At 74.3% G+C, this 57,671-nt stretch carries 45 protein-coding genes; 34 read left to right on the forward strand and 11 right to left on the reverse strand.

The features are described from left to right. Positions 1-251: 251 nt before the first annotated feature. The 8 genes from ACZ7KX_RS37645 (at position 252) to ACZ7KX_RS37680 (ending at position 11,474) form a co-directional block, all read left to right on the forward strand. A complete protein-coding gene (locus ACZ7KX_RS37645) occupies positions 252-1,661 on the forward strand; it encodes a sensor histidine kinase (protein ID WP_470330451.1) in 1,410 nt (469 codons plus the stop codon). Next, on the forward strand, positions 1,613-2,278 hold the full coding sequence (locus ACZ7KX_RS37650) for a response regulator transcription factor (protein WP_470330452.1): 666 nt from the start codon (positions 1,613-1,615) through the stop codon (positions 2,276-2,278). The genes ACZ7KX_RS37645 and ACZ7KX_RS37650 overlap by 49 nt, the downstream gene beginning before the upstream one ends. A gap of 212 nt (positions 2,279-2,490) precedes the next feature. Next, positions 2,491-4,146 carry a DUF2637 domain-containing protein gene (locus tag ACZ7KX_RS37655; RefSeq protein ID WP_470330453.1) on the forward strand — a complete coding sequence of 552 codons (1,656 nt, stop codon included), beginning with the start codon at positions 2,491-2,493 and terminating at the stop codon, positions 4,144-4,146. Between the two features lie 111 nt (positions 4,147-4,257). Next, positions 4,258-5,547, forward strand: a complete 1,290-nt coding sequence (locus tag ACZ7KX_RS37660) for a DUF6986 family protein (RefSeq protein ID WP_470330454.1) — start codon at positions 4,258-4,260, stop codon at positions 5,545-5,547. Positions 5,548-5,656: 109 nt separating this feature from the next. Beyond that, positions 5,657-6,313 (forward strand): YigZ family protein, encoded by a 657-nt coding sequence (locus ACZ7KX_RS37665; RefSeq protein ID WP_470330455.1) that lies wholly within the window; start codon positions 5,657-5,659, stop codon positions 6,311-6,313. A gap of 536 nt (positions 6,314-6,849) precedes the next feature. Next, a complete protein-coding gene (locus ACZ7KX_RS37670; protein WP_470330456.1) occupies positions 6,850-8,580 on the forward strand; it encodes a hypothetical protein in 1,731 nt (576 codons plus the stop codon). Between the two features lie 115 nt (positions 8,581-8,695). Beyond that, the gene (locus ACZ7KX_RS37675) at positions 8,696-10,459 is read left to right on the forward strand and encodes a restriction endonuclease (RefSeq protein WP_470330457.1); all 1,764 of its coding nucleotides are present in this window, start codon (positions 8,696-8,698) and stop codon (positions 10,457-10,459) included. A 247-nt stretch (positions 10,460-10,706) separates the two neighbouring features. Continuing rightward, a complete protein-coding gene (locus tag ACZ7KX_RS37680; RefSeq protein WP_396552397.1) occupies positions 10,707-11,474 on the forward strand; it encodes a ZIP family metal transporter in 768 nt (255 codons plus the stop codon). Positions 11,475-11,567: 93 nt separating this feature from the next. Here ACZ7KX_RS37680 and ACZ7KX_RS37685 read toward each other — a convergent pair whose 3' ends face one another. Beyond that, the gene (locus ACZ7KX_RS37685) at positions 11,568-12,494 is read right to left on the reverse strand and encodes a LysR family transcriptional regulator (protein WP_470330458.1); all 927 of its coding nucleotides are present in this window, start codon (positions 12,492-12,494) and stop codon (positions 11,568-11,570) included. 217 nt (positions 12,495-12,711) lie between these two features. Between ACZ7KX_RS37685 and ACZ7KX_RS37690 the strand changes: the two genes are divergently transcribed. After that, entirely contained in the window at positions 12,712-13,653 is a 942-nt protein-coding gene (locus ACZ7KX_RS37690) for an EamA family transporter (protein ID WP_350525490.1), read from the forward strand. On the opposite strand, the gene ACZ7KX_RS37695 is transcribed toward ACZ7KX_RS37690, so the two are convergent. Next, positions 13,544-14,143 carry a MarR family winged helix-turn-helix transcriptional regulator gene (locus ACZ7KX_RS37695; RefSeq protein WP_470330459.1) on the reverse strand — a complete coding sequence of 200 codons (600 nt, stop codon included), beginning with the start codon at positions 14,141-14,143 and terminating at the stop codon, positions 13,544-13,546. The two genes, ACZ7KX_RS37690 and ACZ7KX_RS37695, sit on opposite strands and share 110 nt — an antisense overlap. 168 nt (positions 14,144-14,311) lie before the next feature. Between ACZ7KX_RS37695 and ACZ7KX_RS37700 the strand changes: the two genes are divergently transcribed. Then, a complete protein-coding gene (locus tag ACZ7KX_RS37700) occupies positions 14,312-14,644 on the forward strand; it encodes a DUF2218 domain-containing protein (protein ID WP_470330460.1) in 333 nt (110 codons plus the stop codon). On the opposite strand, the gene ACZ7KX_RS37705 is transcribed toward ACZ7KX_RS37700, so the two are convergent. Together ACZ7KX_RS37705 and gabT are read right to left on the reverse strand one after the other, a co-directional pair. After that, on the reverse strand, positions 14,617-15,273 hold the full coding sequence (locus ACZ7KX_RS37705) for a phosphatase PAP2 family protein (RefSeq protein ID WP_470330461.1): 657 nt from the start codon (positions 15,271-15,273) through the stop codon (positions 14,617-14,619). The two genes, ACZ7KX_RS37700 and ACZ7KX_RS37705, sit on opposite strands and share 28 nt — an antisense overlap. A 517-nt stretch (positions 15,274-15,790) precedes the next feature. Continuing rightward, entirely contained in the window at positions 15,791-17,146 is a 1,356-nt protein-coding gene (gabT, locus tag ACZ7KX_RS37710; protein ID WP_470330462.1) for a 4-aminobutyrate--2-oxoglutarate transaminase, read from the reverse strand. A 242-nt stretch (positions 17,147-17,388) separates the two neighbouring features. Here gabT and ACZ7KX_RS37715 point away from each other — a divergent pair, with 242 nt between their 5' ends. From ACZ7KX_RS37715 to ACZ7KX_RS37725, 3 genes are all read left to right on the forward strand, one after another. Further along, positions 17,389-19,461, forward strand: coding sequence for an ATP-binding protein (locus ACZ7KX_RS37715; RefSeq protein ID WP_470330463.1), 2,073 nt, complete (start codon positions 17,389-17,391; stop codon positions 19,459-19,461). A 177-nt stretch (positions 19,462-19,638) separates the two neighbouring features. After that, a complete protein-coding gene (locus tag ACZ7KX_RS37720; RefSeq protein WP_396552405.1) occupies positions 19,639-21,207 on the forward strand; it encodes a PucR family transcriptional regulator in 1,569 nt (522 codons plus the stop codon). 286 nt (positions 21,208-21,493) lie between these two features. After that, positions 21,494-22,936 (forward strand): aldehyde dehydrogenase family protein, encoded by a 1,443-nt coding sequence (locus ACZ7KX_RS37725; RefSeq protein WP_470330464.1) that lies wholly within the window; start codon positions 21,494-21,496, stop codon positions 22,934-22,936. Positions 22,937-23,102: 166 nt separating this feature from the next. Here the strand turns inward: ACZ7KX_RS37725 and ACZ7KX_RS37730 are convergent, their stop codons facing one another. Then, positions 23,103-23,771 carry an NAD(P)-binding oxidoreductase gene (locus tag ACZ7KX_RS37730; RefSeq protein WP_470330465.1) on the reverse strand — a complete coding sequence of 223 codons (669 nt, stop codon included), beginning with the start codon at positions 23,769-23,771 and terminating at the stop codon, positions 23,103-23,105. 138 nt (positions 23,772-23,909) lie between these two features. Between ACZ7KX_RS37730 and dxr the strand changes: the two genes are divergently transcribed. The 5 genes from dxr (at position 23,910) to ACZ7KX_RS37755 (ending at position 29,510) form a co-directional block, all read left to right on the forward strand. Then, on the forward strand, positions 23,910-25,154 hold the full coding sequence (dxr, locus tag ACZ7KX_RS37735; RefSeq protein ID WP_470330466.1) for a 1-deoxy-D-xylulose-5-phosphate reductoisomerase: 1,245 nt from the start codon (positions 23,910-23,912) through the stop codon (positions 25,152-25,154). 80 nt (positions 25,155-25,234) lie between these two features. Next, entirely contained in the window at positions 25,235-26,539 is a 1,305-nt protein-coding gene (locus ACZ7KX_RS37740) for a M50 family metallopeptidase (RefSeq protein WP_470330467.1), read from the forward strand. A gap of 143 nt (positions 26,540-26,682) precedes the next feature. Continuing rightward, complete coding sequence (gene ispG / locus ACZ7KX_RS37745; RefSeq protein WP_470330468.1) at positions 26,683-27,843, forward strand: flavodoxin-dependent (E)-4-hydroxy-3-methylbut-2-enyl-diphosphate synthase; 1,161 nt, start codon at positions 26,683-26,685, stop codon at positions 27,841-27,843. 166 nt (positions 27,844-28,009) lie between these two features. Continuing rightward, positions 28,010-28,885: a GNAT family N-acetyltransferase gene (locus tag ACZ7KX_RS37750; protein WP_470330469.1), complete on the forward strand. Its 876-nt coding sequence runs from the start codon at positions 28,010-28,012 to the stop codon at positions 28,883-28,885. Positions 28,886-28,961: 76 nt separating this feature from the next. Beyond that, a complete protein-coding gene (locus tag ACZ7KX_RS37755; RefSeq protein WP_470330470.1) occupies positions 28,962-29,510 on the forward strand; it encodes a GNAT family N-acetyltransferase in 549 nt (182 codons plus the stop codon). Between the two features lie 23 nt (positions 29,511-29,533). Here the strand turns inward: ACZ7KX_RS37755 and ACZ7KX_RS37760 are convergent, their stop codons facing one another. Together ACZ7KX_RS37760 and ACZ7KX_RS37765 are read right to left on the reverse strand one after the other, a co-directional pair. After that, positions 29,534-30,457, reverse strand: coding sequence for an aminoglycoside phosphotransferase family protein (locus ACZ7KX_RS37760; protein WP_470330471.1), 924 nt, complete (start codon positions 30,455-30,457; stop codon positions 29,534-29,536). A gap of 69 nt (positions 30,458-30,526) precedes the next feature. Continuing rightward, positions 30,527-31,513 carry a ferritin-like domain-containing protein gene (locus ACZ7KX_RS37765; RefSeq protein WP_470330490.1) on the reverse strand — a complete coding sequence of 329 codons (987 nt, stop codon included), beginning with the start codon at positions 31,511-31,513 and terminating at the stop codon, positions 30,527-30,529. A gap of 293 nt (positions 31,514-31,806) precedes the next feature. Here ACZ7KX_RS37765 and rimP point away from each other — a divergent pair, with 293 nt between their 5' ends. The 10 genes from rimP to ACZ7KX_RS37815 all read left to right on the forward strand — a co-directional run bounded on the left by rimP (position 31,807) and on the right by ACZ7KX_RS37815 (position 45,150). Continuing rightward, a complete protein-coding gene (gene rimP / locus ACZ7KX_RS37770) occupies positions 31,807-32,346 on the forward strand; it encodes a ribosome maturation factor RimP (RefSeq protein ID WP_350525465.1) in 540 nt (179 codons plus the stop codon). A gap of 55 nt (positions 32,347-32,401) precedes the next feature. After that, the gene (gene nusA / locus ACZ7KX_RS37775; RefSeq protein WP_350525464.1) at positions 32,402-33,403 is read left to right on the forward strand and encodes a transcription termination factor NusA; all 1,002 of its coding nucleotides are present in this window, start codon (positions 32,402-32,404) and stop codon (positions 33,401-33,403) included. Positions 33,404-33,491: 88 nt separating this feature from the next. Then, the gene (locus ACZ7KX_RS37780; RefSeq protein WP_350525463.1) at positions 33,492-33,785 is read left to right on the forward strand and encodes a YlxR family protein; all 294 of its coding nucleotides are present in this window, start codon (positions 33,492-33,494) and stop codon (positions 33,783-33,785) included. A gap of 231 nt (positions 33,786-34,016) precedes the next feature. Beyond that, positions 34,017-37,157: a translation initiation factor IF-2 gene (gene infB / locus ACZ7KX_RS37785; protein ID WP_470330472.1), complete on the forward strand. Its 3,141-nt coding sequence runs from the start codon at positions 34,017-34,019 to the stop codon at positions 37,155-37,157. A gap of 150 nt (positions 37,158-37,307) precedes the next feature. Continuing rightward, positions 37,308-37,604, forward strand: coding sequence for a DUF503 domain-containing protein (locus ACZ7KX_RS37790; RefSeq protein WP_030289887.1), 297 nt, complete (start codon positions 37,308-37,310; stop codon positions 37,602-37,604). Positions 37,605-37,757: 153 nt separating this feature from the next. Next, positions 37,758-38,198: a 30S ribosome-binding factor RbfA gene (rbfA, locus tag ACZ7KX_RS37795; protein WP_350525461.1), complete on the forward strand. Its 441-nt coding sequence runs from the start codon at positions 37,758-37,760 to the stop codon at positions 38,196-38,198. A gap of 2 nt (positions 38,199-38,200) precedes the next feature. Beyond that, positions 38,201-39,304: a DHH family phosphoesterase gene (locus ACZ7KX_RS37800; protein ID WP_396552411.1), complete on the forward strand. Its 1,104-nt coding sequence runs from the start codon at positions 38,201-38,203 to the stop codon at positions 39,302-39,304. Positions 39,305-39,346: 42 nt separating this feature from the next. Further along, a complete protein-coding gene (truB, locus tag ACZ7KX_RS37805; RefSeq protein WP_470330473.1) occupies positions 39,347-40,276 on the forward strand; it encodes a tRNA pseudouridine(55) synthase TruB in 930 nt (309 codons plus the stop codon). Positions 40,277-40,512: 236 nt separating this feature from the next. Beyond that, entirely contained in the window at positions 40,513-44,139 is a 3,627-nt protein-coding gene (locus ACZ7KX_RS37810) for a serine protease (protein WP_470330474.1), read from the forward strand. A gap of 66 nt (positions 44,140-44,205) precedes the next feature. Then, a complete protein-coding gene (locus ACZ7KX_RS37815) occupies positions 44,206-45,150 on the forward strand; it encodes a bifunctional riboflavin kinase/FAD synthetase (RefSeq protein ID WP_350525457.1) in 945 nt (314 codons plus the stop codon). Positions 45,151-45,239: 89 nt separating this feature from the next. Here ACZ7KX_RS37815 and ACZ7KX_RS37820 read toward each other — a convergent pair whose 3' ends face one another. The 3 genes from ACZ7KX_RS37820 to eccE form a co-directional block, all read right to left on the reverse strand. Beyond that, on the reverse strand, positions 45,240-47,531 hold the full coding sequence (locus tag ACZ7KX_RS37820; protein ID WP_470330475.1) for a MinD/ParA family ATP-binding protein: 2,292 nt from the start codon (positions 47,529-47,531) through the stop codon (positions 45,240-45,242). A 131-nt stretch (positions 47,532-47,662) separates the two neighbouring features. Further along, entirely contained in the window at positions 47,663-48,430 is a 768-nt protein-coding gene (locus ACZ7KX_RS37825) for a hypothetical protein (protein ID WP_350525455.1), read from the reverse strand. After that, the gene (eccE, locus tag ACZ7KX_RS37830; protein ID WP_470330476.1) at positions 48,430-49,800 is read right to left on the reverse strand and encodes a type VII secretion protein EccE; all 1,371 of its coding nucleotides are present in this window, start codon (positions 49,798-49,800) and stop codon (positions 48,430-48,432) included. The genes ACZ7KX_RS37825 and eccE overlap by 1 nt, the downstream gene beginning before the upstream one ends. Before the next feature lie 221 nt (positions 49,801-50,021). Here eccE and eccB point away from each other — a divergent pair, with 221 nt between their 5' ends. The 6 genes from eccB to ACZ7KX_RS37860 all read left to right on the forward strand — a co-directional run bounded on the left by eccB (position 50,022) and on the right by ACZ7KX_RS37860 (position 55,951). Then, the gene (eccB, locus tag ACZ7KX_RS37835; protein ID WP_470330477.1) at positions 50,022-51,722 is read left to right on the forward strand and encodes a type VII secretion protein EccB; all 1,701 of its coding nucleotides are present in this window, start codon (positions 50,022-50,024) and stop codon (positions 51,720-51,722) included. A 183-nt stretch (positions 51,723-51,905) separates the two neighbouring features. After that, on the forward strand, positions 51,906-52,211 hold the full coding sequence (locus tag ACZ7KX_RS37840; RefSeq protein WP_470330478.1) for a WXG100 family type VII secretion target: 306 nt from the start codon (positions 51,906-51,908) through the stop codon (positions 52,209-52,211). A gap of 102 nt (positions 52,212-52,313) precedes the next feature. Further along, entirely contained in the window at positions 52,314-52,607 is a 294-nt protein-coding gene (locus tag ACZ7KX_RS37845) for a WXG100 family type VII secretion target (protein WP_470330479.1), read from the forward strand. 84 nt (positions 52,608-52,691) lie between these two features. After that, on the forward strand, positions 52,692-53,993 hold the full coding sequence (locus ACZ7KX_RS37850; protein ID WP_470330480.1) for a S8 family serine peptidase: 1,302 nt from the start codon (positions 52,692-52,694) through the stop codon (positions 53,991-53,993). A gap of 101 nt (positions 53,994-54,094) precedes the next feature. Then, the gene (locus ACZ7KX_RS37855) at positions 54,095-54,637 is read left to right on the forward strand and encodes a SigE family RNA polymerase sigma factor (RefSeq protein WP_402807254.1); all 543 of its coding nucleotides are present in this window, start codon (positions 54,095-54,097) and stop codon (positions 54,635-54,637) included. Positions 54,638-54,715: 78 nt separating this feature from the next. After that, on the forward strand, positions 54,716-55,951 hold the full coding sequence (locus ACZ7KX_RS37860) for a hypothetical protein (RefSeq protein WP_470330481.1): 1,236 nt from the start codon (positions 54,716-54,718) through the stop codon (positions 55,949-55,951). Positions 55,952-56,024: 73 nt separating this feature from the next. Here the strand turns inward: ACZ7KX_RS37860 and ACZ7KX_RS37865 are convergent, their stop codons facing one another. Beyond that, positions 56,025-57,428: an APC family permease gene (locus ACZ7KX_RS37865; protein ID WP_470330482.1), complete on the reverse strand. Its 1,404-nt coding sequence runs from the start codon at positions 57,426-57,428 to the stop codon at positions 56,025-56,027. Positions 57,429-57,671: the final 243 nt, after the last annotated feature.

Genomic DNA, 57,671 nt, shown 5'->3' on the forward strand with positions numbered 1-57,671 from the left:
ACTGCAGGGGGGACCCTGTGGGAGAGTAGGACGCCGCCGAACAATCATTCCAAAGAACCCCTGATCCACTCGGATCAGGGGTTCTTTGCATTTCCCGGAAGGTTTCCCGGAAATCCGATGATCTGGTGTTGCTTCAACCGCGCAGGTGGTCCTAGGTCCACCTCGGGATTGGGGTACCACGGCCAGTGTGGGTGGCGGGCGGTTCGTGAACACTGAGGAAGGACGATCGGTACCGGCATCAGGAGCTTCCCGTGACAACAGCGAGTCGTACGAGCGGCACGTCCGTACGTGCTCAGGCCCGGACGGCCTTCGTGGCCGGCGGTGAGGGGCTGGCCCGGCTTGCGGTGGTGGCGCTCGCCGCGGTGCCCGGGACGGTGCTGCCGCTGGGCGCCGCGATCATCGCGGGTGTGGTGACGTCCCAGTTGTTGGAGGCCTACGACCTCCAGGTCTTCTTCGCCCTCCTGGCGGGGGTGGCCGTCGGGGCCGTCGTGGCCGCCAACAACATCCGCCGCACCGCGAACCGTACGCGGGGACTGCTGGAGCGCTGGTTCGGGATCCGCCTTCCTGCGCTCTACGGACCGATGCCGGGGCTGGAGTTGGACGACCGCGGGCACTGGTGGACGGGGTACTCGTACCACCGCTCGCAGACGGTGGCGAAGTACGCACAGCTGGTCCACTGGGGGCTGCGGGACAGCACCACCCGCGGTGAGTTGACCTGGCTCGCCGTGAACCCGTTCCTGACGCTGGCCCTGGCCGGGCCGGTGGCCGCCCTGCTCGTGGTGGGGACGGCCTACACCCTGACGGGGCCGGTTCTGTCGGCCGGGTTCGGGCCGCTGAGCGCGCGCTCGGTGTCGGTCCTGCTGAGGGTCGGGCTCGGGACCGCCATGATCGTCGTCGGGATACTCATGGCACCGTTCGCGGTGCGTGCGTACGCGGAGGCGGCCCGCCGGGTGCTGGACCGGGACGGCCGGGCGACGCACGCCCAGCTGACCAGGCGGGTGGCCGAGTTGACCGAGACGCGGGCGGACGCGGCGGGCAACCAGGCGGCCGAGCTGCGGCGGATCGAACGGGACCTGCACGACGGCGCGCAGGCGCGGCTGGTCGCGATCGGGATGACGCTGGGGACCATCGAACACCTCATGGACACCGATCAGACGGCGGCCCGGGAGCTCCTCGCCGAGGCCCGGCAGTCCTCGGCCCGGGCCCTGCAGGAGCTGCGGGACCTGGTGCGCGGCATCCACCCGCCGGTGCTCGCCGAGCGGGGCCTGGGCGATGCCGTCCGCGCCCTGGCGCTGGACAGCTCGCTGCCGACGGAGGTGTTCGTGAGTCTGCCGGACCGGCCGGCGGCCCCGGTGGAGGCCGCGGTGTACTTCAGCATCTGCGAGCTGATGGCGAACGCGGCCAAGCACTCCGGCGCCGAACAGGTGTGGGTGGACATCCTGTACCGTGCCGGCTTCCTGCGGGTCACGGTGACGGACGACGGCGCGGGCGTGGCCGATCCCTCGCGGGGGACGGGACTGCGCGGGATCGAGAAGCGATTGGGTACCTTCGACGGTGTCCTCGCCATCGACAGCACGTCGGGCGGTCCCACCACCATCACCTTGGAGTTGCCGTGCGAGTTGTCCTCGCCGAGGACCTCTACCTCCTTCGCGAAGGCCTGATCAGGCTGCTGGAAGCCCACGGGTTCACGGTGGTCGCGGCGGTGGAGACCGGGCCCGAGCTGCTGGAGGCGCTGCTCACCCACCGTCCGGACGTGGCCGTGGTCGACGTCCGGCTGCCGCCGACGCTCACCGACGAGGGGTTGCAGGCCGCGCTCAAGGCCCGCCAGAAGATCCAGGGCCTGCCCGTCCTGGTCCTCTCGCAGCACGTCCAGCAGCTGTACGCGCGGGAGTTGCTGGCGGACGGCACCGGCGGGATCGGGTACCTGTTGAAGGACCGGGTGTTCAACGCGGGGCAGTTCATCGACGCGGTCCGCCGGGTGGCGGCGGGCGGGACGGCGATGGACCCGGACGTGATCGCCAAGCTGATGCAGACCACCTCGCGCCGGCCGGGCCCGCTGCTGCGGTTGTCCCCGCGCGAGCGCGAGGTGCTGGAGCTGATGGCCGAGGGCTGTTCCAACTCGGCGATCGCCGCCCGCCTTTCGGTGAGCGACGGCGCGGTGGCCAAGCACATCGCCAACATCTTCACCAAACTCGAACTGGCCCCGGACGAGGACGCCAACCGTCGGGTGCTGGCCGTGCTGACGTACCTCAACGGTACGGCGGGGCAGAGCCGCTGACGGTCCGGCCGGTCCCCCGGCCGGACCGTCCAAGGCCGCCGTCGTGCCGTGGACCGTGACACCCCAGGCTGCGGGAACGCTTAGACAGGTGTACGAGTAAACTCCGGTTGGCCGAGCCCGGTGGCTTTCAGCCATCCGGCGGCCCGACCAGCGGGACCCGACAGTCGAGGCAGCGTACGGCCGCAGCCGACATCCAGGGGTTGATAGACGTAATGGCACGCCCAACGCTCACCAAGGCCCACCGAGGCCTACTCGGCCTGGTCGCGGCCGGTGCCTGCATCATCTCGGGCATCGGATTCGCGGGCTCGTACAACGCGGTGCGCGAGCTGGCCCTGGAGAAAGGTTTCGGCGCCTTCTCCTACGCCTTCCCGATCGGCGTCGACGCGGGCATCGTGGTGCTCCTCGCGCTCGACCTGGTGCTGACCTGGCTGCGGATCCCCTTCCCGATGCTCCGGCAGACAGCCTGGCTGCTGACCGTCGCCACCATCGCCTTCAACGCGGCCGCCTCCTGGGGCGACCCGCTCGGCATGGGCATGCACGCCGTCATCCCGGTGCTGTTCGTCGTCGTGGTGGAGGCCTCCCGCCACGCGGTGGGCCGGATCGCGGCGATCACGGCGGACCGTCACATGGAATCGGTCCGGGTGATGCGCTGGCTCCTGTCCCCGGTGCCGACCTTCCGGCTCTGGCGTCGGATGAAGCTCTGGGAGCTCCGCTCCTACGACGAGGTCATCCGACTGGAACAGAACCGTCTGGTCTACCGGGCGCAGCTGCGCTTCCGCTACGGCCGCGGCTGGCGCCGCTCGGCGCCGATCCAGGCGCTGCTGCCCCTCAAGCTCGCCAAGTTCGGCGTTCCGCTGGACCCGGGGCTGCTCGACCGGCTGGACGACGAGGCCCGCGAGCGCGAGGCCGCGGAGGTGCCGGCAGGTCAGGACGCGCGCGAGCTGGCTCCCCAGGGGGCCAGGGCCACGGCCATCGCCCCGGCGGCCGCGGCCCCGGTCGGCGCACCGCAGCAGCTCCAGCACCCGCAGCAGACCACCCGGGCCCCGCAGGCCGCCCGCCCGCAGCAGGCCGCGAGCCCCCAGCAGGCCGCGAGCCCGCAGCAGGCCCCGCAGGAGCCGCAGGCCCAGCCGCAGCCCGCGGCGGCCCAGGCCGAGGCCCCGGCGGCCGTCGCACCGATGCCCGCCGAGGTGGCCGCGCCCATGCTCGCGAAGCTGGCGGCGGTCCGGTTGCGCGCCGCGCAGGAGCCGGAGGCGGTGGTGGACGCCGTCCCGGAGCCGCACCGCGAGGAGCTGAACGTCTGGACCGAGCGACCGGTCCGCACCACCGGTCACCCGGCCGACGCCGGTCCGGGCGGGCGGGTTCCCGGCCAGGCTTCGCCCTGGTTCAAGCCTCCGCGCCCGGTCGCCGACGAGTCCGTTGCGGCCGCCGCTCCTGCCCCCGGCCCCGCCTCCGTCCCGGCGCCCGCCGGGTCCGGGCCCCGGCCGCAGGCCCAGCGGCCGGCCGCCCCGCAGCAGCCCGAGCAGCCGGTCGCGCCGCAGTCCCAGGCGCCGCAGCAGCCGGGGCAGCCCGCTTCGCCCGGGCAGTCCGCCCGGGCCGAGCAGCCGGTTCCGGCCGAGGAGCCCGCCCAAGCCGAGCACGCCGAAACCCGTCCGACGGCCTCGCGGCTCGACCCGGACCTCGCCTACGAGGCCCTCGTCTCGTACATGGACAACCACGGCCACCAGCCCGACCCGCAGCGCCTCGCCGACTGGCTGACCAGGGAGTACGGCGTCACGGGCAAGGGCCCCGACGGCTCGGTCCACCCGAAGGAGGTCGCCGAGCTCTTCCCGGCGCTGCGCGACCGCTACGCCGCCGCCGGGAGGGACTGACCGCAGCGGTCCACCGTCCGGCGCTCGGTCGGCCATTGACGGCCGCCCCCACCGCGGCTACCTTCGCCTCAACAAATTGTTGAAGCGCTGGTTCGGCATGGAGGAGTGCGGATGTCGCAGGTCGAGGTGGACGGAACCGGGCCGACGGGCGGGGCTTCCTTCTCTGCTGCCGCCCTGGCCGCCGTGGAGGTGCTGCTCGCGCCGGTCGACGCCGACCTGGCGCGCCGCTACCCGGGCGACTCCGGGACCCGGCAGCCGGTGCACACCGTCTACGTCCCGGCCGACGCCTTCGCCGCCGACACCGTACGGGAGTGGGGCCGCCAGGCGCTGGCGGCCTTCGACGCCCACGCCGGCACCCCCGCCGAGCTGGCCCGCGCCCTCGGCGTCGCCGACGACGCCCTGCTCGCGGACGTGCACGCCCGGGTCCGCGCCAAGCTGGAGCGCGAGCCGATCGAGGACCTGCGGATCGACTTCGAGGACGGCTACGGCCCCCGCCCCGACGCGGAGGAGGACGCCGCCGCCGTCCGGGCCGCCGGACTGGTCGCCGCGGCCGTGGCCGGGGGCGACGCCCCGCCGTACATCGGCATCCGGATCAAGTGCATGGAAGCGCCCGTCCGTGCCCGCGGCATCCGCACCCTGGAGCTGTTCCTGGCCACTCTGCTCGCGGAAGGCGGGCTGCCGGAGGGCCTGGTCCTGACCCTGCCCAAGGTCACCTACGCCGAGCAGGTCACCGCACTGGTGCGCCTGCTGGAGGACTTCGAGCGCCGGGCCGGGCTGCCCGCCGGCCGCATCGGCTTCGAGATCCAGATCGAGACCACGCAGGCCATCCTCGGCCCGGACGGCCGGGCCACCGTCGCCCGCATGATCGAGGCCGCCGAGGGGCGGGCGACCGGTCTGCACTACGGCACCTTCGACTACAGCGCGGCCTGCGGGGTCAGCGCCGCCCACCAGAGCATGGACCACCCGGTCGCCGACCACGCGAAGGCGGTCATGCAGGTGGCCGCGGCCGGCACCGGCGTCCGGCTCTCCGACGGCTCGACCAACGTCATCCCGACCGGCTCCACCGGGCAGGTGCACGCCGCCTGGAAGCTCCACCACGACCTGGTCCGCCGCTCGCTGGCGCGCGCCTACTACCAGGGCTGGGACATGCACCCGGCGCACCTGCCGACCCGTTACGTCGCCGTGTACTCCTTCTACCGCGAGGGCCTGGCCGCCGCCGCGGCCCGGCTGTCCGCGTACGTCGCCAAGGCGGGGGGCGACGTGATGGACGAGCCGGCCACCGCCCGCGCGCTCAGCGGCTACCTGCTGCGCGGCCTGGACTGCGGCGCCGTCGACATCGCCGAGGTCACCGCGCTGACCGGGCTGGACCGCGAGCGGCTGAACACCCTCGCCGGCCGCTGACCCCGCGGCCGCCGGTCCACCGGCCCGTGCGCCAACTAGGCTGGCGGTGCCGCCCCGGTGACCGGGGTGCGCCGCCAGCCGTCGCCGTTCCCGGGAGAAGCACCGCGCCATGTCCGCCACGCCGGAGCCCACCGCCAGGCCGTACCTCACCATCCGGCGGGCCGGCAGCCACGAGATCGAGATCAAGAAGTCCCGGTTCATCTGCCACCTCGCCCGGGTCACCGACGAGGAGGAGGCGCAGGCCTTCATCGCCGGCATCCGCAAGCAGTACTGGGACGCCCGGCACAACTGCACCGCCTTCGTGGTCGGTGACGAGCAGCGCCGCGAGCGCTCCAGCGACGACGGCGAGCCCGGCGGCACGGCCGGGGTGCCGATGCTGGAGGTGCTGCGCCGACGCGGTCTGACCGACACGGTCGCCGTGGTCACCAGGTACTTCGGCGGGATCAAGCTCGGGGCGGGCGGCCTGGTGCGGGCGTACGGGAACGCGGTGTCCGAGGCGGTGGACGGGATCGGCCTGCTGGAGCGCCGGCCGGTCGCGCTGCTCGCGGTGACGGTGGACCACGTCCGGGCGGGGCGGGTGGAGAACGACCTGCGGGCGGCCGGGTACGCGGTGAACGACCTGGCCTACGAGGCGTCGGGGGTGCGGATCGAGGTGGGCGTGCCGGAGCCCGGGGTGGCGGCCTTCCACACCTGGCTGGCCGAGGCGACCGGTGGCACCGCGGCGGCCCTCCCGGCCGGACGCACCTACGTCGAGGTCCCGGTCTGAGCACCGGGCTCGGCGGCGCCGGTCCGCGTGCGCACCGGGCGCGACCCCGGGGCCGAACCGTGCTACCGGTCGCGAACCGCACGGCCTCGGCGGGCTGCCCGTCGGCCCTCCCGTCCCGGCGCCCGCCCGGAACCGCAGCTCAGCGGGTCCAGACCGGGCCCGAGCGGGATTCGGGCGTCCGGGCGGGAGCCCGTGCGCGGCACCCCGCGGCACCCTCTGCAGGCGGCGTCCGGTAGCCCAGGCCCTGCGCCACGCGGAAGACGGCTTGAACAGATTCACTCGAACGTAGGGTCGTGGCCCGGAGTTGGAACTTCCGCTCCGGGCCATGGCGTTTCCTGGGCAAGGATCCGGCGGAACCGGACGAAACCCATCGATGGAGGACACAGGACCCCACCCCGCACCACGGAGGTATGCGCATGACCTCAGACCGTTGGACTTCAGACCGTTCGACCCCGACCCGCCCGACCTCGAACCGCGCCCGCTCGCACGTCGGTTCCGACCTCCCCGGCCCCCGCGGTCCCGCGACGCCCTACCGGATGACCGTCACCACGGCGCTCCCGCACGCCGAGGCGGTTTCTCTGGCCGACCAACAGCTCGCTTCCTGGCTGAAGCAGGAGGGCTGCGACGAGCCCCCGCCGGCGTCCGACGCACCGCCCCCCGAGGCGCCGGGCCTCGCCGAGCGCCTCCGCCTGGGCGAGCGCGTCCTGCTCGACCGCGACCACGGCCCGCTGCGCGGCGGCCCGGGCGCCGGCCGCTACGACCGCCGCCGCCTGCGCACCCCGGCCCCGCACGGCACCCAGCAGCTCACGCTCACCGTGGCCACCGGCGCCGACGGCTCCACCTGGGTCCGGCTGGAGGCCGAGACGCACAGCACCGGCAGCGGCATACGCACCCCCTGCCGGGTCCCGGTGCCCGAGCTGGCCCGCTCGCTGCTGCCGCTGCTCGACGCCGCCGACGGCCCGGCCGCCGTCCACACCGCGCCCCGGGTGATCACGGCCGCCGAGGTCGACGCCCTGATCGACGAGCTGTGCGACCCGGAACGCCGGCTGCCCACCGTGGTCGCCAGCGTCCCGGTGAACCTCCCGGTCGACCACTGGGTGGCGGACGTGGTCGGCCCGCTCTGCCACCAGCTGCCCGGCCTCGCCACCGCCTACGTGCTGGATCCCGGCGCCCGCACCGGATTCAACGTCGCGCTGGAGTACCACTCGGTGTACGGCGGGGCGGTGCGCACCTACCTGCCCGAGGTGGACCCGGCCTCCCGGCAGGACGGCGCGCGACACCCGGTGCTCGCCCGGGGGCGAATAGAACAGGACCTGCGGCGCGCCGCCGGGCTGCTCGCCCGTGAACCGCGCCGCCTCGCCGCCGACCAGCCGCTGCCGGTACCGCTGGCGGCCGTTCCGGTGCTGCGCGTCCCGCCGCCGCAGCTCCGCCCGGCCTCCGGGAGGGCCGCCGACTCGAACGGCGCGCATCGGAGTGCCGCGCACCCGGGTGCCGACGGGGCCGTCGTCCGGGCCGAACTGGCCGCCCTCGCCCACGAGGAGCAGCAGGACCGCGCCGAGCAGCAGGCCAGGGCCGACGAACTGGAGCGGGTCCGGCACAGCTTGCGCCTGGAGCGCCGCGACCGCCACGACAGCCGGGACAGCCGGGACGGCCGGGACGTCCACGAGGGTCGTCTCCGGTCCGGCCCCCGCGCCCTGACCGGCCGCCACTGCACCACCCCGGGCGCCGGCCCGGCACTCGGTCCGCGCTTCGCCGCCCAGCCCGCCGACCGCTGCGGCAAGCCGGAGAGTTTCACCGAACTCATGGCCAGAATGGGCGAGTTCACGCTGCTGACGTTCACCGGCGACCAGAAGAGCGCGCTCGCCCTGGATGAGCTCCAGCGCGTCGGTGCCGGCTGGGCCCGGCTCGCCTGGGACGGTCTGACCGCCCTTCAGGAGTACGCGGAGGCAGCCGTGTGCGGCAGGGCCGGCGGCGACTTCAAGCAGTGGTGCGAGCACACACCGGAGGGCTGCCACCGCTTCCCGCCGCGCAAGGCCGTGCGCGGGGAGTCCAGGACGGTGTTCAGCCACACCAAGTGGAAACGCGAGCGGATGCTGCCGGTGCCGGAATGCGTCGACGCCTCCCGGCGTGCGTTCATGGGCGCGCACCTGCGGATCGGCGGCGGTCGGACCGCGCCCCGGCTGCACTACCTGGACGACTGTTCCGGCAGTGGCCGGATCTACGTCGGTTACATCGGTCTGCACCTGACCAACACCCGGACCAACTGACGGGCTTGGCTGACCGCCGCGCCCGTTCGGTGGACAATGTCCGGCAGGGGGTGGGTCCGCGGGCTCGCCGACCGCCCCGGGCAGGCGCCGGACGAGCATGGGGGAACGACGACCGATGCAGCACTCAGCAGACGGCCGGTCCGACGGCAGCACCACCGTCCGGGTCCCCCAGCCGGGCTTCCTCGCCTCGGTCTTCCGCGACCTCGGCGTGGACGAGGCCGCGGAGTCGGACGCCGACGCCACCGGCCGTTCCGGCGGGGGCCCGGCCGGTGACGGCCCGTCCGTCCCGGGCCCCGCCGGGGGCGAAGGCCGGGGCGGGACCCGCCCGAGCGCCGTCGGTCCCGGGCCGGCCGCGCCCGGCGCGGGTGAGCCGGACGCGGCCGGGCCGGGCGCCGGTGCCCCCGGCCCGGCCGACCCGGACGAGGCCGTCGCGGCGCACGCCCGGGCCGCGGCCCTGACCCACCACCGCACGGTCACCGTCCAGGCCGAGCACGACCGGCTCACCGACCTGCTGCGGCGGGCCGCGCTGCCCGTCTCGGCCATGGACTTCGAGAGTCAGCTGCGCCACTACGAGCCCCGGCCCTACCCGGCCGACGGCCCGGGCACCGCCGACGTGCCGGAGCCCCGCTGGGAGGACTTCGCACCCGCCGAGCCGGCCTCGGCCGACCCGGCAGGCGGCCCGTCCCGCCGACTGCTCGACTCCGGCTACCAGCGCGAACTCGCCGGGGCCAGGCTCGCCCACCAGCGCGCCCTGCGGGAGTGGCGCACCCGCCGGGCCGAGGCCGGCAGTCCGGCCGCGGACGAGTCCCGCCGCGCCCACGAGGCGGCGGAGGAGGCCCGCGCCCGCGCGGTGCGCGAGTACAACGAGAGCCTGGAGGAGTGCCGACGGGCCTACCGGCTGGCCGAGCCCGCCGCTGTGGAGTCACTGCTGGAGCGGGCGCTGGCCGCGGCCGAGACCGCGACCCAGGACCTGCCCGCCGCCTGCCGGGCGGTGTTCCGTCCGCTCACCCGCACGGCGGTGCTGGACCTCGACCTGCCGCCGCTCGACCTGGTGCCCTCGCTCGCCGGCTACCGGCTCGCCCCGGACGGCGACATCGTCCCGGTGCCGCGCCCGCCGGCCGACCGGGCCACCGACTACCTGCGGCTGGTCGCCCGGCTCGCCCTGCGCGCCCTGCAGGCCGCCGACGCGGTGGACACCGACGAGATACTCGCCGGCGTCGTCCTCAACGGCTGGCTGCGCGAGCCCGGTGCGGCCGAACCGTTCTGCCTGGTCAGCGTGGACGCCGACCGCGACGCGCTGGCCCGCACCCGGCTGCTGCCGCCGGAGACCCCGTACGAGGAGCGCGACGACGAGGGCGTCTACGCCGACGCCGAGCAGGACGAGGCCCTCGTCCGGCTGCGCCAGCTCGGCGCCGCCGTCACCCCGGACCCGTACGACCGGGCGGGTGTCCGGCCGGCCGCCCGGGCCGGGGTCACCGTGCCGGCCGCGTCCGACCTGTCCGCCAACGAGTTCGCCCAGCTGGTGCGCGACCTGCTCACCCGGGGCGGGATCGCCGAGTGGAGCGTCCGGCTGCGCGGGCCGGCCGGGCTGGTCGCCACCGGTGAGGGCGCACCCGGCAGCGCACTGCCCGGCCGCTGGGTGGTCTGGGCCTCCCGGGGCCCCGAGCCCGTCGCCGCGGAGGAGCTCGTCACGCTGGCCGAGGCGGTCGACGAGGAGTCCGCCGAGCGCGGCCTGCGATTGACCACCGGCGGCTTCAGCGACGAGGCCCTGGACCTCGCCGCGGAGGACGGCCACCGCCACATCCACCTGGTCGACGGCGACGGCGTCCGCGAGCTCGCCCGCACCCACCTCGGTCTGCCGCTCGCCGTCGGCCGCTGACCCTCCCACCAGCGGCATCACCCCGACAGTCCGTCCGGCGGGCGCCCCGCCACGTCCGGACCGAGGCTGGGGAACGGGCCCCGGCCCCGCCCGGCACCCCGGTCGACAGCCGTCGAACGGCCGTCCGGTACGGTCGGCGGTCGGCCCGGCGACGGGCGGACCCCAGGGGGAGAGGAATGGGCAGAGCGCTCGGCAGACCACACGGCGGCACCGGCCACCCGGCCGCACCTGCGACGGAGGCGGCCCGATGACCGCCGTCCTGGTCGCCGCGGGGGCGTTCCTGATGACCCTGATCGGCGGCTTCGTCGCCCAGCGCACCGGCGACCGCCGCCACCTGGTGCTCGGCTTCGCGGCCGGACTGATGCTCGGCGTGGTCGCCTTCGACCTGCTGCCCGAGGCGATCGACCAGGCGCCGGGCGAGGTGCACGGCGTACCGCAGGCACTGCTGATGTTCGCGGCCGGTTTCCTCACCATCCACGTCGTCGAGCGCGCGGTGGCCATCCACCGCGGCCACGAGGGCGAGTACGCCGAGCACACCCACGGCGGCCACCACCACGGGCACGCCCACGGCGCCGGGCACCAGGGCGTCGGGCTGACGGCCGCCCTGGCGCTGGTCGGCCACAGCGTGATGGACGGCTTCGCGATCGGCGCCGCCTTCCAGGCCGGCACCACGGTCGGCACGGTGGTGGCCATCGCGGTGGTCGCCCACGACTTCGCGGACGGCTTCAACACCTACACGATCACCCGGCTGTACGGGAACAACCGACGCCGGGCGTTGACCCTGCTCGCGGCCGACGCGATCGCCCCGGTGTCCGGCGCCGCGATCACCCTGGCGTTCACCATCCCGGAGCACCTGCTCGGCCTCTACCTGGGCTTCTTCTCCGGCTTCCTGCTCTACCTGGCGACCTCCGACATCCTCCCCGAGGCGCACAGCCCGCACCCCTCCCGCAGCACCCTGCTGTGCACCCTCGCCGGGGTCGGCTTCATGTGGCTGGTGATCGGCCTCGCCAAGTGAGGCCGCCGAGGCCGCCGAGGCCGCCGAGGTAGCCGGGAGGTCGCGGAGGTAGCCGAGGCAGCCGGGAGGCCGGGTGACCCGGCCGTCCGGGGGTCAGCGGACTTCCGCACCCCCCGAGGACTGCAGCCGCTCCCACCCCTCCCGCATCGCGGCCAGCGCCTCGGTGATGGCCGGCCGCCGGGACGCTCCGGAGCGCCAGAGCGCGAAGACCCGCCGGCTCGGCTCCGGCGTCACCCGGCGGGCCGCCACCCCGGGCGGCAGCGGCCCCCGTCCGAGCTTCGGCACCAGGCCCATCCCGAGACCGGCCGCAACCAGCGCGATCTGCGTCTCGAACTCGCCGACCTGGTAGCGCACGTCCGGCTCCTCCCCGACCTCGCGCAGGGTGCGGACCAGCCAGTCGTGGCAGATGTTGCCCGGCGGCACGCTGATCCAGCGCTGCCCGCACAGCCGCTCCACCGGTACGGGGTCGAGCGCGGCCAGCTCGTCGTCGGCGGGCAGCAGCAGGTCCACCGGGTCCGTCCCGAGCCCCATCCGGGAGACCCCGTCCTGCACCGGAAGCGGCACGGTCGGCCAGTCCTGGACCAGCGCCAGGTCGACCTCCCCCCGGGCCACCAGATCGGCCGCCGGGTACGGATCGCGCTCCAGCAGCCGTACGTCCAGCTCGGGGCAACGCCGCCGCAGATCGGCCAGCACCCCGGGCATCAGCCCGCGCGCCCCGGAGGCGAACGCGGCCACCAGCAGCCGCCCGACCGCCTGGCCGCGCTGCTCCTCCAGCCGCACCTCGGCCTGCTCCACCAGCCCCAGCACGGTCTGCGCGGTGCCTGCCAGCTCGCGCGCCGCGTCGGTCAGCACCACGCCCCGGCCCTGCCGCTCCAGCAGCACCGTCCTGGTCTCCCGTTCCAGCTTGGCGATCTGCTGCGAGACCGCGGAGGGCGTGAAGCCGAGCGCGGCCGCCGCCCCGCCGACCGAACCGTGCACCGCCACCGCGTGCAGCGCCCGCAGGCGCCCCAAGTCCATCATGCAGCGATCCTAAAGTGTCTCCTTCAGTATTCATCGCTGGTGCTACACGGTTCCCCGCCGCCATGCTCGACCCATGACCGCGACACCCGCCGCCGCGCGCGGCACCGGCACCACCGGCAGCACCGGCGCCATCGGCACCACGAGCACGACCATGAGCGCGAACACGAACACAACCGCGAACCCGAACACGAGCGGTACGGCGACGTGCGGCAGGGGCATGAGCGCGCCCCACATCGCCCTGGCCGTCCTGGTGGCCGCCGTCTGGGGCCTCAACTTCGTCCTCATCCACGTCGGACTGGACAACTTCCCGCCGCTGCTCTTCTGCGCCCTGCGGTTCGCCGTCGTCGCCGTGCCGGCGGTCTTCTTCGTCGGCCCGCCCAAGGTGGCCTGGCGCTGGGTGGTGGCGGTCGGCGTGGTCCTCGGCGTGGTCAAGTTCGGGCTGCTCTTCCTCGGCATGCACGCCGGGATGCCGGCCGGACTCTCCTCCCTGGTGCTCCAGGGGCAGGCCGGTTTCACCGCGCTGTTCGCCGCGGTGCTGCTGCGGGAACGTGCCGGCGGGCAGCGGCTGCTGGGCCTGGCCGTCGCCTTCGCGGGCATCGCGCTGAGCGCGTACGACCAGGGTGCCGGCGGCCCGCTGGGCGCCTTCGTGCTGGTCGTCCTGGCCGCCGTCGCCTGGGGCCTGGCCAACGTGCTGACCCGCAAGGCGGCGCCGCCGGACGCGCTGCGCTGGATGGTCTGGGTCAGCGCCGTCCCGCCGCTGCCGCTGCTGGGCCTGTCCCTGCTGGTCGAGGGCCCCGGGGCGGACCTGCGCGCGCTGCGCGACATCACCCCCGCCGGGCTCGGCGCGATCGGCTACGTCGGGCTCGTCTCCACCCTGCTGGGCTTCGTCGCCTGGAGCTTCCTGCTGCGCACCTACGACGCCACGGCCGTCGCGCCCTACTCGCTGCTGGTGCCGGTGTTCGGGATGTCCTCGGCCTGGCTGCTGCTCGGCGAGCGGGTCACTCCGGCGGCCGCCGCGGCCGCGCTGCTGGTGATCGCCGGGATCGGGATCACCGCGCTGCGTCCGGGGGTGCCGAGCGCCGTGGCGGCCCGGCTGCGAGGAACCGGGCCTCGGCGGAGCGCAGCACTCGCAGCAGCACCTCCTCGTCGGCGGGGCTGACCTCGCCGAAGTACTCCTGGGCCACCTCGTCGCGGACCTGTCCGATCCGCTCCACCGCGGCGCGACCGGCCTCGGTCAGCAGGATCCGCACGGCCCGCCGGTCGGCCGGGTCGGGGCTGCGCTCGACCAGGCCGGCCTCCTCCAGCGCGTCGACCACGGTGGTGGCCGAGCGTGGGGCGATGTGCAGCTTGTCGGCGAGGTCGCTCAGCCGCATCGCGCGGTCCGGCGTCTCGCAGCCCGGCACGTGGGCGAGGGTGCGCAGCGCCCGGGCCTGGCCGGGGGTGATGCCGTACGGCTCCAGTCGCCGGCCGGTCTGGCGGCGGATCCGCTTGATCGCCCTGGTCATCGCGTCGGCCAGTTCGGCGGCGGAGGCGGGGGAGTCGGCGGAACCGCCGAACGCGGGGGACTCGGGGGAGCCGGGGGAGCCGGGGGAGCAGGGCCGGGGGTCGGAGGAGGAGTCCGCCGGGTCGTCGGTCGGCGTGGTGGTCATCGGCGGTCTCCTCGGCTGGTGTCCGGCCAAGCCTAGCGACCGGTCCGGCGCTCCCGGTGGGTCGGCCGACGACGGTCGGAGAAATATGTTGAGCTTAGCTCAGTATCTGCGTTAGCGTAGGCGTCAACTGAGGGGACCCTAAGTCCCCTCCATCACCCTGGAGGGCCCATGCCCGTTTCCACCGCACGCGTCACCACCGACCGCCCCGGCCGGTACGCCAAGCAGCTCGCCGCCCACATGGGGCGCAAGATCGAGGCCGCCTACTCCGAGGAGACCGGCCGCGGCACGCTGGTCTTCGGCGCCGGCACCGCCACCCTGGAGGCACAGCCCGACGCGCTGCTGCTCACCGTCGAGGGCGAGCGCGAGAACCTGCCCGGCCTGGAGGACGTCGTCGGCCGCCACCTCGTCCGCTTCGGCGCCCGCGACGAGCTCGTCGTCGAGTGGCGCCGCGACAACGGCGAGGCCGGCCTCGTTCACCGCAACGAGGACCCCGAGGCCTGACGCCCCCCGACCTCCGGCCGGGGCAGCCACCGGTCGAGCGGCCACAGCACCAGGACGGCCAGGCACCAACTGGCCACCACGTCCAGCAGCCAGTGGAAGTCGCTCCACACCAGCCCCGCGCCCACCCCGAGCGCCAGCACGGTCGCGCCCGCCGCCAGCCCCCGGGCGACGCGCGACCCCGACACCCGTGCCAGCAGCAGCGCCGCCACCCCGTACGAGATCGTCGCGGTCGCCGTGTGCCCGGACGGGTACCAGCCCCACTGCTCCGGTGTCAGCGGATCCCCGAGCGGGCCCGGCCGGGCGAAGGCCGCCTTCGCCGGGACCACCAGCAGCGGGATCAGCCCCGCCGTCAGCGCCGCCACCGGCAGCGGCAGCCACCAGCGGCCGGCCCCGGACCGGCGCCACCACCACGCGGCCGACGCGCCGGCCAGCAGCAGCGCCGGGATCGCCGGGACGCTGCTGCCCAGATCCGACAGGGCGTGGCCGAGGTGGTCGAGCAGCGCGCCCGGGGCGTCGCGGCGGGCGGTGTGCACGGCCCGGCGGACCCAGCGGTCCAGCCCGAGCAGCGGCCCGGCGACCGCCACCTGCCAGGACACCGCGAGCAGCACCACCGCCGCCACCAGCGGCACGGCCGACGACCGTGCCGCCCGGGCCGGGCCGGCGGACCGCCCGGCCGACCGGTCCGGGACAGCGGACAGCCGCCCCGGAGCAGGGGGGAGAGCTCCGGGGCGGCTCTGATGATCGCCGTTCCGCGCGCCCCGGGGGGTGTGGGTCGGACGGTCGGTCGATCGGCCTTCGGTATGCACCGCCCCTCCCGGGGCGGCCTGGTTGTCCTCGCGGGGCGCGCGCGGACCCGCCCCCGAGGGAGGCTCCGCGGACGGCTCCGCCAATGGCTGGGGCTCGCTGTCCATCTGCGATGACACTACGTCAACAGCCCTTCCACGCCGAGTGCCTTCAGCGATTCCGCACATCATCTTCACCCCGCCCCGGGCAACCTCCGAGGCCCTCCGTCGACCATGCCCGGCCGCCGTGCCGGACCCGCGAACGGTTCCCCTCGCACAACCGAACGGCCCGTGCGGACCAGAGGTCCCCACGGGCCGCTCAGCGCTGTCCGGACATCCCTCCGGCGGGCAGGTGGCGCCTCGATCAGGCGGCAGTGACACCCTGGAGCGCGAACGCGCCCTCGATGATGTCCAGACCCTCGGTGAGCAGGTGCTCCGGGATCACCAGCGGCGGCAGGAAGCGCAGCACGTTGCCGTAGGTGCCGGCGGTGAGGACCACCAGGCCCTCGGCGTGGCAGGCCTTGGCGATCGCCGCGGTGACCTCCGGGTTCGGCTCCTTCGAGCCCGGCTTCACCAGCTCGACGGCGATCATCGCGCCGCGGCCGCGGACCTCACCGATCACGTCGAACTTCTCCTGCATCGCCCGCAGGCGGCCCAGCATGACCTCGCCGATCCGCTGCGCCTTGCCGTTGAGGTCCAGCTCCTTCATCGTCTCGATGGAGCCCAGGGCGGCCGCGCAGGCCACCGGGTTGCCACCGTAGGTGCCACCCAGGCCGCCGGCGTGCGCGGCGTCCATGATCTCGGCGCGGCCGGTCACGGCGGCCAGCGGCAGACCGCCGGCGATGCCCTTGGCGGTGGTGATCAGGTCCGGGACGATGCCCTCGTCGTCACAGGCGAACCACTGGCCGGTGCGGCAGAAGCCGGTCTGGATCTCGTCCGCGACGAACACGATGCCGTTCGCCTTCGCGTACTCCACGATCGCCGGCAGGAAGCCCTTGGCCGGCTCGATGAAGCCGCCCTCGCCCTGGATCGGCTCGATGATGATCGCGGCGACGTTCTCCGCGCCGATCTGCTTGTTGATGATGTCGATCGCCTGCGCGGCGGCCTCGGCGGCGCAGTTCTCCGCACCGGTCAGCCAGCGGTAGGGGTAGGCCACCGGCACCCGGTGGATCTCCGGGGCGAACGGACCGAAGCCCTGCTTGTACGGCATGTTCTTCGCCGTCAGACCCATGGTCAGGTTCGTACGGCCGTGGTAGCCGTGGTCGAACACCACGACGGCGGTGCGCTTGGTGTAGGCGCGGGCGATCTTCACCGCGTTCTCGACCGCCTCGGCGCCCGAGTTGAACAGCGCGGTGCGCTTCTCGTGGTCACCCGGGGTCAGCTCGTTCAGCTGCTCGGCGACGGCCACGTAACCCTCGTACGGGGTCACCATGAAACAGGTGTGCGTGAAGGCGGCCAGCTGCTCGCTCGCCTTGGCCACCACGGCCTCGGCGCTGTTGCCGACGTTGGTCACGGCGATGCCGGAGCCGAAGTCGATCAGCGAGTTGCCGTCCACGTCCTCCAGCACACCGCCGTTGGCACGGGACACGTACACCGGCAGGGTGGTGCCGACGCCGGCCGCCACCGCACCCAGCTTGCGGGCCTGCAGCTCCTGCGACTTCGGACCGGGGATCGCGGTGACCAGACGGCGCTCCTGCGGGAGCGGCGTTGCGGCGCTCATGGGGTTTCTCCAGACTTCTCGGCTCGGTGGTTCGCAGGCTACGGCCGCCCTCCCCGCCCAGGCATGCGCCACTCGGTAGCAGTGCGCCGTCCGACTTGTCCTGCGCGGCCAGCGCGGGTTGCGCGACTACCCGCAGGCCCCGCTCCACTACCCTGAGCGCGGGCGTGTCGCCGGTACGGCGGCATGGGTATGGCGGCACCGACGGCGGTCGGGCCGGGGCGGGCGAGGGAGCGGGGCCGTACATGGCACAGGACGGGTCACACCACCACGGCGAGCGCACCACCACCAGACCCCCGACCCCCCTGCCCCACCAACGGCCCGGCGCCTCCGCCTCTTCCTTCGACCTTCCCGCCTGGGCCTCCGCCCCCCGCCCCGAAGCCGAACCGGGCGTCTACCGCCTCGGCTACCGCCGGATCGACCCGGAGCGGTCGGAGGCGGCCAAGGTCGAGACCTGGCCGCTGCTGCTGCGGGCCGGGCTCAACGCGGTGGTGGCTTGGCTGGCCTTCGTCTACGGGGTCGAGTTCGCCACGGCCGGTACGACGATGATCGGCGTGCTTCCGTCGCAGTCGGCCTTCGTCGCCACGTCGGTGGTCCTGACGCTGAACGTCCTGGTGCTGGGGATCGTCATCAAGGTCTTCGGCCGGATGGGCCGCTGGCCCGAGGTGTGGCGCCGGTACGCGGCGCCGCTGCTGTCGCGGACGGTGACGCAGGAGCAGCGCGCCGAGGAGGACGCCCCGGCAGCGGCCGAGGCGGCGCGGCGGCAGGACCCGTGGGACGGGCTGCGGCAGGGCGGCGCGGCCGAGGCGGCGGCGCGGCTCGACGCGGAGACCGTGGGGGACGTCGACTACGTGCGGATCCAGCGCGCCTGGGAGTCCGCGCAGGCGGACCCGGTGTTCGTGCCGGCCTTCGCCGAGCAGGTGGCCGCCCGCGGTGCTGCGGCCTTCGCCCACCCCTCCGAGGCGCGTGTGCTGCCCGGCCGCGCCGAGCAGCACGATCTGCTGCTCGGTCAGGTCCGGCTCGGTACCGCGCAGGACGTGCCGAAGAACCCGTTGAGCCACCGGGCGGCCGGTTTCGCGCTGGATCCGGCGCTGCTGGGCACCTCGGTGCTGGCGGTGGGCCCGGCCGGGACGGGGAAGACCGCGCGGCTGGCCCGGCCGGTGGCGGAGGCGTTGTGCCTGCAGGCGCTGGCCGGCACCGCGTGTGCGGTGGTGGTCGGGTCAGCCGACGCCGATCTCGGCCCGGACGCCTGGTACGACGTGGTGATCGCGCCCGGCGACCTGTCCTCGGTGTACGGGCTGGACCTCTACGGCGCCGCGCGGGACCCGGACGAGGCGGCCGCCCGGCTGGCCGAGGCGCTGCTGCCGGAAGAGCTGACCGCCCGCGCGGAGAACGCCCGCACCGCGCTGCAGCAGGTGGTGGGACCGTTCCACGCCGCGTACGGCCGCTACCCGGGGGTGCGTGAGCTGCGGGCGCTGCTGGGCGGTGATCCGGACGCGCTGGCGGCCCTGGTGAAGGCGCTCGGCACGGCGGGCCGGCTGGCGCTGCACGAGCGGGACCTGGAGTACCGCGAGCGCCAGCGGGACCGGGCGGACGACCCGGGGGCGCTGCTGGCGGACCGGCTGGCGCTGCTGGACCGGCCCGCCTTCGAGGGGGCCTTCACGACCGACGGCACCGGCCGGCCCCCGTTCGCGATGCGGGTGCTGGACCATCCGCTGCGGGTGCGGGTGAAGCTGCCCGAGCGCAGCCACCCCGAGGTGGCCCGGATGCTGTCCCGGCTGGTCGTGGGGCAGTTCGTCCAGGCGGCGGGGGCCCGCGAGGACCGTTCGCTGTTCGCGGGCTTGGTGGTCGACGACGCCTCGGCGGCGCTGGACGCCACCGCGGTGCGCGGGCTGCAGCGGATGCGCGGTGCGAACGCGGGCGCGGTGCTGTTGCTGCGCACCCTGGTGGACCTGCCGGAGGCGCTGCGGGCGCCGCTGTTCGGCGCTGTTGGCTGCCGGATGGCGTTCCCGGGGATCGCGCCATGGGACGGGCGGCTGTTCTCGGAGGCCTGGGGGACGCACCTGGTGCAGGAGACGGCGGTCACCCACACCCCCGACACCTCCGGTGGGGTGATACGGCGGGCGGGGCGGGTCGGGCGGAAGGCGTTGTCGGGGACGACGGCGCAGACGGAGTCGGTGACGACGAGGGACGTGGAGCGGCTGCGGTGGTCGCCGTCGGACCTGGCGCACGCGTTGCCGGCGGGGCACGCGGTGGTGTCGTTGACGGCGGTGTCGGGGGAGCAGGTGCCGCCGTTGCTGGTGGACCTGCGGGGGTGAGCCCCGGGCGGGCCCCGGGCGCGGCGGGGAGACGGGGCGGAAGTCGCCTTCGAGGTGGATTCGGCAGTGCCGGTTGTCCGGGGCGTCCATAATGAAGGGGAGAGACCCTCACCATTCCCACGCCCCTCTCCTCGCCCGGCCGCAATGGCGCGGTCAGGTCGATCCCTCGAAGGTGCCATGCCCCCCACACTCGCCTCCGTCGTCCGCAACAGCTCGCTCCATCTGACGGTCCTCGCCGGCGCGGACCACCTGGAGCGGCCGGTCCGCTGGGTGCACACCAGTGAGCTGGACGACCCGACGCCGTTCCTGGAGGGTGGCGAGCTGCTGCTCACCACCGGTATCAAGCTGGGCCGTACGGCGGCGCAGTTGCAGGCGTACGTGCACCGGCTGGCCGATGCCGGGGTGGTGGGGCTGGGGCTCGGGGTGGGGTTGTCGCACACCGAGGTGCCGCAGCCGCTGGTGGACGCGGCGGCGCAGCGGGGGCTGCCGCTGCTGCGGGTGCCGGAGCCGACGCCGTTCATCGCGATCAGCAAGGTGGTGTCGGCGGCGCTGGCCGCGGAGCAGTACGAGGCGGTGACGACGAGCTTCGAGGCGCAGGAGGAGCTGACCCGGGCGGCGCTGGGCAAGGACGGTACGACGGCCGTGGTGCGCCGGTTGGCGGCGCGGCTGGGTGGCTGGGCGGCGCTGTACGACGGGTCGGGCGCGCTGTCGGTGGTGGCGCCGGACTGGGCGGCGCGTCGGGCCGGGCGGCTGGCGGCGGAGGTGGACCGGCTGCGTCGGCGCCCGGCGCCGTCGAGTGCCGCGCTGCAGGGGCGCGCGCCGGGGATAGACACGGCGGACGAGGACTACGTGGTGGTCCAGTCGCTGGGGGCGGACCGGCGGGCGCGGGGTTTCCTCGCGGTCGGGACCGAGGACCGGATCACGCCGACCGAGCGGTACGTGCTGAACGCGGCGGTGGCGCTGTTGACCCTCACCCTGGAGCGCTCGCGCGAGCTGCGGCAGGCGGAGGAGCGGATGGGCGCCGCGCTGCTGCGGATGGTGCTGGCGGGTGAGGTGGTGACGGCCCGGCAGGTGGCGGCGGGGCTGTTCGGCGGTCTGCCGGAGGGGACGATACGGGTCCTGGTGGCGGGTGCCGGTGCGGGGAACGCGGATGCCGCGGAGGCGCTCGGGGAGCTCGGCGACCGGGCGGAGCAGGCGGGTTCCCGGGTGGGCGAGAAGCTGCTGGTGGCGCGGGAGGACGGCGCGCACGGGCCGCGGCTGATGGTGCTGGCGCTGGACAACGGTGCGGTGCACCGGGCGTGCCTGGGTGCGGTGGAGGAGCACGAGGGCCTGTCGCTGGGCGTGTCGGCTCCGGCCGCGCTGGAGGAGGCCGGGACGGCGCACGCGCAGGCCGAGCGGGCGCTGGCGGTGGCGCTGCGCGGCGGCCGCCGGGCGGTGGACCACGAGGAGGTCGGCGCGGGTTCGCTGCTGCCGCTGCTCGGGGAGGACGCGGTGACGGCGTTCGCGGAGGGGCTGTTGCGGCCGCTGCGCGAGCACGACCGGACGGCCCGCGGTGACCTGGTGGCGTCGTTGCGGGCGTGGCTGTCCAGGCACGGCCAGTGGGACGCGGCCGCGGCGGACCTGGGGGTGCACCGGCACACGCTGCGCTACCGGATGCGGCGGGTCGAGGAGCTGCTGGGCCGCTCGCTGGACGACACGGACGTGCGGATGGAGCTCTGGCTGGCCCTCCGTTCCGGCGAGGAGTAGACCACCCGGCCGGCACCGGCCCGAAAGCCCTGCCGCCCCCCTGTCCGAGGCCCGCGCGGACACCCGCCCCGGGCCCGCGCGGACACACGCCCCGGGCCCGCGCGGACACCCGCCCGATGGGCCGCCCGAACACCCGATCGGGCGCTTCGCTGGACGCGGTGGAGTGGCCCCGGACCCGAACGCTCCTAGTCGGCCAATCCGGTCGGCGCGCCGACCCACCTACCCTCGGGTTCTGGTCCCACGTCCGTGCGGGCCGTACGACGACGAGGAGAGGGCCGGTACCACGGTGACCACCACGTACGATTTCTGGCTCGCCGGCCGCCGGGCGAGCGGTGACGCCGACTTCGAGGTGCACAACAGCTGGGACGGCCGTCTGGTCGGCAAGGTGAGCATCCCGACCGAGGCCCAGGTCGAGGAGGCGCTGGACGCCGCCGTCGCCGCGCTGCCGGTGTTCGCCGCGACCCCGGCGCACCAGCGTGCCGCCGCCCTGGACCACGTGGCCAAGCGGCTGGCGGAGCGCACCGAGGAGCTCGCCCAGCTGATCACCGCCGAGAACGGCAAGCCGATCAAGTGGGCCCGCGGCGAGGTCGGCCGCGCGGTGTCGGTCTTCCGCTGGGCCGCGGAGGAGGCGCGCCGCACCAACGGCGAGACCATGCGGCTGGACACCGACCCGGGCGGCGTGGGCCGTTTCGCGGTGGTGCGCCGCTTCCCGCGCGGTGTGGTGCTGGGCATCGCCCCGTTCAACTTCCCGCTGAACCTGGTCGCCCACAAGGTCGCTCCGGCGATCGCGGTCGGCGCCCCGATCGTCCTGAAGCCCGCTCCGGCGACGCCGCTGTCCGCGATGGTGCTGGGCGAGATCCTGGCCGAGACGGACCTGCCGGCCGGTTCCTGGTCGATCCTGACCGTCCCGAACGACCGGATGCCGGCGCTGGTGCAGGACGACCGCCTGCCGGTGATCTCGTTCACCGGTTCGGACAAGGTCGGCTACCAGATCATGGACTCGGTGCCGCGCAAGCACTGCACCCTGGAGCTGGGCGGCAACGCCGCGGCCGTGGTCCTCGCGGACTGGTCCTCGGAGGCCGACCTGGACTGGGCGGCCACCCGGATCGCGATGTTCGCCAACTACCAGGGCGGCCAGTCCTGCATCTCGGTGCAGCGGGTGATCGCCGACGCGTCGGTGTACGACGCGCTGGTGGAGAAGGTCGTGGCCAAGGTCAAGGCGCAGGTCACCGGTGACCCGAACGACTCCGCCACGGACGTCGGCCCGCTGGTCGACGAGAACGCCGCGAAGCGCGTGGAGTCCTGGGTGGAGGACGCGGTCGCCAAGGGTGCCAAGGTGCTGACCGGTGGCACCCGCGAGGGCGCGACCTACGCCCCGACCGTGCTGGCCGAGCTGCCCGAGGACGCGATCCTGGCCACGGCCGAGGTGTTCGGCCCGGTGCTGTCGCTGCACAAGGTGGACGGCGTGGACGAGGCCTTCGCCGCCGTCAACGACTCCGCGTTCGGCCTGCAGGCGGGCGTGTTCACGCACGACGTGCAGACCGCCTTCCGCGCCCACCGGGAGCTGGAGGTCGGCGGTGTGATCATCGGCGACGCGCCGTCCTACCGCGCCGACCAGATGCCGTACGGCGGCGTGAAGGACTCCGGCGTCGGCCGTGAGGGCGTCAAGTACGCCATGGACGACTACACGGTCGAGAAGGTGCTGGTCCTGACCGGCCTCGACCTCTGATCGACTCGACCCCGGTCGGTCGGTTCGACCGCTGAATCGGCCGATCGCTGAATCGGCCGACCGGCCGACCGGCCATCCGGCCATCCGGCCATCCGGCCGACCGATCGACCGATCGAGTGATCCGCTGACGCAGGGCCCGGTTCGACGAACCGGGCCCTGTGCGCGTTCAGCCGCCGTGCCCGGCCGCGGCGGCGACGGCCTCCTCGACGGTGGCGTTCCCGGCGACCAGCTCCAGGGTGAGTCCGGCGGTGCCGGGTTCGTGCAGCAGGGCGGCCAGGACGGCGGCCACGTCGGCCCGGTCCACCGCGCCGCGGGCGACCGAGGGGGCCAGCCGGACGAGGCCGGTGCCGGGGCCGTCGGTGAGCCGCCCCGGGCGCAGCACCGTCCAGTCCAGCGCGGTCCGGGCCCGTACCGCGTCGTCGGCGGCGCCCTTGGCGCGCAGGTAGGTCTCGAAGACCTCGTCGGCGGGGTGGTGGGCGGCGGCGTCGGCGCCCATCGAGGAGACGATCACGTACCGGCGGACGCCGGCGATTTCGGCGGCGTCGGCGAGCAGGACGGCGGCGTCGCGGTCGACGGTGTTCTTGCGGGCGGCGCCGCTGCCCGGTCCGGCTCCGGCGGCGAAGACCACCGCGTCGGCGTCGGTGAGCAGTTCGGCGAGCCGCGGGGCGGTGGTGGCCTCCAGGTCGAGCAGCAGCGGCTCGGCTCCGGCGTCGATCAGGTCCCTGGCCTGTTCGGGGCGGCGGATGATCCCGGCGGGGCGGTCGCCGCGTGCGGCGAGCAGCCGTTCCAGTTCCATCGCGATCTGTCCGTGGCCCCCGGCGATGACGGTGCGCATGGCTCCGACGGTAGCCCGGGGGTGCCGCCTCGTCCTGGGGAAGCCCGGGGGCGGCCCCCGGGGCCGCGAGGGGAAGCCCGGGGAGCACCCGGGAGGTGCCGGGGACCGGTGCGGTCGCGGACAGGACACAATGGGCCCATGACTTCGCTCGCCCACCCGCAGCTGCGCTTCACGCCCACCGTGGCGGACCCCTCCGGCCCCCGGGAGCTGGTGATCCTCGGTTCCACCGGGTCGATCGGCACCCAGGCCGTCGACGTGGTCCTCCGCAACCCGGACCGCTTCCGGGTGGTCGCCCTGTCGGCGGCCGGTGGCCGGGTGGAGCTGCTGGCGGAGCAGGCGCTGCAGCTGGGCGTGCACACCGTGGCGGTGGCCGATCCCGCGGCCGAGCCGGCGCTGCGCGAGGCGCTGGCCGCGAAGGCGGCGGGCCGTCCGCTGCCGGCCGTGCTGGCGGGCCCGGACGCGGCGACCGAGCTGGCCGCCGTGGAGTGCCACTCGGTGCTGAACGGCATCACCGGGTCGATCGGCCTGCGGCCGACGCTGGCCGCGCTGGCGGCCGGCCGGGTGCTGGTGCTGGCCAACAAGGAGTCGCTGATCGTCGGCGGTCCGCTGGTGAAGGCGGTGGCGAAGCCGGGCCAGATCGTGCCGGTGGACTCCGAGCACGCGGCGCTGTTCCAGGCGCTGGCCGGCGGGACCCGTGCCGAGGTGCGCAAGCTGGTGGTCACCGCCAGCGGCGGCCCGTTCCGCAACCGCACCCGTGAGCAGCTGGCCGGGGTGACCCCGCAGGACGCGCTGGCGCACCCGACCTGGGCGATGGGCCCGGTGGTCACGATCAACTCGGCCACCCTGGTCAACAAGGGCCTGGAGGTGATCGAGGCGCACCTGCTGTACGACGTGCCGTTCGACCGGATCGAGGTCGTGGTCCACCCGCAGTCGGTGGTGCACTCGATGGTGGAGTTCACCGACGGGTCGACGCTGGCGCAGGCCAGCCCGCCGGACATGCGGATGCCGATCGCGCTGGGCATGGGCTGGCCGGACCGGGTGCCGGACGCCGCCCCCGCCTGCGACTGGACGAAGGCCGCCACCTGGGAGTTCTTCCCGCTGGACGACGAGGCGTTCCCGGCGGTGGAGCTGGCGCGCGAGGTGGGCACCCTGGGCGGTACCGCCCCGGCCGTGTTCAACGCGGCGAACGAGGAGTGTGTGGAGGCATTCCTGAAGGGCCGCCTCGCCTTCACCGGAATCGTGGACACTGTTGCCAAGGTCGTGGCCGAGCACGGACAGCAGGACGGTCGGTCGGCGGCCCCGGGAACTTCCCTGACGGTGGAGGACGTCCTGCACGCGGAGGACTGGGCGCGCGCCCGGGCCCGCGAGCTGGCGGCCGGCTGACGGTCGGCCGACGGCGGACTGACGGCCTCGATAGCGGTAGGACGAGACGATGAGCGGAGCGGCATGACGGAGGACCAGCGGTGGCAACGGTTTTGACGGTGGTCGGCATCCTGGTCTTCGTCATCGGGCTGCTCATCTCGATCGCCTGGCACGAACTCGGCCACCTCTCCACGGCCAAGCTGTTCGGCATCCGGGTGCCGCAGTACATGGTCGGCTTCGGCCCGACCCTCTGGTCGCGCCGCAAGGGCGAGACCGAGTACGGCATCAAGGCGATCCCGTTCGGCGGGTACATCCGCATGATCGGGATGTTCCCGCCGGGTGATGACGGCCGGATCACCAAGCGCAGCAGCTCGCCCTGGCGGACCATGATCGAGGACGCCCGCGAGGCGTCCTACGAGGAGCTCCAGGAGGGTGACGAGCACCGGCTCTTCTACTCCCGCAAGCCCTGGAAGCGCGTCATCGTCATGTTCGCCGGGCCGTTCATGAACCTGGTCCTGGCGTTCGGGCTCTTCCTGACCGTCATGATGGGCTTCGGCGTCTCCATGAACGTGCCGACGGTCAGCACCGTCGCGCAGTGCGTGGTCAAGGCGGGACAGCCGACCGACAACTGCCCGGAGGGCGCCCCGCAGACGCCGGCCGCGCAGGCCGGGCTGAAGGCCGGGGACAAGATCGTCTCCTTCGACGGCGACCGGATCCGCACCTACGACCAGCTCCAGGCGGACATCCGCCGGTCGGCCGGGCGGACCGTCCCCGTGGTGGTCCAGCGGGACGGGCAGCAGGTCACCCTCAACCCGACCATCGCCGTCAACGACGTCCAGAAGTACGACGGGAACAACGTCCCGATCAAGGGCCAGACCATCCAGGCCGGGTTCCTCGGATTCACTCCGGCGAGTGGTGTCGTCCGGCTGGGCTTCGGGCAGTCGCTCGACCGGATGTACGACATGGCCGAGGGCGGGGTGAAGTCGCTGGTCGCCCTGCCGGGCAAGATCCCCGGGCTGTGGAACGCCGTCGTCGGCGACGCCCCGCGCGATCCTGACTCGCCGATCGGCATGGTCGGCGCCGCCCGGGTGAGCGGCGAGGTCTTCTCGCTCGACATCCCCGGCACCCAGCGGATCGCGTTCTTCGTGAACCTGCTGGCCGGCATCAACCTGTCGCTCTTCCTCTTCAACATGCTGCCGCTGCTCCCGCTGGACGGCGGCCACATCGCCGGCGCGGTCTGGGAGGCGGTCCGCCGCCGGTTCGCACAGCTGTTCAAGCGGCCCGACCCGGGCCCGTTCGACGTCGCCAAGCTGATGCCGGTGGCGTACGTCGTGGCCAGCATCTTCATCGGCTTCACGCTGCTGGTGATGGTCGCCGACCTGGTGAACCCGGTGAAGATCAGCTAGGGCGTTCGGGTACGGCGGGTGTGCTGGGGCCCGTTGCCGTGCCGTACCGTTGAGGCCGGGTGCGCGACGTCAGCGCACCCGGCCTCGGCCGTCCCAGCGGCCGGGCGGTCGACCACACCTCTACCCCGGGGAACCCTGCGCACATGACCGCGATCTCGCTCGGTATTCCGTCCCTGCCGCTCAAGCCGCTCGCCAAGCGCCGGCACTCCCGGCAGATCATGGTCGGCAACGTGCCGGTCGGCGGCGACGCCCCGATCTCGGTGCAGTCGATGACCACCACCGTGACCTCGGACATCAACGCCACGCTGCAGCAGATCGCCCAGCTCACCGCGTCCGGCTGCCAGATCGTCCGGGTCGCCGTGCCCTCGCAGGACGACGCCGACGCGCTGCCGATCATCGCCAAGAAGTCGCAGATCCCGGTCATCGCGGACATCCACTTCCAGCCGAAGTACGTCTTCGCGGCGATCGACGCCGGCTGTGCGGCCGTGCGCGTCAACCCGGGCAACATCAAGGCCTTCGACGACAAGGTCGGCGAGATCGCCAAGGCCGCCAAGGACGCGGGCATCCCGATCCGGATCGGCGTCAACGCCGGCTCGCTCGACAAGCGCCTGATGGAGAAGTACGGCCGGGCCACCCCGGAGGCGCTGGTCGAGTCCGCGCTGTGGGAGTGCTCGCTGTTCGAGGAGCACGACTTCCGCGACATCAAGATCTCGGTCAAGCACAACGACCCGGTCGTGATGATCAACGCCTACCGCCAGCTCGCCGCCGCCTGCGACTACCCGCTGCACCTCGGTGTGACCGAGGCAGGTCCGGCCTTCCAGGGCACCATCAAGTCGGCGGTCGCCTTCGGCGCGCTGCTGGCCGAGGGCATCGGCGACACCATCCGGGTCTCGCTCTCCGCCCCGCCGGCCGAGGAGATCAAGGTCGGCAACCAGATCCTGGAGTCGCTCGGGCTGCGCGAGCGCGGCCTGGAGATCGTCTCCTGCCCGTCCTGCGGCCGCGCCCAGGTGGACGTCTACAAGCTCGCCGAGGAGGTCACCGCCGGCCTGGAGGGCATGGAGGTGCCGCTGCGGGTGGCGGTCATGGGCTGCGTCGTGAACGGCCCGGGCGAGGCGCGCGAGGCCGACCTGGGCGTCGCCTCCGGCAACGGCAAGGGCCAGATCTTCGTCAAGGGCGAGGTCATCAAGACCGTCCCCGAGTCGAAGATCGTCGAGACCCTGATCGAGGAGGCGCTCAAGCTCGCCGAGCAGATGCAGGCGGCCGGCGTCGAGGCGGGGGCGCCGACCGTCGTCGCGGGCGAGTGAACCCGTAGCGTGTCCTGATGGCGCGGGGATGCCCGCGTGAAGTCTTCCGGAAGCGGGGCCGTCCGTTCGTGGACGGCCCCGCAGCCGTAGCCGGGTGGGGCCACGGAGTAGGGTGCGGCCAGAGTCGTCTCAGTGAGGTGCTGTCTCGATGCTCGATCGAGGTGTGATGCTCCCGAGCTCTTTCCAGGCCGCCCGGGCCCTGGCCACCACCCGGGTGCTGGAGCCGCCCGACCTCGCGGACGCCCTGGAGATCCTCCACCGCGACCCGGTCGCCAACGCCTTCGTCGCGACCCGCGTCGAGGCCGTCGGGCTCGACCCGTGGCGGCTCGGCGGGGAGATGTGGGGCTGGTACGACGGGGACGGCGCGCTGGACGCGCTCTGCTACGCCGGGGCGAACCTGGTCCTGGTCGACGCCGGGCCGGAGGCGGTCGCGGCCTTCGCCGAGCGGGCCCGCCGGCAGGGGCGGCGCTGCTCCTCGATCGTCGGGCCGGCCGAGGCCACCGCGAGGTTCTGGGCGCTGCTGGAGCGCAGTTGGGGCCCGGCACGTGAAGTCCGCGGCCACCAGCCGCTGTTGGCCACCTCGGTGCCGTCGGCGGAGATCGCACCGGATCCGCTGGTCCGCAGGGTGCACCGCAACGAGGTCGAGACGCTGATGCCGGCCTGCGTGGCGATGTTCACCGAGGAGGTCGGGGTGTCGCCGCTGGCGGGGGACGGCGGGCTGCTCTACCAGGCCCGGGTCGCCGAACTCGTTTCCACCGGGCGGTCCTTCGCGCGGTTCGGGGAGGACGGGCAGGTCGTCTTCAAGGCGGAGATCGGGGCCGTGACGCAGGGCGCCTGCCAGATCCAGGGCGTCTGGGTCGCGCCGGAGCACCGGGGCCGGGGGCTGTCGAAGTCGGGGATGGCGGCCGTCCTGGACATCGCTTTGCGTGAGGTGGCGCCCGTGGTGTCGCTGTACGTCAACGACTTCAACCTGCGGGCCAGGGCGGCCTATCGCCGGGTGGGGTTCCGGGAGGTCGGGGCGTTCATGAGCGTGCTGTTCTGAGGCCGTCGTCCGCACCGGACCGCCGTGTTCGGATCTTCCGCCGCGTCGCGGGGCCGCTGGTAGTAACGTCCGGAGCATGGATCAGCTGACCGGGGTGACGATCGGGGCCATCGACCTTGCGGCCTGGGCGCCGCAGGCGCTGGAGGTCCAGGCGGTGGCGTTCGGGCTGACGCCCGAGGAGGTCGCGGTACGGCTGCACATCGTCGGGCGGCACGCCCAGCAGCCGGGGGTGATCGCGCTCGGCGCGATGAGCGAGGGGCGGCTGGTCGGCTTCGGGTACGGGATGCCCAACCAGCGCGAGCACTGGTGGAGCACGGTGATCGAGCCCTACCTGACCGTCCGGGGGCACGCGGACTGGCTGGACGGCGCCTTCGCCGTCACCGAACTGCACGTGCTGCCGGAGTTCCAGGGGCAGGGCGTCGGTTCGCGGCTCATCCGGACGCTGTGCGAGCGCTCGGGGCTGGACCGCAGCATCCTGTCGGCGATCGACGCGGAGACGCCGGCGCGGCGGTTGTACCGGGCGCTCGGGTACCAGGACCTGGCGCGGGCGGTGCGCTTCCCGGCGACGGAGCGGCTGTACGCGGTGATGGGGGCCCGGCTGCCGCTGCGGCGGTCGGGGGGCTGAGGGGCCGCCCGGACGGAGCGCGGTCAGAGCGAGCCGGCGAGTTCGAGGTGGAGTTCGGCGTCCTCGCGGCGGTCCGCGGCGAGGGAGCGCAGCGCCAGGTCGACGGAGCGGAAGAGGGCCCAGCCGCGCAGACGCTCCTGGTCCACGTCGAGCGCGTCGGACAGCTGGTGGAGGCGCCGGCGGACGGCGGCGGGGAGGCCGGGGGAGCCGAGCAGGGTGTCCGCGCGGTCCAGCACGAGGCGGGCCAGGTCGTAGGCGCGCTCGCCGACGACGGGGCGCGGGTCGATGGCCAGCCAGGGGGCGCGGTCGGCGGCGAGGACGTTGCCGTGGTGGAAGTCGCCGTGCAGCAGGAAGGACTCCTCGGCGGAGTCGGCCAGGCTCCGGGCGGTCTCCAGGGCCTCGTCCACCAGGGCCTGCGCCTCCGCGGCGGCGGGGTGGGCGCGCTGCTCCACGACCCGGTCGGCGGTGGCGGCGACCCGCTGGGCGAGGGTGGGGAAGGGGTGTTCCCCGGGGAGTTCCACCCAGAGCCGGTGCAGCAGGCTGGTGGCCTCCAGCATGGCCTTGGGCTCGGCGAGGGAGCGCAGCGGGATCTCGCCGTGCAGGCGTTCCAGGAGGAGCACGCCCTCGGAGGGGACGGCGTCGAGGAGGAGGACGGCTCCGCGGCCGGCCCAGTGGGTGAGGGCCGCGTGCTCGTGGGCGGTCTCGGGGGTGAGCAGGCCGGCCTTGAGGACGGCGGGTGAGAGGTCGTCGCGGTGGACGTACGCGACCAGGCTCAGGCTGCCGCCGGGGTCGAGGACGCGTTCCAGGGTGAGGTCCCAGGCGGCGAGGTGGGCGGCCGCCCGGGCGGGGAGGGCGGCGAGCCACTGGCGGCCCGCTTCGCCCTGCGTGGCGGTGACGGTGTCCGTCAGCCAGGTGGGGACGGTGATGGTGGGTGCGGCTCCCGACATGGGTCCATTGTCGGGCTTCGGCGGCGCGGGCGGGGTGCTCGGGCGGGCGGGTGTCGCGGTTCCCGGTCCTCAGCCGGCGGTGGGCGAGGGGGTAGGGGCCCGGTCCTGGACGCCCGGGAAGGGTTGGTCGGGGGCGCCCCAGCGGTGGGCGCGGAGGGCGCAGTCACGCAGGGCGAGGGCGGCGGTGAGCCGGTGCGGGGCGGGGACCGCGGCGACCAGGTCGGCGTAGACGGTGGTCAGGCGGGTTTCGAGATGGGCGGCGAGCCCGGCGGCGTCCGCGGCGGAGGCGACCGGGAAGGGCAGCCGGTAGCCGCCGGCGGCGGGGGTGGGGGCGGCGCCGAGGGCGGAGACCAGGCGCTGCCAGCTGTCGCGCTGGGCCTGGTGGGCGGCGTAGGCCGTGCGGGCGTCGGCGAGTCGGGGGTCCCCGGGCAGGTGGGCGCCGACGACGCCGTAGCCGTAGACCGCGGCGTGTTCGGCACCGAGGGCGTTCTGGAGCGCGGTGAGGGCCGCGGGGGTGGGGCTCGGCGCGGGGGTGGCCGAGGGGGAGGCGGTGGCGCGGGCGGGCGCCGGCGGGGCCGGGGCGCCCAGGACCGCCGCGTGGACGCCGTTGGCGGCGGCGGCGGAGGCGAGCAGACGGGCGAGGGACGGGCTCGCGGCGTCCAGGTCGGCGAGGCGGGACTCGCCGGTCCTGCGCTCCAGCTCGGCCAGGCCGGGACCGGCGGGGGTGGGACCGGCGGAGGAGGGAGCGGTGGACGTGGGAGCGGTGGTCACGGGCGGCGAGGGGACGGCCGCGGCGGTCAGGCCTTCGGCGAGGGCGGCGCGCTGCCGGGCGACCTCCGCGCGGAGGTCGGCGCTCCGGACGCCGGGCGGCGGGGGCAGGGTGTCGTACCCGGCGAGGAGGGCGTCGGTGGCGGCGATCGCGCGGAGGCGGACGGGGGTGTCCGGGTCGGGGCGCAGGCCCCCGGTGCCGGAGGCGGGGCCGGTGTGGTCGGCGGTGCAGGCGGTGAGGGTGAGCAGTCCGAGGGCCAGGAAGGTCCGTCGGCTGTGCGGCTGCATCGGGGTCACTCCGGGGCGTGTACGGGAGGACGGCCTCCCCGCCGGACCTCGTTGGCGTGAATGATTACAGAATCCCCACGTTCCGTGGCCCGGTTCGGGTACACCGGGCCCCGGGTGGGCACGTGTGAGCTTGCTCGCAGTGGGTGGCGTGCGAGCGGTCGGGGGTGGTCCGGAATCGGTGGTTGGGGGCTTCACCGGCTAGGCTTTGGGCCGAGCTGCCGTGACCCGGTGTGGCGCCGAGGGCGCGGGGCGACCTTCTGACAACAGCAGACGCGGCCGAGGAGTCCACCCGGATGAGCACCACCCACACCGACCGGCTGCGAGCGTTGCTGGAGCCGCTGGCCGCACAGGCCGGACTGGACCTGGAGGACGTCAGGGTCACCAAGGCGGGCAGCCGCCGGCAGGTGCAGATCGACGTCGACACCGACGGCGGCGTGGACATGGACACCATCGCCGAGTTCAGCCGGGTGGTCGGCGAGGCCCTGGACGAGTCGGACCTGATGGGGGACGACGCCTACCTGCTGGAGGTCGGCTCGCCGGGTGCGGAGCGCCCGCTGGTGCTGCCCCGGCACTGGCAGCGGGCCGAGGGCCGGCTGGCCGCGATCCACCTGGTCGACGGCGGGGAGATCGTCGCCCGGGTGCTGGAGGCCGACGAGGACGGCGCGCTGGTCGAGGTGCAGCCGGTGAAGGGGCGCGGCCGCCCGAAGGAGCGCCGTCTGGAGTACGGCGAGGTGGCCCGGGCACGGGTCCAGGTCGAGTTCAACCGCAAGGACGACGAGAAGCTCCTGGACGAGGCCGCCGACTTCGACGAGGGGGACGACGGCGCCGAGTGACCCCCGGGTGCCGTACGACCATGACGAACGTGACGAAAGACGAGGAGGCGTAGCCGTGGACATCGACATGAGTGCCCTGCGCACGCTGGTCAACGAGAAGAACATCCCCTTCGACCTGCTGGTCGAGTCCATCGAGTCCGCCCTCCTCACCGCGTACCACCGCACCGAGGGCTCGCGCCGCCGCGCCCGGGTGCACCTGGACCGCAAGAGCGGCCACGTCACCGTGTGGGCCATGGAGGACCCGACGGAGCTGGACGAGGGCGTCGAGCCGAAGGAGTTCGACGACACCCCGAACGGTTTCGGCCGGATCGCGTCCAGCATCGGCATCCAGGTGATGATGCAGCGCCTGCGCGACGCCGCCGACGACCAGACCTTCGGCGAGTACGCGGGCAAGGAGGGCGACATCGTCACCGGTGTCGTCCAGCAGGGCAACGACCCGAAGAACGTGCTGGTCGACATCGGCAAGCTGGAGGCCATCCTGCCGCCGCAGGAGCAGGTCCCGGGCGAGGACTACCGGCACGGCACCCGACTGAAGTGCTACGTGGTGGCGGTCCGCCGCGGCGTCCGCGGGGCATCGGTGACGCTGTCGCGCACCCACCCCAACCTGGTGAAGAAGCTGTTCGCGCTGGAGGTCCCGGAGATCGCGGACGGCAGCGTGGAGATCGCCGCCATCGCCCGCGAGGCCGGCCACCGCACCAAGATCGCGGTCTGGTCCCGCCGGGCCGGGCTGAACGCCAAGGGCGCCTGCATCGGTCCGATGGGCTCCCGGGTCCGCGCCGTGATGGGCGAGCTGCACGGCGAGAAGATCGACATCGTCGACTGGTCGGAGGACCCCCGCGAGATGGTCGCCGCGGCGCTGTCCCCCGCGCGGGTGACCAGCGTGGAGATCGTGGACGCCGCCCAGCGTTCCGCCCGGGTGATCGTGCCGGACTACCAGCTGTCGCTGGCGATCGGCAAGGAGGGGCAGAACGCCCGTCTGGCAGCCCGTCTCACGGGGTGGCGGATCGACATCCGGCCGGACACCGAGGGCCAGTCGGAGGACGGCGGCCGGGAATAGCCCGACCGGTCGTGCGTGTTGTCACAGCCGTCCCCGCGGGTCCCCCGGGATCTGCGGGGCGGCGCCATGTCGCTTCGGAGGGGTAGACTTGCCTTCGTCTGGCCGGACGCACGTCCGAGCACGCCCGGAACGCACCTGCGTGGGCTGCCGCAAGCGAGCGGCCAAGCACCAGCTGTTGCGTGTCACGGCGGTCGAGGGCGAGTGCGTCCCCGATCCCCGTGGCGCACTGCCGGGCCGGGGCGCTCACCTGCACCCCGAACCGGCCTGCCTCGACCTCGCGGTCCGCCGTCGGGCGTTCCCCCGGGCCTTCCGGCTCCAGGGCGCGCTCGACACGGAGCGGCTCCGCGAGTTCATCGGGGAGCGGGTAGGCGGAGCCTCTTAGGCGGGCCACCTCCCGCGACGACCGCCGCTCCACGCGGCGGAAGAACCACCGCAACAAGCACAGCGTTCGGGAAGCCGCGCGCCGTGCCACCAGTCAGGTACCTCGCGATGTGGAAGTAGGTCGAGATTGCGATGAGCACTCGATGAGTACGCGATGAGTACGCGATGGGTACGCCCATGAAGTAGCGACAGTCCGGCGGACGAGACCCCCGGACTCATAGACAGGAGTGAAGTGGCTAAGGTCCGGGTTTACGAACTCGCCAAGGAGCTTGGCTTGGAGAGCAAGGCCGTCATGGCCAAGCTCACCGAGCTCGGTGAGTTCGTCCGTTCGGCGTCCTCGACGATCGAGGCGCCGGTCGTGCGCAAGCTGACTGACGCGCTTGGTGTGGCCCCCACCGGTGGTGGCGCTGCCAAGCCTGGCCCGCGGAAGCCCGCGGCGCCCCAGCCCGCGGCTGGTGCCGCGGGTGCACCCAAGCCGGGTGCTCCGACCCCGGGTCCGCGCCCTGGCGCGACCCCTGGTCCCCGCCCCGCACAGACCGCAGGTCCCGCTGCCGGATCGGCTCCCGCCGCTCCGGCCGCCCCCGCCCCCGCTGCCCCGCGTCCGGGTGCGCCGACTCCGGGCCCGCGCCCGGCTGCGCGCCCCGCCGCCCCGGCGGCTCCGGCGGCCCCGGCCGCGCCCGCGGCCGAGTTCTCCTCGCCGGCTCCGGCCGGTGACGCCCCGCGTCCCGCCGCCCAGGCCCCGCGCCCGAGCGGCCAGGCCTCCGGCGGCGCCCGTCCGGGCCCGCGTCCGGCCGGCCCGCGTCCGGGCAACAACCCGTTCACCTCGGGCAGCGCCACCGGCATGGGTCGCCCCGGCGACCGTCGCCAGGGCGCCCAGGGTGGCGACCGTCCGCGTCCGGCCGGTGGTCCCGGTGCGGGTGCTCCCCGTCCGGGTGGCGACCGTCCGCGTCCGGCCGGTGGTCCCGGTGCCGGTGCTCCCCGTCCGGGTGCTCCGCGTCCGGGTGGTCCCGGTGCGGGTGCTCCCCGTCCGGGTGGCGACCGTCCGCGTCCGGCCGGTGGTCCCGGTGCCGGTGCCCCCCGTCCGGGTGGTGCTCCGCGTCCCGACGGCATGCCGCGTCCGGCTGCGCCGCGTCCCGGTGGCCCGACCCCGTCCGGCATGCCGCGCCCGAACCCGGGCATGATGCCGCAGCGTCCGGCCGGCCCGCGTCCGGGTCCGGGTGGCCGTGGCCCGGGTGGCCCCGGTGGCCGTCCGGGTGGTCCGGGTGCCGGTGGCGCCCGTCCGGGCTTCCAGGGTCGTCCGGCCGGTCCGGGCTCGCGTCCGGCGGGTGGCGGCGGCTTCGGCGGTCCGCGTCCCGGTGGCGGTGCCCCGGGTGGCGGCGGCGGCTTCGGCCCGCGTCCCGGCGGCTTCGGCGGTCGTCCCGGCGGCCCGGGTGCCCGTGGTGGCACGCAGGGCGCCTTCGGTCGTGGCCCGGGCGGTCGCCCGGCGCGCGGTCGCAAGTCGAAGCGGGCGAAGCGCCAGGAGTACGAGGCCATGCAGGCCCCGTCCGTCGGCGGTGTGATGCTGCCTCGCGGCAACGGCCAGACCGTTCGCCTGTCGAGCGGCGCCTCGCTGATGGACTTCGCGGAGAAGATCAACGCCAACCCGGCCGCGCTCGTCTCCGTCATGTTCAACCTCGGTGAGATGGTCACCGCGACCCAGTCGGTCTCCGACGCCACGCTGCAGCTGCTGGCCGACGAGATGGGCTTCCAGCTGGAGATCGTCAGCCGGGACGACGAGGACCGCGAGCTGCTGGAGTCGTTCGACATCGACTTCGGCGCCAACGAGGGCGACGAGGACCAGCTGGCCCCGCGCCCGCCGGTCGTCACCGTCATGGGTCACGTCGACCACGGTAAGACCCGCCTGCTGGACGCCATCCGCAAGTCCAACGTGGTGGCCGGCGAGGCCGGTGGCATCACCCAGCACATCGGTGCCTACCAGGTGGTCACCGAGGTGAACGGCGAGCCGCGTCCGATCACCTTCCTCGACACCCCGGGTCACGAGGCGTTCTCCGCCATGCGTGCCCGTGGTGCCAAGTCCACCGACATCGCGATCCTGGTGGTCGCGGCCAACGACGGTGTCATGCCGCAGACGGTCGAGGCGCTGAACCACGCCAAGGCCGCCGGTGTGCCGATCGTGGTCGCCGTCAACAAGATCGACGTCGAGGGCGCCGACCCGACCAAGGTCCGCGGTCAGCTGACCGAGTTCGGCCTGGTGGCCGAGGAGTACGGCGGCGACACCATGTTCGTCGACATCTCCGCGCGCCAGGGCCTGCACATCGACCAGCTGCTGGAGGCCGTGGTCCTGACCGCGGACGCCTCGCTGGACCTGCGGGCCAACCCCGAGCAGGACGCGCAGGGTATCGCCATCGAGGCGCACCTGGACAAGGGCCGCGGCGCCATGGCGACCGTGCTCGTGCAGCGCGGTACCCTCCGCGTCGGCGACTCGATCGTCGTGGGCGACGCCTACGGCCGCGTCCGCGCGATGCTGGACGAGAACGGCAACAACCTCACCGAGGCCGGTCCGTCCCGCCCGGTGCTGCTGCTCGGTCTCACCTCGGTGCCCCGCGCCGGCGACAGCTTCATCGTCGTCGACGAGGACCGCACCGCGCGCCAGATCGCCGAGAAGCGCTCGGCCCGCGACCGCAACGCCGCCTTCGCGCAGCGTCGGGTCCGGGTGTCCCTGGAGGACCTGGACAAGGCCATCGCCGCCGGCTCCATCGAGCAGCTCAACCTCATCATCAAGGGTGACGTCTCCGGTTCGGTCGAGGCCCTTGAGGACGCCCTCGTCAAGCTGGACGTGGGCGAGGAGGTCGAACTCCGGGTCCTGCACCGCGGTGTGGGTGCCATCACCGAGTCCGACGTGGACCTGGCGATGGGCTCGGACGCCATCATCATCGGCTTCAACGTGCGCGCCGAAGGCCGTGCGCGTACCGCGGCCGAGAAGGAAGGCGTGGACGTCCGGTACTACTCGGTCATCTACCAGGCGATCGAGGAGATCGAGAACGCCCTCAAGGGCATGCTCAAGCCGGAGTACGAGGAGGTGCGCCTCGGCGCCGCGGAGATCCGCGAGGTCTTCCGCTCCTCCAAGTTCGGCAACATCGCCGGTGTCCTGGTCCGCGACGGCATCATCCGCCGCAACGCCAAGGCCCGCCTGCTGCGCGACGGCAAGGTCGTGGCGGAGAACCTCTCCATCGAGGGTCTGCGCCGCTTCAAGGACGACGCGACCGAGGTCCGCGAGGGCTTCGAGGCCGGTGTCACCCTGGGGTCGTTCAACGACATCAAGGTCGACGACATCATCGAGACCTACGAGATGCGCGAGAAGCCGCGCGCCTAGTCGGTGTCAGCCGGGGCCGGTCGACGGGTGGTATTTCCGTCGACCGGCCCCGGTCTCGCTGTGTAGGGTCCGGGGTAGTCAGACGTAGCGGCAGCAGCCCGGTTCCGGGCTGCTCCCCGAGGCCTTCCAGGTCGGCGAGACCTGTCACACATGTTCGTGGGAACACTCACCTTCGACCTGCTGCTGGGCGATGTCCACTCGCTCAAGGAGAAGCGTTCGATCGTGCGGCCCATCGTGGCCGAACTGCAGCGCAAGTACAGCGTGTGCGCTGCCGAGACCGGGAACCAGGATCTGCACCGCCGGGCCGAGATCGGCCTCGCGGTGGTGTCCGGCGAAGCCGGGTACGTCACCGAGGTCCTGGACAGCTGTGAGCGGTTGGTCGCCGGCCGCCCCGAGGTGCAACTCCTCTCCGCGAGGAGGAGGTACCACAACGACGACGACGAATGAGAGCTGTGGAGCCGGTCGGCGGAAGTCGCCGTTCTCACACAGATCAGGACCGAGAGCGCCCGCAAGGCCGGGCGCGGGCCGGTACTTTGGGGCTTGGGCCCCGACGGGTGCGCAGCTCGCCCGGGTACCGGGCCCACTGCACGAGGAGGCAACGTGACCGACACCGCAAGGGCGCGCAAGCTCGCCGACCGCATCCAGGTGGTCGTCGCCCAGACCCTGGAGCGGCGGATCAAGGACCCCCGGCTGGGGTTCGTGACCATCACCGACACGCGGGTGACCGGCGACCTGCGCGAGGCCACCGTCTTCTACACCGTCTTCGGTGACGAGACCGAGCGCCAGGCCACCGCGGCCGCGCTGGAGAGCGCCAAGGGCGTCATCCGCTCCGAGGTCGGAAAGATCGGGGTGCGCTTCACCCCGACGCTGACCTTCGTCGCGGACGCGCTGCCGGACAACGCCCGGAACATCGACGACCTGCTCGACCGCGCCCGGCACTCCGACGCCGAGGTGCGCACTCAGGCCGCCGGGGCGACCTACGCCGGCGACGCGGACCCGTACCGGGTCCCGGCGTCCGAGCGTGACGACGAGGACGAGTAGTCATGGCGGGTGAGCCGGCGAAGGCCGCCTCGCGAACCGGATCGACCACGGGGGCGCCCTCCACCATCACGGTGGAGGGTGCCCTCGCGGCGCTCCCGGGGCCGCGCGCCGAGGAGAGCGGGTTCGAGCTGGTCTGGCAGCAGGTGGTGGCGGAGATCGGGCGGGCCCGCTCGATCGACCTGATCTGCCACATCTGCCCGGACGGCGACGCGCTCGGCTCCTCGCTCGCGGCGGCGCTGGCGCTGCGCGCGCTCGGCAAGCAGGTGCGGGTCTCCTTCGGCGACGACCCGCAGGTCGTGCCCGAGTCGCTGGCCTTCCTGCCCGGCCAGGAGCTGATCGTGCCGGCCGCCGAGGTGCCGGACGTGCCCGAGCTGGTGCTCTGCTTCGACGTGGCCGCGGAGAGCCGGCTCGGCCTGCTGCACGACAAGGCCTTCGCCGCGCCCGTCCTGGTGGTGTTCGACCACCACGCCTCCAACCCGGGCTTCGGCACGCACCAGCTGATCGACCCGACCGCGCCGGCCACCGCCGTGCTGGTCGACGAACTGCTGCGCCGGCTCGGCGTCGAGCTCGACCGGGACCTCGCCGCCTGCCTCTACACCGGCGTCGCCACCGACACCGGCTCGTTCAAGTACCGGGCGACCACGCCCGCCACCCACGAACTCGCCGGCCGGCTGCTGGCCACCGGCATCCGGCACGACCTGATCTCCCGGCAGCTGTGGGACACCTCCTCCTTCGGGTACCTCAAGGTGCTCGCGGGCGCGCTCGACCGGGCCGTCTACGAGCCGGACGCGGCCGACGGCCTCGGCCTGGTGTGGACCTGGGTGCCGTACCAGGACCTGGCGTTGTTCAGCGTCACGGTCGAGGAGATCGAGGGGCTGATCGACATCGTGCGCCGCCCGGCCGAGGCCGAGGTGGCGCTGGTGCTCAAGCAGGACCCGGACGGCACGCTGCGCGGCTCCTCGCGCTCCAAGGGCGCGGTGGACGTCGCCGCGGCCTGTGCCGAACTGGGCGGCGGGGGGCACGTCTACGCGGCCGGATTCAGCGTCCGGGAGGACGTGGCCGCCGTGGTCGAGCGGTTCCGGTGCGCACTGCGCCCGGTACGTTGACCACCTGCTGACGTATTCCGAAGTTTTCAGAGAAAGAACCCGATGAAGCGCAAAGGCACCGGCCCGGACGGCCTGGTGATCGTCGACAAGCCCGAGGGCATCACCTCCCACGGGGTCGTCGCCAAGCTGCGGTGGCTGGCCGGGACCCGGAAGGTCGGGCACGCGGGCACCTTGGACCCGATGGCCACCGGCGTGCTGGTGATCGGTGTCGAGCGGGCCACCCGGCTGCTCGGCCACCTGATGCTCACCGCCAAGACGTACGAGGCGACCGTCCGGCTCGGCCAGACCACCGTCACCGACGACCGGGAGGGCGAGGTCACCGCCTCGACCCCGGCCGACGCCGTCACCCGGGAGGCGATCGACGCCGGGATCGCGGCGCTCACCGGCGAGATCATGCAGGTGCCCTCCAAGGTCAGCGCGATCAAGATCGACGGCAAGCGCTCGTACGCCCGGGTGCGCGAGGGCGAGGACTTCGAGCTCGCGGCCCGGCCGACCACGATCCACTCCTTCACCGTGCACGACCAGCGCGCGGCGGTCGCCGAGGACGGCACGCCGGTGATCGACCTGGACGTGACCGTCGAGTGCTCCTCCGGCACCTACATCCGGGCGCTGGCCCGGGACCTCGGCGCCGGGCTGGGCGTCGGCGGGCACCTGACCGCGTTGCGGCGCACCAAGGTCGGGCCGTACGGGGTGGAGTCGGCGCGCACCCTGGAACAGCTGGAGGCGGCGGTCACCGGCGACTCCGCCACGGGCCTGGAGGTGCTGCCGATCGCGGCGGCCGCGGCGGCCGCCTTCCCGCGCTGGGACCTGGACGAGGCCTCGGCGCAGAAGCTGTCGCACGGCGCGCGGCTCAAGGCGCCAGGGCTGGGCGTGGACGGGCCGATCGCGGTGTTCGGCCCGGACGGGCGCTTCCTCGCCCTGGTCGAGGAGAAGGGCGGGCAGGCGAAGCCGGTCGCGGTCTTCGTCGGCTGACGCCCCACCGCCGCCCGCGGCTCCACCGCCGCCCGCAGCTCCAGTACTGCGCGACATCCCCGCCGGGACTCCCGGCGGGGATGTCCCGTTCCGGGGGACCCTCCGGTCGGACCGGATCACCCGCACGAGGGAGCGCACGAGGTGAACGCCCGTGGTGAGCGGCGTGGGCGCGGTCGGCGCGCCGCCCCGGCGGGCAGGCTCCCGGCGGTGAGCGAGCGACGGTCGAAGGGGCATTCATGTCGGGGTTTCCGGAGGGCGATCCGGGGCGGTACCTGCTGCGGATCCGCGACCTCAACGGGCGGCTGCACGGCTTAGGGTTCGTCGCCGACCCGCAGGGCGGGGTGCTCACCGCGCACGAGAGCGTGGCCGGGCTGGACCGCGTCGTCCTGCACACGCCCGGCGGGCAGACCCGGGTGCTCGGCCCGGACGCCGTCCTGCCGCTGCCCGAGCACGGGCTCGCGCTGCTGCGCACCGACGCGGTCGGCGGGCTGCCGGTGCCGCCGCTGCCGGCGGCCGCCGTCGGGGGCGGGCACGAGGTGCTGCTGCCGGCGCTGGCGGGCGACGACGGCCGGGCGGTCGTGCTGCGCTGCGGGCTGCTCGGGGTCACCGGCGCGGGGTACGGCGGGCACCGGCTGGGTGGGGTGCTGCTGCTGGACGTGCCGGTGGTCGGCGGCGTCACCGTGCCGGCCGGCTCGCCGGTGCTGGACGCCCGCAGCGGGGCGGTGGTCGCGCTGGCCGCGCCCGCCGTCCGGGGCCCGCAGCACGGCGGGTCGCTGCCGGCGGTGGCGGTCGCGGGCGGGGCGGTGGAGGTCGCCGAGGCGCTGGCCGGGCTGCTGGCGCGCAACGCGGCGGCCGTGCCCGCGTACGGCCCGGCGCTCAACCTGGCCGGGGTGCTGAGGCTGGCCGCGGCCCAACTGGCCGGCGCCGGGGCCGGACCGGGGCGGGTGGCCGCACTGGCCGCCGACCGGGTGGACCGGCCGGACGGCCTGACGGGGGACGAGCCGGCCGCGACCGTGACCGCGCTGGTCGGCGCCCCCGGCAGCGGGCGCTCCACCGAACTGGCCGCGTTGGCCGCCCGCCGTTCCGGCGCCGCCCGCCCGCTTCCCACCCTCTGGCTGCGCGGCGCCGACCTGCGCGCCGAGGACCGCTCGCTGGCCGAACCGGTGGAGCGGGCGCTGGCCGCGGCGGCGGCCGAGCTGGAGATCCCGGCACCGGCGCCCGAGCCGGTCGCGGCGCTGTGCGTGGCGGCCGGACGGCCGCTGCTGGTCGTGCTGGACGGCCCGGAGGAGGCCCCGGCACGGCTGGACGCCCGCTGGCTGCGCGGCGCCGGGCAGTGGCTCACGGGCTGCGGGGCGCGGCTGGTGACCGCCTGCGGCGAGGAGCTCTGGGAGCGGCTGGCGGCCGAGACCTGGGGCAGCGGCACGGCGGGTGCGGAGCGCGCCGGGGAGCCGCTCCCGGACGGGGACCTGAGCAGCGCCCCCACCGTCCGGATGGACGGCTGCGGCCCTGGCGCGCCGAGCCTGGCCGGGCAGCGGCTCGGTCCGCTGCCGGTCGAGGCCGCCGAGCGGGTGCGCCGCCGGTACGGGCTGCCGTCCGGCCGCCCGGCCGCCGCCGAGGACGCCCGGCACCCGCTGGCCGTCCGGCTGGCCGGGGAGCTGTGGGCCGAGGGGCTGCGCGACGGGCCGGTGCGCCGCGGCGAGCTGTTCGGCGCCTTCCTGGACCTGCGCTGCCTGCGGGTGGCCCAGCGGCTGGCCGACGGCGGCCGGCCGCGCCGCCCCGGCGCGCACCGCCGGAGTGCGGCCCGGCCGCAGGGACCGCGCCACGGGCGGGTGCGCCGACTGGCGGCGGCCGTGGCGGGCCGGGTGCACGAGGCGGCCCGGCGGATGCTCGGCAGCGAGCCCGGCGGCCTGGACCGGGCCGGCTTCGAGGAGCTGTTCCCGGTCGACGGCGGCTGGGCCACGGCGGTGCTCGCCGAGGGCCTGTTCGTCCCCGCCGGGCCCGGATTCCGGTTCGCGCACGGGGAGTTCGCCGACTGGCTGCAGGGCCTGCACCTGGACCTGGACGCGGCGCTGCGGCTGCTGCTCGGCGAGGCCGCGGACACGCCCCCGTCGCCCTCAGGGGCGCCGACGGAGCGCGGCCGGGCCGCCGGGGCGAACTCCGTCCCGCGGCACCGGATCGGCCCGGTCGCCGCCGCGCTGCGCCGGGTGGGCGAGACCTGGGGAGCCCCCGCGCTGGACCCGTGGCTGCACCGGATCTGGCGCGCACTGGACCTGCGCCCGCCCGACAGCGACCCCGCCTGGTGGGCGGGGCGGCTGCTCACTGCCGGCCTGGCCGCCAGCCCCGATCCGGTCGAACACCGGGCGCTGCTCGACCAGTTGGCCGGCCGGATCGCCGAGCGGGCCGCCGCGGCGGGCGGGGCGGCGGTGCTCCCGGCCACCGGGCTCGGCTCCTTCGGCCCGGCGTTCTGGACCGGCCTCGGCCTGCCGGTCGAGGTCGAACTCGACCTGTTGCGACGGCTGGTGGTCGCCGACGGCCCCGGCCGGCGCTACCTCGCCGCGGTGGCCGGGCGGCTGCGGAGCGACCCGGTCACGGTGTTCCCCCTGCTCTGCGCCTGGTTCGAGGACCCGCGCGGGCTGCCGGGCCGCCCGGGCGCCCACGGGTGCCCCGGCGTCGCCGACCTCGCGCACGACCTGCTGCACACCCACCGGTGGTTCGCCCTGGACGAGTTGGTCGACGCGCTGGCCGACGCCGCGCACCCGAGGGCGGACGCGCTGCTCACCGTGCTCGCCGCCGAGGAGCCGTCCGCGCTCTGCCGCGCGGTGGACCGCTGGAGCCACGACCGGCGGCCCGAGCGGCACGTCGCCGCGGCCGTGCACGCACTGCGGACCGCCCCGTACGCGACCGGTGCCGCGGCGGACCTGCTGCGCTTCGCCGCGCTGACCCTGCTCGCCCGCGAGGACGAGCCCGGCCTGCACGGTGCGGCGCTGGCGCTGCTGGTCGGCGATCCGGCGACCCGGGCCGAGTACCTGCCGGCCGCGCTCGCGCTGCACCGCGCGGGCGGCGACGCCTTCCTCACCCCGAGCGCGCTGGCCCCGGCCCTGGAGAGCGACCCGGGGCCCGTCCTGGCCGCGCTCGCCGACCGGCTGGCCGCGCCCGACCCGGCCACCGCCGAGACCCTGCGGGTGCTGGCCGACGCCTCGGCGCCGGTGGCCGTGCGGCGGGGCACCGAACTGGCCGCCCGGCTGCTGGGCGCGCACCCGGGACTGGCCGGCCCGGTCGCCGTCGACTACCTCGGCCGCCGGCTGGCGCGCGCGTCCGGCGCCGGCCCGGCCGACCGGCTGGAGCTGCGGGTGCTGCTCGGCGCCGCGCTGGCCGCCGGTGCGGCGGCGGTGCGGCGGCCGTTCGCCGAGGTGCTGTCCGTCCCGGTGGCCGACCCGGCGGCGGACGCGCTGCGCTGCGAACTGCTGGACACCCTGCTCGCCTCCGAGACCGACCCGGCGGTGCTGACCGCCGTCGTGGAGCGGCTGGCCGAGCACTGCGCGGCCGAGAAGCCGGCCCGGGCCCGCGCGGTGCTGGCCCGGACGACGGCCGCGCTGCCGGACGCCGACGGGCTGCTGGTGCGCTGCGCCGGGCACTCCGCGGCCTTCGCCCGGCTGCTCGCCCGGTGGCCGCGCGACGCCGCCCCGGCCGCGCCGGAGGGCCCGCGGCTGGCCCGGATGCGGGCCCTGACGGCGGCCGGCCGGGACCCGCAGTACGCCGCCGCGGAGGCGGAACGCACGGCGCCGGACCGGGCCGTACGGCCGCCGGTGCGCTCAACCCGTATTCCGGTGCCTGAGCCGGGGCAGGCGCATGGCACGCTATAGGGGTTCGGGTTTTGAGCGTTTGAGCGTACAGAGGGTACGCGCCGTACGGAACAAGGAGCGGTTCGGGTGCAGCGCTGGCGTGGCCTGGAGGAGATCCCCGGTGACTGGGGACGCAGCGTCGTCACCATCGGCTCGTTCGACGGGGTGCACCGCGGGCATCAGCTGATCATCGGGCAGGCGGTCGAGCGTGCCCGCGAACTCGGCCTCCCCTCGGTCGTGGTGACCTTCGACCCGCACCCGCGCGAGGTGATCCGCCCGGGCAGCCACCCGCCGCTGCTCGCGCCGCACCCGCGCCGGGCCGAGCTGATCGCGGAGCTCGGCGTGGACGCGGTGCTGGTGCTGCCGTTCACCACCGAGTTCTCGAAGGAGTCCCCGGAGACCTTCGTCCGGCAGGTCCTGGTGGACGCGCTGCACGCGCGGGTCGTCATCGAGGGACCCAACTTCCGCTTCGGGCACCGGGCCGCGGGGGACGTGGCGTTGCTCACGGAGCTGGGCCGGGCGGACGACTTCGAGGTCGAGGTGGTCGACCTGCAGGTGTGCGGCACGGCCGGGGACGGCGAGCCGTTCTCCTCCAGCCTGACCCGCCGGCTGGTCGAGGCCGGGGACATGGCGGGCGCCAACGAGGTACTGGGCCGCCCGCACCGGGTCGAGGGCGAGGTGGTGCGCGGCGCGCAGCGCGGCCGCGAGCTGGGCTTCCCGACCGCCAACGTCGAGACCGTCCCGCACAGCGCGGTCCCGGCGGACGGCGTGTACGCGGGCTGGCTGACCGCCGACGGCGAGAGGATGCCGGCCGCGATCTCGGTCGGCACCAACCCGACCTTCGACGGCACCGCCCGCACCGTCGAGGCGTACGCCATCGACCGGGTCGGCCTGGACCTGTACGGGCTGCACGTCGCGGTGGACTTCCTGGCCTACCTGCGCGGGATGGAGAAGTTCGACTCCATCGAGGCGCTGCTGGACCGGATGGCCGACGACGTCAAGCGCGCCCGCGAGCTGACCGACGGCGCCTGAGCGCCGCGAGCGGCGTCGACGGGGGTCCGAGCCCCGGGGGACGCCGGAAGGGCCCGCCGACCTGGTGTCGGCGGGCCCTTCCCGTTCCGTCACTGCCGCGGTGCCTGCGGCGGGTAGCCGTAGCCGGGCGGCGGCTGGTAGCCCTCCGGTGCGGCCGGCGGTACGGGGGGCCGGCCCTGGCCCGGCGGGTAGCCGTAGCCGGGCGCGGGGGGCTGCCCCTGGCCGGGCGGGTAGCCGTAGCCGGGTGCCGGAGGCTGGCCCTGGGCGGGCGGGTAGGAGTCGTAACCCGGCTGCGGCGTCCCCGGCTGCGCCGCCCAGGGCGCGCCGGGGGCGGGCTGCGGGGCCTGCGCGGCCTGGCCCTGGTAGGGCTGCGGCTGCGGGGCCTGCGGCTGCTGCCAGGCGGACTGCTGGGCGGCGGCCTGCTGGGCCCGGGCGATGTCCTCGCCGACCAGGGTGGCCAGTTCGAAGTACGCCTCGCGGACCTTGGGCCGCATCATGTCGAGGTTGACCTCGGCGCCGGCCGCCAGGCTCTCGTCGAACGGCACCACGACCACGCCTCGGCAGCGGGTCTGGAAGTGCGCGACGATGTCCTCGACCTTGATCATCTTGCTGGTCTCGCGCACCCCGGAGACCACCGTGATGCTGCGCTGGACCAGGTCCGCGTAGCCGTGCGCGGACAGCCAGTCCAGGGTGGTCGAGGCGCTGGAGGCGCCGTCCACGCTGGGGGTGGAGACGATGATCAGCTGGTCGGCCAGGTCCAGCACCCCGCGCATCGCGCTGTAGAGCAGGCCGGTGCCGGAGTCGGTCAGGATGATCGGGTACTGGCGGCCCAGCACGTCGATGACCTGGCGGTAGTCCGAGTCGTTGAAGGTGGTGGAGACCGCCGGGTCGACATCGTTCGCCAGGATCTCCAGGCCCGAGTTCAGGTCCTGCGAGGTGAACTGACGGATGTCCATGTAGCTGCGCAGGTGCGGGATGGCCGTGACCAGGTCGCGGATGGTCGCGCCGGTCTGGCGCTTGACCCGGCGGCCCAGGGTGCCCGCGTCCGGGTTGGCGTCGATCGCGATCACCTTGTCCTGGCGCTCGCTGGCCAGGGTCGCGCCGAGCGCGGTGGTGGTCGTCGTCTTGCCGACCCCGCCCTTGAGGCTGATCACGGCGATCCGGTAGCAGCTCAGCACCGGCGTGCGGATGATCTCCAGCCTGCGGGCCTTCTCGGCCGCCGCGGCCTTGCCGCCGAACTGGAACCGCGGCTGCTGGCGCTGCTGCTTGGGCTGGCTGCGCAGCAGCCGGTCCGAGGACAGCTCGACGGCGGCCGTGTAGCCGAGCGGCGCGCCGTTCGCGGTCTGCTGCGGGGCGGCGGCCTGCTGGAAGGCGGCGGGCTGCTGCGCCTGCGGTTGCGGCTGCTGCTGCCACGGCTGCGCGGGGCCCGGCTGCTGCGCCTGCTGCGGCTGGACGGGCTGGACGGGCTGGCCCGGGAGCGGCTGGCCGGGGAGCGGCTGGCCCGGCAGGGGCTGGCCGGGCTGCTGGTACGCGGCGGGCTGCGGCCAGCCGCCCTGGCGCGGGTCCACCGGGCCGGCCTGCGGGGCCGGAGCGGGCTGCTGCTGGGCGGCGGGGGCCTGCTGGGCCTGGGCCGCCGCCTGCTGGGCCGCCCACGCGGCCTGCGGGTCCCAGGCGGCCGGCTGGTCCTGGGGGTGCTGCGGGCCCTGCAAGCCCTGCGGACTCTGCGGCGGGAGCGGCTGGGCGGGCGGCTGCGCGTAGGACTGCGGCGGGACGGGCTGTCCCGGCTGCGCGGTCGCGGCGGGTGCCGGGGCCGCCGGGTACGGCTGGGGCGCCGGCTGCTGTGCCGGGACCTCCGCGGTCGGCCAGGCCGGGGCGGCGGCCTGCGGCTGCTGCGGGGCGGCGGAGGCCGACGGGGTGGCCGCCGGGAACGGGACGTGCTGGGCCTCGGCCTGCACGGGCGGCACCGGGGGCACCGGCGCGACGGGTGCGGGGGCCGGCGCCGTGGCCGGGACGGGTGCCGGGGCAGTGGCCGGGACGGCGGTCGGCGCGACCTCGGCCACCGGAGTCGGGACCGGGGCCGGGGCCGGTGCGGCCGTCGGAGCCGGTGCCTGGTGCGGGACCGGAGCCTGCGCCTGTACCGGAGCCTGCGCCTGGGCCTGCACCGGAGCCTGCGCCGCCACCGGGGCAGCCGGGTGCGCCGCCTCCGCGGCGGGCGCGGGCGCGGGCGCGTCGGCCGGCCCGGCGGACGGGCTCACCGGAGCCGCCGGGGCGTCCGTCTGCACGTACCAGGACGGGGGAGTGTAGTCAGGCGCGTCCGACCAGTCGTCGTCGTCCTCTGCCGCGTTGTCGCCGACGTAGACGCCGTCCCGATCGCTGCTCACTCTGGCTCCCTCGTGTTCGCCGCCGCTTGTTCAGCGGTGCCGTTGCCGCATCAAAGACTAGGCCGTACGGCAACCCCTGCTGAAGGCGGCTTCGGTTCCGCGGCGGCCCGCCGGGTGCGGCGAGCCGCCGCTCAGTCCATCCGGCGCGGGCCGCCGAGCACCTGCTGTTCCGCCTGCCCCGCCACGGCCCGTACGTACTGGCGACGCATCCGGGTCGCCCACAGGGTGAGGTCGTCGCCGAGGGTGGGCAGCGTGGCCACGTCCTCCGGCGGGAGCGACAGCACCCGGCCGGTCAGTTCCGCCTCCTGAGGGGAGATCCGCTGCACACCGACCAGGTCGGCGGCGTTGAGCACCCGGGAGGCGTTCGGCCCCAGGTACGGCAGCAGCGTCAGGGTGGTCTGCCAGGGCGCGGCGGAGAGCCGGCTGCGCGGCGGACGGGCGCCGAGGTCACGCACCACCAGCACGGGTGAGGCCACCGAGGCGCCCTGCGGCCCGAGCCGGCCGACCTGGTGGACCGTCACGCACGGCTGTCCGCCGCCGGCGGCCTGCGCCAGCGGTCCCCACAACTGCCCGCGGGCGGTCTCCACCACGACCCGGGCGCCGATCGCGGCCGCGCGCAGGGCGATGACCTGCGCCGTCCACATGCCGCCGACCAGCACCAGGTCGTACGCGCTGGGGCGGAAGAGGCCGAGCACCGCGGGCAGCCCCTGCGGGTCGACGCCGATGACCACGCCGTCGTCGCCGACCGGGAAGGCCAGCGCGGCGAGGTCGGCGGGTTCGAGCACATGCTTCTCCCGGCGCGGGCCGCGCAGCCCGAAGCCGGGCAGGATCCGCGGCCGGGTCCGGCGCTGCTCGGCGCCGGGCTGCGGGCCGAGGGCGGGATAGGTCTGGTACGCCATCAGGACGCTCCTCCCAGCGGCAGGGTGGCGAGCATGCCGGGGGCCTGCTCCAGGTCGAGGCGGACGAGGCCGAGGCCCGCGCTCTGCGCCCGGGTCTCCACCTGGCGGCCGGCCTGGCCGACCTCGCTCTCGCTGCGCCCGGTCACCCGCAGGTGTCCGCTGACGGTCACCGAGCCGCCGGTGCCGTGTCCGGCGGTCAGGCTGAAGGTGCTGGCCAGGGCCGGGGTGCCGGTGATCAGGTTGACCAGGTCCGGCGCGGCGATCCGGCCGGGCGAGCCGCCGGGGCGGCTCAGCTGCGGCCAGCGGGAGACCCAGTAGGTGGTGTGCCAGCGGTCGTCGATCCGCCAGAACCGGTTGCCCTCCTGGGTGCGGCGGGTGGTGCCGCCGCCGCTGCCGGTGCCCTGGCGGCCGGCCGTCGCGATCGGGTTGGCGCAGGCGGAGATGGACAGGGCGGCGATCAGCGCGCGCTCGTCCAGCACGGTCGCGTTGAACCCGGCGCTGTTGAGCCGTCCGGCCAGCTGGTCGGTCACCCGCTGCAGCGCCTTGCGGGCGCCCTCCTCGCCGCCGCCGCGGGCGCGGACGGCGGTCGCCGCGCGCTCCGGGTCGAGCTTGAGGGCGACCCAGGTCAGTCGCAGCCCGGGGGTGGAGGTGCCGTCCGGCAGCTCGCGGTAGGCGCGGGCCGCCAGCGACTGCTCGGGCAGGTGCGGGGCCGGGGCGGGCTGGGTGTGCTGGACCAGCTGCACCGACTCCAGGGTGATGTCGTCCACCGTGAGCGCCGAGCAGATCACGTCCAGCGGCAGCGGCAGGGCGGTGCGCACCGGGCGCAGCGGCTGGTCCTTCGCCTGGACGAGCAGCACCGAGCTGAGGAAGGTGCCGTCGCCGACCATGCCGGTCTCGCGGCGCACCGGGCGGCCGCCGAACTCGGCCTCGGTGGCGTGGGTGCAGGTGCGCAGTCCCGGTTCGAGCTCCAGCGCCGGCGCCAGGGCCGGGTCGGTGCCGGCCGGCGGCAGCAGCGTACGGGCCTGCTTGCGGCGGGACTTGAGGGCGGATCGGACCCGCAACAGCTCGGGGACGGTCCGGCCGCGCACCGGGAGGGCGGCGAGGACGAGCAGCACCAGCGCGACCGCGCCGAAGCCGGCCGCGACCGGGCGGCTGATGGTCCAGCCGATCGCGACCAGGGCCACCGCGACCTCGACCAGGACGAGCTGTTGGAGTTTCAGCCGCCCGCCGAGCAGCCCGGGTCGGGGGTTGACGCGGACCTGGACGGCGCCGCCGCCACCCGCGTCCGGCTGCGGTCGGACGGGCCCCGGCTCGGCGGCCGGGCCGCCTTGCTGCGCCCGGCCGGACCGGCGCGACCTCCCGCCGCCCACGCTGCGGCGGCGTCCTGGAGCGGTCTGGCTTGGCATCCCCCGGTGGCCCTCTCTGATCCGTTGTCGCGGCCCGGCTGGCTGGTTCGCGGACCGTACCCGTACCGTACTCACCGTCTGCTGCCGCATCGTAGAGGGTTCGCGCCGGTTCGCGCCCGGCGGGTGGACCACGGGGCAGGTCGGTCTGACACGTCCGACAACGTCTGACTAGGGGGACGACGAGGATGGCATCGCGCCGGGACGAGCTCAACGCCTACACCTTCGCGCGCAAGCGGACGGTGGGGGCCTTCCTGCTGCCCTCCGGCGGCGGGAGCGACGAGGACGCGCCGCGTCCGGTGAAGGCGGTGCTCCCGAGCATCCTGGTCGGCGCGGTGGCCGTGGCCGGGTTCGGGGTCTGGGGGGTGTTCAGGCCCAGTGCCCCGCTGAAGTGGGACGACGGCAAGAACATCATCCAGGGCAAGCAGTCGACCACCCGGTACGTGGTGCTGACCGACCCGGACGGCAAGACCAAGCGGCTGCACCAGGTGCTCAACATGTCCTCGGCGCGGCTGGTCCTGCCCGCCGAGGCCAAGGTCGTGGTGGTCGACGACGGGGTGCTCGACCGCTACCCGAACCACGGTCCGACCATCGGCATCCCGTACGCGCCGGACAAGTTGCCGAGCAAGGACAACGCGAGCCAGTCGATGAAGTGGACGGTGTGCGACCGCCCGGGCTCGGACGAGAAGCAGGAGACCGTCAACCAGGCGGTGTTCGTGGCGGCGGGCGCGGACGCGGCGGCGCTCGCGGCCAAGGACCGGAAGCTCGGCCAGGACCAGCTGATGCTGGTGCAGCAGGCCGACGAGCAGCAGGTCTCCGCCGCGCCGGCGCCGGGTCAGCAGGCCGCCACGGGCCCGAAGGTCTTCCTGGTCGACGCGCAGGGCCGCAAGCACGAGATCGGCTCCCCGCAGTCGGACGACAAGGAGCGCAAGTCGCTGATCACCGCGGTCTTCGGGCCCAACGCGGTGCCGCAGCGGGTGAAGCGGGACTGGCTGGAGACCCTGGTCACCGGCACTCCGATCACCTTCCCGCAGGTCGAGGGGGCGGCGGACAGCCAGAACGCCAACTCCACCGTGCAGCTGGGGAACGCCGCCGACCGCCGGATCGGCCGGCTGGTGCACTACCAGGACCGCAACTACGTGGTCGGCAAGGACCGGCTCTTCCTGGTCACCCAGTTCCAGGCGGACTTGATCCGGCAGAACCCGGCGTTCCAGATGCTCTACAAGTACGACCAGGACAAGAAGCCGCGCAGCGACGAGATGACCCCGGCCGACCAGTCCGTGGCGGGCAGCGAGACGCCGCTGCCGGGCACCGCGGCCGACTGGCCGCTGAAGTCCGGTGCGCCGGTGAACAACTGGCAGGACCGCCAGGACGCCCGGCTGGTGGTGTGCAGCACCTTCGACGGTGTCGCCGAGGACGGGAAGACGCCCAAGCGCAGCGTCTGGGCCGGGACTTCGTACCCGGCGCCGTACAACAACGGCGCCGGCGCGGCGTACGTGACCCCGGGTCACGGCCTGTTCTACCGCGCGCTGAACAACACCACCGCCGGCTCGGGCACCGACTTCCTGATCACCGAGACCGGGCTGCGTTACGCCGTTCCGGCGAACGGCGACGGCGGCCGCGGTGCGACTCCGACGCCGGGCGCGCAGCCCGGTCAGAGCGGCGCGGCGAAGCCGACGACCCCGCCGTCGAGCACCCCGAACCCGGGGGCGCCGGACCAGCAGCAGGGCCAGCAGTCGGGCCCGCCGCAGGATGAAACCGGCGGCAACCAGGCGCGGTTGGGCTACCAGGGCCTCCAGCCGCTGCCGGTGCCGCACGAGTGGTCGGACCTGGTGCCGGCCGGCCCGCCGCTCACCGCGAAGAGCGCCGCGCAGCCGCAGAACGCCTGACCGGCCAAGCGCGGCAACGGAATTGGCCGCAGTGTCATGGTCTGGTAACTACTCCGTGCTCAGTGTTGGGCGAGCTGCGTGTGCCGACTACAGTGCTGCTGGGCATCACGCCTGTGATGCAGCGGTCGGGTCCTCCGGGGCCCTCCGTACACGCAATTGTTGTCTCATGGGGGACGGTGGAGCATGGCTCAGGGTCAGTTCACGATGACTGCTCAGGAAATGCTGGCTTTCGCCAATCAGATCGAGCAGGCCATCGGCCAGATCGAGGGCGAGCGCGCCAAGCTGATCAGCACGGTTTCGGGCATCACCGTCGGCTGGCAGGGCCAGGCGGCGACGGCCTACACGAACCTGCAGAACAAGGTCAACGAGGACATCGCGAAGCTCAAGGAGTCGCTGACCGCGATCAAGCATGCGATCGAGGCGACCACCAAGCAGTACGCGACCACCGAGGAAGAGCAGAAGGCGATGTTCTCCAACACCCAGGGCTGATCGGCGCACCCGCGCTGATCACCGGTCTGTTCCGAACCGCCGCTCGGCGGGGTGTCCGCCACTGACCGCGGGACGCTCCGCACCCTCGTCAAGGGAGACAACGTGTCCGACCACATTCTCGTCAACTTCCAGACCGTTCACAACGCCGCCGAAGAGGTCAAGGCCTCGGCCGGCCGCATCGAGCAGATGCTGAGCGACCTGAAGAAGGACGTCACCCGTATCGCCCAGAGCTGGCAGGGCAAGGCCCAGGAGGGCTACAAGATCCAGCAGGACAAGTGGGACTCGGCCGCCACCGACCTGCACACGACCTGCAACCAGATCGCGAGCTCGCTGGAGAGCGCGGCGCAGAGCTACCGCACCACCGAGGACAAGAACGCCAGCCTCTGGAACAACTGATCACGGGTTCCCATCGGGAACGACAGGGGCGGGTACCCGGGGTTCCGGGCACCCGCCCCTCGGCGCGCGGCAGGGGTGGACGACATGAGGGGTGGCAGGGTGGCCGGACGCGGGTACCGGAAGGCGGCCGCGGCACTGGCCGCGCTCGCGGTGCTGGGCGGCCCGCTCGCCGCTCCGGCGTACGCCGACGGCGGGACCGGCCTGGCCGCAGCGGGTGACTGCCCGAAGAACGCGCCCGACGTGCAGACCGTGCCGTGGTCGCTCCAGCGGATGCTGCTGGACGAGCTGTGGCAGGGCGGGCGGACCACGGGCAAGGGCGTGAAGGTCGCGGTCATCGACACCGGGGTCGACCGGGTCAACCAGCAGTTGGCGGGCCAGGTCGTGGCCACCGACCCGAACGTCGACAAGAACCCCCCGACGCTGGTCGACAAGGTCCAGGAGGGCTCCAACCTGCTGGTCAACCGGGACACGAAGGAGCCGATCCCCGGCCACTCGTACGAGGACCCGGTCGGTCACGGCACCAAGGTGGCCGGCATCATCGCCGCCCGCAGGAGCGACAAGACCGGCTTCGTCGGGCTGGCCCCCGACGCCCAGATCCTCTCGATCCGGCAGAACGACAGCGACGGCAACGGCGACGTCGCCACCCTGGTCCAGGCGATCAGGGAGGCCGTCGCCAAGGGCGCCAAGGTCATCAACATCTCCCAGGACGTGCGCGGCGCGGGTGACGCGCGCTTCGGCGGCTACCAGGAGCTGAAGGCCGCGGTCGAGTTCGCCGAGTTGAGCAAGGTCGTGGTGGTCGCCTCCTCCGGCAACGACGGCAAGGAGGGGGACACCTATCCGGGTGCCTTCCCGACCGTGCTGTCCGTCGGCGCCTCCGACCGCAACAACGAGCGCGCACCGTTCTCCCAGTACGGCTCCTTCGTGAAGGTGGCCGCGCCGGGCGTCGACATGCTGTCCACCGTGCCCGGCAACGGCCAGTGCGTGGACAACGGCACCAGCTTCGCCGCCCCCTACGTCTCCGGGCTGGCCGCGCTGCTGGTCGGCGCCCACCCGGACTGGAAGCCGGCCCAGGTGCGGGCCTGGATCGAGCAGACCGCCCAGCGCACCCAGCGCGACCCGGACGTCTTCGTCGGCTGGGGCGTGGTGGACCCGGTCAAGGCCGTCACCAAGGCCCCCGACGTCGCGCCGATGGCCGCCACCCCGGACGCCCCGGTGCAGCTCGCCTCCGTGCCGATCGTGCCGCGGCCGGTCGGCCTCGGCGAGACCCAGGCCGACCGCGACGGCCGCACCGCGACGTACGTCCTCGGTGTCGGCGCGCTGCTGGTGGCCCTGCTGGTCGGCGGCGGCGTCGTGCTGCGCGACCACCGGCGCAAGTCCGCCGATTGATCCGGACGTCCCGGAAATTCCTCCGCCACGCGTGTAACACCGCCGCCCTCCCACCGCATCGATGAAGTGTCGGGGAGGACGGACCGCGGGGGGCAGCGGACATGGGGTGGATCAGGACCGGCCGGGAGGCCAAGGACGCGGAGTTCCTGGAACTCGTCGCCGGTCGCACCAGCCACCTGTACCGCTCGGCCTGCCTGCTCACCAGCGGTGACACCCACTACGCCGAGGACCTCGTCCAGGAGGCCCTCGGACGGATGTACGTGCTCTGGCGGCGCAGCGCCTTCACCGGCGGCCGGGAGCGGATCGCCAACCCGGCGGCGTACACCCACACCGTCATGGTGCGCACCTTCCTCGCCCAGCAGCGCCGCCGCTCCAGCGGCGAGCGCCCCACCGACGCCCTGCCGGACTCGCCGGGGCAGGACGCCGACAGCAGCCTGCGGCTGACCCTCCTGGACGCGCTCGGGCGGATGCCGCCCAAGGACCGCGCCGTCCTGGTGCTGCGCTACTGGGAGGACCGCAGCGTCGAGGAGACCGCCGAGGTGATGCGGGTGTCCTCCGGCGCCGTCCGGACCCGCACCACGCGTGCGCTGGCCCGGCTGCGCGCCCTGCTCGGCGACTCGTTGGCCGAGCTCGCCGTCCGCTGAGACCGGCCCCGGCCCCGACCAGCACTTCCCGCAACCCGTGACCCGTGACCCGTGACCCAAGGAGACGGTGAAACAGCCATGTCCGAACCGGACAAGTTCGAGGACGATCTTCTCTATGCCATCACTCGTACGGGTGAGGGCTTCCGCACCGAGCAGGGCGGCCTGGTAGCGGGCGGCTACCAGCGCGGCCGCCGCCGCTGGCGGCGCCGCTCGACCGCCGCCCTGGTCGGTGGCGCGGCCGCGCTGGCCCTGGTGGGCACCGGCGCGGTGTACCTGGTCGGCCACCCGGCGAAGGACGCGGGCACCGTGGCCGCGTCCCCCGTCCGGACCTTCACCGCCGGCAGTGGCACCCCCACGGCCACGCCGACGACGGCGCAGCCCTCCGCCCCGAACGTGGTCACCGGCGACGAGGTGCTGGCGACCCTCCGGGCCCTGCTGCCCGAGGGCGAGACCACCCAGGGCAAGGGACGCGGCACCGACGACGAGCAGACGAAGGGCACCTTCGCCGCCGCGGACGTGGTCTTCGACGACGGCCGGGGCAAGTCGCTGATCCAGATCGGCATCCAGAAGCACCGCCCCGGCCAGGGACAGCCGAACAGCTGCCCGGCGGACCTGAAGCTCGCCCAGCTCGACTCCTGCACCGGGACGACCCTGCCCGACGGCTCCCGGCTCCAGCTCCTGCAGGGGTACGAGTACCCGGACAAGCGGGCCACCACCAAGGAGTGGCACGCCCTGCTGACCGGTCCGGACGGCCGGGAGATCAGTCTGAGCGAGTGGAACGCGGCCGCGGAGAAGGGTGCGCCGGACAGCCGCCCCGAGCCGCCGCTCACCCTCGACCAGCTGAAGGCGATCGTCACCGACAAGTCCTGGGACCGGGTCGTCGCGTCGGTCGGGTTCGACGGCATCGACGTCACGGCGCTCGACCCGGGCCTGTCGCTGGAGGAGCGGGAGGCCACCCTGACCCGGCTGCTGCCGCCGGGGGTGACCGTGACCGGTCGCAGCGGCAGTCCGCTGGCGGCCACGTTCCAGCTGGCCCAGGGCCAGGCCACCGGCTCGGTGGTGCTGCGGGTGGAGAACCGCGCGAAGTCCGCGGACGAGCAGGCCTACAAGGACGCGCTCACCCTGCCCGACGGGAACAAGGTGCTCACCCGGGGCGGCCCGGACGGCGCCGACAAGATGCCGCTCACCGTGAACGCCCTGCACCCGAACGGCATCGCGGTCACGGCCGCCCAGGGCCCGAGCGGCAAGCCGCTGCTCACCGAGGAGCAGCTGCGGGCGATCGCCCTCAGCCCGGCCTGGAAGGCCGGGAAGTAGCGGTGCGAACGCGGCGGTGCCCCGGGCTTGGGGGAGGCCCGGGGCACCGCTGTGTGGGGGGAGGGGGTGGGGGTCAGTCCTGCTGGTCCTCGGGGAGGCTGATCACCCAGCGGGTGTCCTGCCGGGGGCGCAGGTAGAACAGCCAGTAGAGGGTGGCGGCGGCGGTGATGCCGCCGGTCCACAGCAGGGGCTCGGTGTCCAGCTGGGTCATCACGTAGAGCAGCACGGCGATCAGGACGACCGGGACGGCCGGCCACAGCGGCATCCGCCAGGCGGGGGCGTGCTTGTGGTGGGCGCGGCGAGAGAGCAGCGCGGCGATCGCGACCAGCAGGTACATCCCGGTGACGGCGACACCGGTGATGTTGCTCAGCAGCTCGCCCTTGACGAAGCAGAGCGCGGCGCCGGGCAGGCCGACCGCCAGGGTGGCGATCCAGGGGGAGCCGAAGCGGCCGAGGGTGCCGAAGGCCTTGTTGACCGGCTCCGGCCAGGCCTTGTCACGGGCGGAGGCGAACAGCACCCGGGAGTTCTGGATGACCATGACGATGCCGGCGTTGATGATGGCCAGCGCGACGCAGAGGCTGATGAAGGTGCCGACCGCGGAGTTGCTCCAGGCGGTGACCATGCCGGAGATGTCGCCGGAGGTGAGGGTCTGCAGGTCGGGGGCGCCCATGGTGATGGCGACGACCGGGATCAGGATGACGGCGGAGGAGATGCCGAGCGTCCACAGCACGGTGCGGGAGACGTTGCGGCGGGGGTTCTCCAGCTCCTCGGAGAGGTAGACGGCGGTGGAGAAGCCCTGGGTGATGAACAGGGCGATGCCGAGCGCGCCGACGATGGCGCCGATGCTCACCGTGGTGGTGGCGCCGCCGTCCCCGGTGACCACGCCGTGCAGCAGGCTGGGGGCGTGGTTGTTGGCGTGGGCGAAGCCGAGCACCGAGACGACGCCGGCCGCGATGACCTCCAGGACCAGGAAGATGCCGGTGATCCAGGCGTTGGCGCGCAGGTCGAGCAGGCCGGCCAGGGTGGCGGCCAGCATCACGGCGGCGCCGGTCATGGCCTTGTCGACGTGCAGCACGGGGGCCAGGTAGTCGGCGGTGCCGAGCGCGATGACCGAGGGGACGATCATCACCACGATCAGCGAGAGCACGAAGACCAGCCAGCCCATCAGCCGTCCGGCCAGGGTGCCGACCATCGCGTACTCGCCGCCGGCGCTGGGGATCAGGGTGCCGAGCTCGGAGTAGCAGAACGCGACGGCGACGCAGAGCACGGTGCCGATGGCGATGGCCAGGGCGGTGGCGCTGCCGATGCTGGAGAACAGCTCCGGCACGATCACGAACAGCGTCGACGCCGGGGTGACGCAGGACAGCGTGAGCAGTGTTCCGCCCACGACGCCGATCGAGCGCTTGAGCTGCTGGGGCGCGGCCGCCCCGGCCGCCGAGGCGGCTACGGTCTGTGGCGGGCGAAGCGTGTCGGTCATGTGGCTTCCGATCGGCTCTGTGCGGTCCTGGGGTGGGAGCGGTATCGCCTCCGCTGGCTGGTGTGCTGGGTCTCTGGTCCAGTCGCTCCCGGGCCGCAATGGAACCTTGGGCGTATTGATCGCGTCAACGTCGGAACTGCTTCGGAATCCGTTGCGGCGAAAGGCATAAACATGCGATCCGATGATCACGTTCGGTCATTGCGCCGTTTGTCCGACTTGTTACCTTGGCTGGATCGCACATGA

It is taken from the genome of Kitasatospora sp. NPDC038210 (assembly GCF_055600605.1).

What these genes read in the sequence shown, in the direction of transcription:
- ACZ7KX_RS37680 (WP_396552397.1), top strand. Translation starts at nt 10,707, where the DNA reads ATGACCGCCGTCCTGGTCGCCGCGGGGGCGTTCCTGATGACCCTGATC.
- eccB (WP_470330477.1), top strand. Translation starts at nt 50,022, where the DNA reads ATGGCATCGCGCCGGGACGAGCTCAACGCCTACACCTTCGCGCGCAAG.
- ACZ7KX_RS37855 (WP_402807254.1), top strand. Translation starts at nt 54,095, where the DNA reads ATGGGGTGGATCAGGACCGGCCGGGAGGCCAAGGACGCGGAGTTCCTG.
- ACZ7KX_RS37825 (WP_350525455.1), bottom strand. Translation starts at nt 48,430, where the DNA reads ATGGCGTACCAGACCTATCCCGCCCTCGGCCCGCAGCCCGGCGCCGAG.
- ACZ7KX_RS37715 (WP_470330463.1), top strand. Translation starts at nt 17,389, where the DNA reads ATGGCACAGGACGGGTCACACCACCACGGCGAGCGCACCACCACCAGA.
- gabT (WP_470330462.1), bottom strand. Translation starts at nt 17,146, where the DNA reads ATGAGCGCCGCAACGCCGCTCCCGCAGGAGCGCCGTCTGGTCACCGCG.
- ACZ7KX_RS37790 (WP_030289887.1), top strand. Translation starts at nt 37,308, where the DNA reads ATGTTCGTGGGAACACTCACCTTCGACCTGCTGCTGGGCGATGTCCAC.
- ACZ7KX_RS37670 (WP_470330456.1), top strand. Translation starts at nt 6,850, where the DNA reads ATGACCGTCACCACGGCGCTCCCGCACGCCGAGGCGGTTTCTCTGGCC.
- ACZ7KX_RS37760 (WP_470330471.1), bottom strand. Translation starts at nt 30,457, where the DNA reads ATGTCGGGAGCCGCACCCACCATCACCGTCCCCACCTGGCTGACGGAC.
- ACZ7KX_RS37695 (WP_470330459.1), bottom strand. Translation starts at nt 14,143, where the DNA reads ATGACCACCACGCCGACCGACGACCCGGCGGACTCCTCCTCCGACCCC.
- ACZ7KX_RS37765 (WP_470330490.1), bottom strand. Translation starts at nt 31,513, where the DNA reads ATGCAGCCGCACAGCCGACGGACCTTCCTGGCCCTCGGACTGCTCACC.
- ACZ7KX_RS37655 (WP_470330453.1), top strand. Translation starts at nt 2,491, where the DNA reads ATGGCACGCCCAACGCTCACCAAGGCCCACCGAGGCCTACTCGGCCTG.
- ACZ7KX_RS37665 (WP_470330455.1), top strand. Translation starts at nt 5,657, where the DNA reads ATGTCCGCCACGCCGGAGCCCACCGCCAGGCCGTACCTCACCATCCGG.
- ACZ7KX_RS37755 (WP_470330470.1), top strand. Translation starts at nt 28,962, where the DNA reads ATGGATCAGCTGACCGGGGTGACGATCGGGGCCATCGACCTTGCGGCC.
- ACZ7KX_RS37660 (WP_470330454.1), top strand. Translation starts at nt 4,258, where the DNA reads ATGTCGCAGGTCGAGGTGGACGGAACCGGGCCGACGGGCGGGGCTTCC.
- ACZ7KX_RS37840 (WP_470330478.1), top strand. Translation starts at nt 51,906, where the DNA reads ATGGCTCAGGGTCAGTTCACGATGACTGCTCAGGAAATGCTGGCTTTC.
- ACZ7KX_RS37860 (WP_470330481.1), top strand. Translation starts at nt 54,716, where the DNA reads ATGTCCGAACCGGACAAGTTCGAGGACGATCTTCTCTATGCCATCACT.
- ACZ7KX_RS37730 (WP_470330465.1), bottom strand. Translation starts at nt 23,771, where the DNA reads ATGCGCACCGTCATCGCCGGGGGCCACGGACAGATCGCGATGGAACTG.
- ACZ7KX_RS37685 (WP_470330458.1), bottom strand. Translation starts at nt 12,494, where the DNA reads ATGATGGACTTGGGGCGCCTGCGGGCGCTGCACGCGGTGGCGGTGCAC.
- ACZ7KX_RS37675 (WP_470330457.1), top strand. Translation starts at nt 8,696, where the DNA reads ATGCAGCACTCAGCAGACGGCCGGTCCGACGGCAGCACCACCGTCCGG.
- ACZ7KX_RS37750 (WP_470330469.1), top strand. Translation starts at nt 28,010, where the DNA reads ATGCTCCCGAGCTCTTTCCAGGCCGCCCGGGCCCTGGCCACCACCCGG.
- dxr (WP_470330466.1), top strand. Translation starts at nt 23,910, where the DNA reads ATGACTTCGCTCGCCCACCCGCAGCTGCGCTTCACGCCCACCGTGGCG.
- truB (WP_470330473.1), top strand. Translation starts at nt 39,347, where the DNA reads ATGAAGCGCAAAGGCACCGGCCCGGACGGCCTGGTGATCGTCGACAAG.
- ACZ7KX_RS37800 (WP_396552411.1), top strand. Translation starts at nt 38,201, where the DNA reads ATGGCGGGTGAGCCGGCGAAGGCCGCCTCGCGAACCGGATCGACCACG.
- ACZ7KX_RS37720 (WP_396552405.1), top strand. Translation starts at nt 19,639, where the DNA reads ATGCCCCCCACACTCGCCTCCGTCGTCCGCAACAGCTCGCTCCATCTG.
- ACZ7KX_RS37865 (WP_470330482.1), bottom strand. Translation starts at nt 57,428, where the DNA reads ATGACCGACACGCTTCGCCCGCCACAGACCGTAGCCGCCTCGGCGGCC.
- rimP (WP_350525465.1), top strand. Translation starts at nt 31,807, where the DNA reads ATGAGCACCACCCACACCGACCGGCTGCGAGCGTTGCTGGAGCCGCTG.
- ACZ7KX_RS37850 (WP_470330480.1), top strand. Translation starts at nt 52,692, where the DNA reads ATGAGGGGTGGCAGGGTGGCCGGACGCGGGTACCGGAAGGCGGCCGCG.
- ACZ7KX_RS37810 (WP_470330474.1), top strand. Translation starts at nt 40,513, where the DNA reads ATGTCGGGGTTTCCGGAGGGCGATCCGGGGCGGTACCTGCTGCGGATC.
- ACZ7KX_RS37700 (WP_470330460.1), top strand. Translation starts at nt 14,312, where the DNA reads ATGCCCGTTTCCACCGCACGCGTCACCACCGACCGCCCCGGCCGGTAC.
- ACZ7KX_RS37690 (WP_350525490.1), top strand. Translation starts at nt 12,712, where the DNA reads ATGAGCGCGCCCCACATCGCCCTGGCCGTCCTGGTGGCCGCCGTCTGG.
- ispG (WP_470330468.1), top strand. Translation starts at nt 26,683, where the DNA reads ATGACCGCGATCTCGCTCGGTATTCCGTCCCTGCCGCTCAAGCCGCTC.